At 31.9% G+C, this 57,671-nt stretch carries 46 protein-coding genes (1 of these 46 running past the window's edge); 41 read left to right on the top strand and 5 right to left on the bottom strand.

The window, feature by feature from the left end:
* From Q0998_RS13060 to Q0998_RS13035, 6 genes are all read left to right on the top strand, one after another.
* Positions 1–2,298, top strand: partial view of a TonB-dependent receptor gene (locus Q0998_RS13060; RefSeq protein ID WP_299670419.1) — the 3' portion only. Its footprint begins 801 nt before the window's first position; only the last 2,298 of its 3,099 coding nucleotides appear in the window; its start codon lies off the left edge, out of view; it ends in the stop codon at positions 2,296–2,298.
* A gap of 10 nt (positions 2,299–2,308) precedes the next feature.
* Positions 2,309–3,685, top strand: coding sequence for a RagB/SusD family nutrient uptake outer membrane protein (locus tag Q0998_RS13055; protein WP_299670418.1), 1,377 nt, complete (start codon positions 2,309–2,311; stop codon positions 3,683–3,685).
* Between the two features lie 28 nt (positions 3,686–3,713).
* Complete coding sequence (locus tag Q0998_RS13050) at positions 3,714–5,156, top strand: DNRLRE domain-containing protein (RefSeq protein ID WP_299670417.1); 1,443 nt, start codon at positions 3,714–3,716, stop codon at positions 5,154–5,156.
* Positions 5,157–5,173: 17 nt separating this feature from the next.
* On the top strand, positions 5,174–5,920 hold the full coding sequence (locus tag Q0998_RS13045) for a glycoside hydrolase family 16 protein (RefSeq protein WP_299670416.1): 747 nt from the start codon (positions 5,174–5,176) through the stop codon (positions 5,918–5,920).
* An 81-nt stretch (positions 5,921–6,001) separates the two neighbouring features.
* Complete coding sequence (locus Q0998_RS13040; protein ID WP_299670415.1) at positions 6,002–6,769, top strand: glucosamine-6-phosphate deaminase; 768 nt, start codon at positions 6,002–6,004, stop codon at positions 6,767–6,769.
* Positions 6,770–6,860: 91 nt separating this feature from the next.
* Positions 6,861–8,456, top strand: coding sequence for a family 20 glycosylhydrolase (locus Q0998_RS13035; RefSeq protein WP_299670414.1), 1,596 nt, complete (start codon positions 6,861–6,863; stop codon positions 8,454–8,456).
* A 96-nt stretch (positions 8,457–8,552) separates the two neighbouring features.
* Here Q0998_RS13035 and Q0998_RS13030 read toward each other — a convergent pair whose 3' ends face one another.
* A complete protein-coding gene (locus Q0998_RS13030) occupies positions 8,553–9,575 on the bottom strand; it encodes a LacI family DNA-binding transcriptional regulator (protein WP_299670413.1) in 1,023 nt (340 codons plus the stop codon).
* A 283-nt stretch (positions 9,576–9,858) separates the two neighbouring features.
* Here Q0998_RS13030 and Q0998_RS13025 point away from each other — a divergent pair, with 283 nt between their 5' ends.
* The 3 genes from Q0998_RS13025 to Q0998_RS13015 are packed head-to-tail and all read left to right on the top strand — an operon-like array spanning position 9,859 to position 14,116.
* Positions 9,859–11,337, top strand: coding sequence for a sodium:solute symporter family protein (locus Q0998_RS13025; protein ID WP_299670412.1), 1,479 nt, complete (start codon positions 9,859–9,861; stop codon positions 11,335–11,337).
* Complete coding sequence (locus Q0998_RS13020; RefSeq protein WP_299670411.1) at positions 11,330–12,493, top strand: amidohydrolase family protein; 1,164 nt, start codon at positions 11,330–11,332, stop codon at positions 12,491–12,493. The genes Q0998_RS13025 and Q0998_RS13020 overlap by 8 nt, the downstream gene beginning before the upstream one ends.
* Positions 12,494–12,505: 12 nt before the next feature.
* Positions 12,506–14,116 (top strand): beta-N-acetylhexosaminidase, encoded by a 1,611-nt coding sequence (locus tag Q0998_RS13015; RefSeq protein ID WP_299670410.1) that lies wholly within the window; start codon positions 12,506–12,508, stop codon positions 14,114–14,116.
* Positions 14,117–14,219: 103 nt separating this feature from the next.
* Here the strand turns inward: Q0998_RS13015 and Q0998_RS13010 are convergent, their stop codons facing one another.
* The gene (locus Q0998_RS13010; protein ID WP_299670409.1) at positions 14,220–15,299 is read right to left on the bottom strand and encodes a substrate-binding domain-containing protein; all 1,080 of its coding nucleotides are present in this window, start codon (positions 15,297–15,299) and stop codon (positions 14,220–14,222) included.
* A 187-nt stretch (positions 15,300–15,486) separates the two neighbouring features.
* Between Q0998_RS13010 and Q0998_RS13005 the strand changes: the two genes are divergently transcribed.
* The 9 genes from Q0998_RS13005 (at position 15,487) to Q0998_RS12965 (ending at position 24,807) form a co-directional block, all read left to right on the top strand.
* Positions 15,487–16,314: an SDR family oxidoreductase gene (locus Q0998_RS13005; protein WP_299670408.1), complete on the top strand. Its 828-nt coding sequence runs from the start codon at positions 15,487–15,489 to the stop codon at positions 16,312–16,314.
* A 165-nt stretch (positions 16,315–16,479) separates the two neighbouring features.
* Positions 16,480–17,661, top strand: a complete 1,182-nt coding sequence (gene uxuA, locus Q0998_RS13000) for a mannonate dehydratase (RefSeq protein WP_299670495.1) — start codon at positions 16,480–16,482, stop codon at positions 17,659–17,661.
* A 228-nt stretch (positions 17,662–17,889) separates the two neighbouring features.
* Complete coding sequence (gene kduI / locus Q0998_RS12995) at positions 17,890–18,729, top strand: 5-dehydro-4-deoxy-D-glucuronate isomerase (protein WP_299670407.1); 840 nt, start codon at positions 17,890–17,892, stop codon at positions 18,727–18,729.
* A 4-nt stretch (positions 18,730–18,733) separates the two neighbouring features.
* Positions 18,734–19,528 (top strand): gluconate 5-dehydrogenase, encoded by a 795-nt coding sequence (locus tag Q0998_RS12990; protein ID WP_299670406.1) that lies wholly within the window; start codon positions 18,734–18,736, stop codon positions 19,526–19,528.
* A 153-nt stretch (positions 19,529–19,681) separates the two neighbouring features.
* Positions 19,682–20,833 carry a DUF4861 family protein gene (locus Q0998_RS12985; RefSeq protein WP_299670405.1) on the top strand — a complete coding sequence of 384 codons (1,152 nt, stop codon included), beginning with the start codon at positions 19,682–19,684 and terminating at the stop codon, positions 20,831–20,833.
* A 12-nt stretch (positions 20,834–20,845) separates the two neighbouring features.
* Positions 20,846–21,832: a TRAP transporter substrate-binding protein gene (locus Q0998_RS12980; protein WP_299670404.1), complete on the top strand. Its 987-nt coding sequence runs from the start codon at positions 20,846–20,848 to the stop codon at positions 21,830–21,832.
* Complete coding sequence (locus Q0998_RS12975) at positions 21,832–22,302, top strand: TRAP transporter small permease (protein ID WP_299670403.1); 471 nt, start codon at positions 21,832–21,834, stop codon at positions 22,300–22,302. Before Q0998_RS12980 ends, Q0998_RS12975 begins: the two co-directional genes overlap by 1 nt.
* 4 nt (positions 22,303–22,306) lie before the next feature.
* On the top strand, positions 22,307–23,605 hold the full coding sequence (locus Q0998_RS12970) for a TRAP transporter large permease (RefSeq protein ID WP_299670402.1): 1,299 nt from the start codon (positions 22,307–22,309) through the stop codon (positions 23,603–23,605).
* 131 nt (positions 23,606–23,736) lie between these two features.
* Complete coding sequence (locus tag Q0998_RS12965) at positions 23,737–24,807, top strand: T9SS type A sorting domain-containing protein (RefSeq protein ID WP_299670401.1); 1,071 nt, start codon at positions 23,737–23,739, stop codon at positions 24,805–24,807.
* 12 nt (positions 24,808–24,819) lie between these two features.
* On the opposite strand, the gene Q0998_RS12960 is transcribed toward Q0998_RS12965, so the two are convergent.
* Positions 24,820–25,788 carry a Gfo/Idh/MocA family oxidoreductase gene (locus Q0998_RS12960; protein WP_299670400.1) on the bottom strand — a complete coding sequence of 323 codons (969 nt, stop codon included), beginning with the start codon at positions 25,786–25,788 and terminating at the stop codon, positions 24,820–24,822.
* An 18-nt stretch (positions 25,789–25,806) separates the two neighbouring features.
* Positions 25,807–27,210, bottom strand: coding sequence for a glucuronate isomerase (uxaC, locus tag Q0998_RS12955; protein ID WP_299670399.1), 1,404 nt, complete (start codon positions 27,208–27,210; stop codon positions 25,807–25,809).
* A gap of 217 nt (positions 27,211–27,427) precedes the next feature.
* Here uxaC and Q0998_RS12950 point away from each other — a divergent pair, with 217 nt between their 5' ends.
* The 14 genes from Q0998_RS12950 to Q0998_RS12885 all read left to right on the top strand — a co-directional run bounded on the left by Q0998_RS12950 (position 27,428) and on the right by Q0998_RS12885 (position 48,524).
* Positions 27,428–28,351 (top strand): polysaccharide lyase family 7 protein, encoded by a 924-nt coding sequence (locus Q0998_RS12950; RefSeq protein ID WP_299670398.1) that lies wholly within the window; start codon positions 27,428–27,430, stop codon positions 28,349–28,351.
* 59 nt (positions 28,352–28,410) lie between these two features.
* Positions 28,411–30,714 (top strand): chondroitinase-B domain-containing protein, encoded by a 2,304-nt coding sequence (locus tag Q0998_RS12945; RefSeq protein ID WP_299670397.1) that lies wholly within the window; start codon positions 28,411–28,413, stop codon positions 30,712–30,714.
* A 115-nt stretch (positions 30,715–30,829) separates the two neighbouring features.
* Complete coding sequence (locus Q0998_RS12940; RefSeq protein ID WP_299670396.1) at positions 30,830–33,055, top strand: heparinase II/III family protein; 2,226 nt, start codon at positions 30,830–30,832, stop codon at positions 33,053–33,055.
* 137 nt (positions 33,056–33,192) lie between these two features.
* Positions 33,193–34,407 (top strand): T9SS type A sorting domain-containing protein, encoded by a 1,215-nt coding sequence (locus Q0998_RS12935; protein ID WP_299670395.1) that lies wholly within the window; start codon positions 33,193–33,195, stop codon positions 34,405–34,407.
* A gap of 65 nt (positions 34,408–34,472) precedes the next feature.
* Entirely contained in the window at positions 34,473–36,734 is a 2,262-nt protein-coding gene (locus Q0998_RS12930; RefSeq protein ID WP_299670394.1) for an alginate lyase family protein, read from the top strand.
* Between the two features lie 18 nt (positions 36,735–36,752).
* Positions 36,753–37,100: a cupin domain-containing protein gene (locus Q0998_RS12925; protein ID WP_299670393.1), complete on the top strand. Its 348-nt coding sequence runs from the start codon at positions 36,753–36,755 to the stop codon at positions 37,098–37,100.
* Positions 37,101–37,414: 314 nt separating this feature from the next.
* Entirely contained in the window at positions 37,415–40,501 is a 3,087-nt protein-coding gene (locus Q0998_RS12920; RefSeq protein ID WP_299670392.1) for a TonB-dependent receptor, read from the top strand.
* Between the two features lie 19 nt (positions 40,502–40,520).
* Positions 40,521–42,053, top strand: a complete 1,533-nt coding sequence (locus tag Q0998_RS12915) for a RagB/SusD family nutrient uptake outer membrane protein (protein WP_299670391.1) — start codon at positions 40,521–40,523, stop codon at positions 42,051–42,053.
* Positions 42,054–42,072: 19 nt separating this feature from the next.
* Positions 42,073–43,068, top strand: a complete 996-nt coding sequence (locus tag Q0998_RS12910; RefSeq protein WP_299670390.1) for a hypothetical protein — start codon at positions 42,073–42,075, stop codon at positions 43,066–43,068.
* 27 nt (positions 43,069–43,095) lie between these two features.
* On the top strand, positions 43,096–44,577 hold the full coding sequence (locus Q0998_RS12905; RefSeq protein ID WP_299670389.1) for a hypothetical protein: 1,482 nt from the start codon (positions 43,096–43,098) through the stop codon (positions 44,575–44,577).
* 6 nt (positions 44,578–44,583) lie between these two features.
* Positions 44,584–45,504, top strand: a complete 921-nt coding sequence (locus tag Q0998_RS12900) for a polysaccharide lyase family 7 protein (RefSeq protein ID WP_299670388.1) — start codon at positions 44,584–44,586, stop codon at positions 45,502–45,504.
* A 73-nt stretch (positions 45,505–45,577) separates the two neighbouring features.
* Positions 45,578–46,282 (top strand): FadR/GntR family transcriptional regulator, encoded by a 705-nt coding sequence (locus tag Q0998_RS12895; RefSeq protein ID WP_299670387.1) that lies wholly within the window; start codon positions 45,578–45,580, stop codon positions 46,280–46,282.
* 143 nt (positions 46,283–46,425) lie between these two features.
* A complete protein-coding gene (locus Q0998_RS12890; RefSeq protein WP_299670386.1) occupies positions 46,426–47,727 on the top strand; it encodes an MFS transporter in 1,302 nt (433 codons plus the stop codon).
* A gap of 32 nt (positions 47,728–47,759) precedes the next feature.
* Complete coding sequence (locus Q0998_RS12885; RefSeq protein WP_299670385.1) at positions 47,760–48,524, top strand: SDR family NAD(P)-dependent oxidoreductase; 765 nt, start codon at positions 47,760–47,762, stop codon at positions 48,522–48,524.
* A 35-nt stretch (positions 48,525–48,559) separates the two neighbouring features.
* Here the strand turns inward: Q0998_RS12885 and Q0998_RS12880 are convergent, their stop codons facing one another.
* Positions 48,560–49,600 (bottom strand): LacI family DNA-binding transcriptional regulator, encoded by a 1,041-nt coding sequence (locus Q0998_RS12880; RefSeq protein WP_299670384.1) that lies wholly within the window; start codon positions 49,598–49,600, stop codon positions 48,560–48,562.
* A 207-nt stretch (positions 49,601–49,807) separates the two neighbouring features.
* Here Q0998_RS12880 and Q0998_RS12875 point away from each other — a divergent pair, with 207 nt between their 5' ends.
* The 9 genes from Q0998_RS12875 (at position 49,808) to Q0998_RS12835 (ending at position 57,488) form a co-directional block, all read left to right on the top strand.
* Positions 49,808–50,854 (top strand): sugar kinase, encoded by a 1,047-nt coding sequence (locus Q0998_RS12875; protein WP_299670383.1) that lies wholly within the window; start codon positions 49,808–49,810, stop codon positions 50,852–50,854.
* A gap of 119 nt (positions 50,855–50,973) precedes the next feature.
* A complete protein-coding gene (locus tag Q0998_RS12870) occupies positions 50,974–51,642 on the top strand; it encodes a bifunctional 4-hydroxy-2-oxoglutarate aldolase/2-dehydro-3-deoxy-phosphogluconate aldolase (RefSeq protein WP_299670382.1) in 669 nt (222 codons plus the stop codon).
* A gap of 63 nt (positions 51,643–51,705) precedes the next feature.
* On the top strand, positions 51,706–52,548 hold the full coding sequence (locus tag Q0998_RS12865; RefSeq protein ID WP_299670381.1) for a DMT family transporter: 843 nt from the start codon (positions 51,706–51,708) through the stop codon (positions 52,546–52,548).
* A gap of 266 nt (positions 52,549–52,814) precedes the next feature.
* On the top strand, positions 52,815–54,053 hold the full coding sequence (locus tag Q0998_RS12860) for a site-specific integrase (protein WP_299670380.1): 1,239 nt from the start codon (positions 52,815–52,817) through the stop codon (positions 54,051–54,053).
* 6 nt (positions 54,054–54,059) lie between these two features.
* Positions 54,060–55,196, top strand: coding sequence for a hypothetical protein (locus Q0998_RS12855; RefSeq protein WP_299670379.1), 1,137 nt, complete (start codon positions 54,060–54,062; stop codon positions 55,194–55,196).
* A gap of 180 nt (positions 55,197–55,376) precedes the next feature.
* A complete protein-coding gene (locus Q0998_RS12850) occupies positions 55,377–55,664 on the top strand; it encodes a helix-turn-helix domain-containing protein (protein WP_299670378.1) in 288 nt (95 codons plus the stop codon).
* 17 nt (positions 55,665–55,681) lie between these two features.
* Positions 55,682–56,155 carry a helix-turn-helix domain-containing protein gene (locus Q0998_RS12845; RefSeq protein ID WP_299670377.1) on the top strand — a complete coding sequence of 158 codons (474 nt, stop codon included), beginning with the start codon at positions 55,682–55,684 and terminating at the stop codon, positions 56,153–56,155.
* A complete protein-coding gene (locus tag Q0998_RS12840) occupies positions 56,152–56,898 on the top strand; it encodes a hypothetical protein (protein WP_299670376.1) in 747 nt (248 codons plus the stop codon). The genes Q0998_RS12845 and Q0998_RS12840 overlap by 4 nt, the downstream gene beginning before the upstream one ends.
* Positions 56,899–57,113: 215 nt before the next feature.
* Positions 57,114–57,488: a hypothetical protein gene (locus tag Q0998_RS12835; RefSeq protein ID WP_299670375.1), complete on the top strand. Its 375-nt coding sequence runs from the start codon at positions 57,114–57,116 to the stop codon at positions 57,486–57,488.
* The last annotated feature ends 183 nt before the right edge of the window (positions 57,489–57,671 follow it).

The raw sequence follows: 57,671 nt of genomic DNA, 5'->3' as shown, positions 1-57,671 counted from the left end.
CAAATAGACGTTAATATTTTTACAGGTATCAGCGAGATCACAAGAAAATTGAGTGTTTTAAATGCGAGTCAGTACAGAGCAGTAATTATTGATTCCTATAATAATATGGAGAATCCAAACATTCCCAATGGGATTGTTTTAGATTCTTTAAATCCTAGAAACAATGGCGATGTAGATTGGCAAAAGGAATTGTTGGTACCCGCTCCTCAGCAGAAAATAGATGTTTCTGTAAGAGGAGGTTCAGAAAACGTTAAGTATGCTTGGAGTTCTTCATTCTTAAATCAAGATGGGATCATTTTAAACTCTAATTATAGAAGAGTTACCTCTAGATTAAATGTAGATTTTAAAGCTTCAGAAAAATTAACTTTTGGTCAAAGTATTTCTTACACAAATGCTTTCAATAAAAGAATCAATGCTGGAGGTACCAATAACTTAAGTATCATCAGAGAATTATTAATTCGTCCCCCAATTTTTGCATTATACTTACCAGATGGTTCTTACAATGGATATCAATTTGGAAGAAGAAACCCTGTTGGACTTGCAGAATTAGCCACAAATAACAACAAAACCAACAGAATTATTGGCAATCAATATGCTGAATATAACATTCTAGAAGGACTTAAGTTAAGAAGTAACATCAATTTAGACTTTTTATCTATGAAAGAAGATAAATTTCTCCCAGCTACGTTAGATTATCGTGAAGGTTATAATAGTGGTGAAGTAAGAGCAATTAATAATTTAACATGGGGTAATGAAACAATTCTGACTTATAATAAACAGTTCAAAGAAGATCACAACTTCTCTGCGTTGGCAGGTTTTAGTTTTCAAAACTGGCAATATGAAAGAACGGGTTTAGATGGTGATTTCTTTTCAAGCGATAATATTATAACGCTAAATGGTGCAGGAACTATTTCAAACCAAGAAGTAAATATTACCACAGAACATTCTTTATTATCTTATTTTGGTAGAGTTTCTTACGATTTTAAAGGGAGGTATCTATTTGAAGCCAATCTTAGAGCAGACGGTTCGTCTAGATTTGGGAAAGATCAAAGATTTGGTTATTTTCCATCTGTAGCTTTAGGGTGGAGATTTTCTGATGAATCTTTTTTCGAAAATATAAACTTTTTAAATGATGGAAAAGTACGTTTAACAGCAGGACAAACGGGTAATGAGGCTATTGGAAATTATACGGCTCAAGGAGAATTTGCTGTTGGATCAAATTATTTAGATTTTTCTGGAGCATCTCCATCCGTAATGTCAAACGCTGGTTTAACATGGGAAACTACTACGCAGTATAATATAGGGTTAGATTTGTCTTTCTTAAACAACAGAGTAACACTTGTTGCAGATGCATACCTTAAAGTAACAGATGATTTACTATTTAATGTACCCATACCTAGAACAACAGGGTTTTCTTTTGTAACGCAAAACATTGGGAGCATAGAAAACAGAGGTATTGAATTCACGTTAAATTCTAGAAATTTAGTGGGAGATTTTAAGTGGGATACCAACTTTAATATTAGTACAAACCGCAATAAAATAACAGATCTTCCAGACAATGTATTAACCAATGGGTTTATTCAAAATGGAAACTATCATATTTTAAAAGAAGGAAGCCCAATAGGTACTTTTTATGGTTGGAAATTTAATGGAGTCTATGCAAGTGATGCTGATAATGTAGACCAAGTAACAAATGGCGCATTAGGTGCCATCTACAAAGGTGGAGACCCTATTTGGGATGATGTAGATGGTAACAATATTATTGATAATGATGATAGACAAATAATTGGAGATGCTACACCAGATTTCTTTGGAGGCATCACCAATAATTTTTCTTATAAAGGCATTAGTTTAGGTTTCTTCTTGCAATATTCTTATGGGAACGATATTTATAGTGAAATAAATCATCAGCGAAACTCTGTTGTAAGGTATAACAACCTTTCTACAGATGCGCTAGACAGATGGAGAAACCAAGGAGATGTCACCAATTTTCCAAAACCAGTAAGAGATGACCCTTTGCAGTCAGACAGCAGAATTCAAAGTCGTTGGGTAGAAGATGGTTCTTATATAAAATTGAAAAATGTAAACCTAAGATATAGTTTACCAAATACTGTGATTGATAATTTAGGCTTAAGAAAGGTAGAAGTATACGCTTCTGCTTTAAATGTAATTACTTGGACGCGTTATACGGGTTTTGATCCTGATGTAAATTCATACAGTGGATTAAGAGAAGGAGTAGATGAGGGTTCTTATCCTCAAAGCCGCACATTTATTTTAGGATTAAATATTGGTTTTTAAATAACGAATTATGAAAAATATAAAAAAGATTAAAAGAACCTTATACTACGGATTAATTATAGGAGTTATATTTTCCTGTTCAGATATATTAGACAAAGATCCAGTGAGTAGTTTTTCTGGAGAAGGATTTTACAAGACCTCCAGTGATGCCCAAGCAGGAGTTTATGGCATTTATGACGCTACACAGTCTATATTTCGAATTAATTTTTCTTATTGGGGAGAAGGTAGAGCAGATGCTGTGAACACCAATCATTCAGGAGATCCTTTAGCCTTGCAACAAAACACATTAAGTCAAGATATCACTTCTGCAAGTTGGAATACTATTTATGAAACTATAAGTCGTGCCAATTATGCCATTAAATACATTCCTTCAGTATTTGAAACTGAAAGTGAATTTAGCCTACAACTTATTGCGCAAGCAAGAGCCCTAAGAGCACTCTCTTATTTTTATGCAGTAAGAGTTTGGGGCGATGTACCCCTGGTAACAGTACCCTATGAAAGTGTTGAACAAGAATTCTTTATTTCTAAAACAGATAAAGAACTCGTATTAAATCAAGTAGTGGAAGATTTAGTTTTTGCCTCTGAAAATTGTAGAGATAATTTTTCTGGAGACAATACGAGAATACTTTTTACTCAAGGCGCAGCACATGCTTTTTTAACACAAGTCTATATGTGGAGAAAAGAGTATGAAAATGCTATTGAATCTGCAGAAAAAGTAATTGCAAATCCGCTTTATTCTTTAGTTACTATAAACGATTGGTCTAAAATTTTTACTTCTGGGTATTCGAATGAAAGTATTTTTGAAGTTGGTTATAATGAAGTTCAGACGAATGCACTGCGCATTTTATATGCTATTGGTTCAGATAGTGATTATTTTCCAAGTGTTTCTTTTAGAAATTCTTTTGAAGACGGAGATTTAAGAAAAGATCTTATTTATGACACTACTGCCGCAGATCCAAGAAAAATTTGGAAATTCTTCGGACAAGGTTTTAATGATGAAAGCGCAGATCCATCAGCAAATAATATTGTATTGGTACGTTTGGCAGATATTATGCTTCTAAAAGCAGAAGCACACAATAAATTAGGCGATACAAATGAAGCTTTAAGACTGCTAAATTTAATTCGTGAAAGAGCAGACTTACCAGAATTAAACCTAATAGAAGCCAATAATTTATACGGAGACTTAGAAACGGCAATACTTCATGAAAGATCAATAGAATTATCTTTTGAAGGACACAGATGGTTCGATTTGGTAAGAACAGGTAGAGCTATTAGTACCATGAATCCTATAAACGGATTAAGTGACGAGGCGAATCTAGTATGGCCTATTCACGAAGATGCAATCAATAGAAATCCTAATTTAGAGCAAAATTCATTCTATAAATAATAAAACATAATAATTTAAACTCAAGAAAATGAAAAATAATAAGATATTGCTATATGCTGCAATGGGAGTCTTCTTTTCGGTTGTTTTAAGTGCGTTTTTTAGTTGTGAAATTCAAGAAGATTTTTCATACAAAAATTCAGGTTCAACAGCTGAATTAGATATCAATGCTTGGGCATATATTCAAAAAAATGATTCTTTGGCTTTGTTAGAAGAAGCTATAAAACTTACTGAAACTCAAAATTTATATGAGTCTAGTTCAAAAAGAACCTTTATAGCACCAACAAATGAGGCTTTTAAAAAATACCTTACAGATAATTCGTATCAAGACTTATCTGAAGTTCCAGTTCCAATTTTACGGAATGCCATTAAGTATCACATTGTAAATGCTGTGGTATCTTTTGATGATCCAAATATAAGTGAACGTAACAATCCCTTGCCGTATCCTAGTGAAAATGGACAAACAATTTATTTATCTCGTACAAGCGCTTACACAGGTCTTATTAATGAAGGAACTAACAAGCAATGGGAAATAATTACCTCAAACTTAAAGCCAACAAATGGTGTAATTCATGTACTATCATCAATTGTTTACTTTTCTGCACGTTCAACTTCAAACACACCAGACCCAGAAGTGGTAAGAGATACCATATTTGCTATCGCAGATACGTATGTAAATGGAGGAAGTAATTCAGGTACAAACTATGGTTCCGCAGATAGAATTAGAGTAAAAAGTGCTGCAAATACAGACTTTTTAAGAAAAGGATTTTTAATGTTCAATTTAAAAGATTTTGACAAACCTGGTGTTGTGGTAGAGATGAATTTAGAATTAGACGTAAAGTTTACAGCAGCTAAAGGAATCGATTTTGATATTTATGAAGTAAAAGATACACTTTGGACAGAAGTAGGAATCAACTTTAACAATGCACCGTTTCCAACAACAGATAGAATCGCAACTATAACAACATCAAAAATAGCTACGTTTGAATTTGATCTGATTGATTATTATAAAGGTTTAACACACAACGGAAAAATAGCATTTATGTTGGACCAAGAAGAGGGTAAAGATGAAACTGATGAATTTTGGACTAAAGAAAATACTGGAGGTAATAATGCACCCATGTTAATTGCACGTTTTGCTTCTGGAAATACGACTTTAATCATTGAAAAAAATACTGGATTTTCGGTGGCAAGTGGTGAAGCGTATGCTTTAAATAAAAATGTTTTAGAGGTTTCTGGATCTATACCAGCAGACATTAGTTTTAGCATTCAACAAGCACCACAAAATGGTTGGTTGGTGAGAGGTGCAAGTATTCTGCAAGTGGGTGATTCATTTACTCAAGAAGACATAGATGTTATGAATGTGGTTTACATCAACAACGGTACTGGTACTCAAGATGCAATTACTGTAGCTGGTAAAGATAAGGCAGGCGCAACTTTAGCTGCATTCGATATAAACATTACAATACAGTAAAGAATCTAAATTTGTCAATGAAATATTCTATAAATATTGTAATTTATGTAGCTTTTATTTTTACTACTGTAAGTTCTTGCGATAAGAGTAAAGAAGAACCAGTAGCACAAGAACCAACAACAAGAGTCATTAACTTTTCTGGTTTTGAATGGATTGTACGCACTTCTGATGCTAAAAAACAAGGCCCAGGACCAAATTTATTTTCTAATTCAGAAGATAACGTTTGGGTGGATAACGAAGGTAGATTGCACCTTAAAATTATAGAAAAAGGGGGTAATTGGTATTGTTCTGGCATTACATTAAGAAAAACTTACGGTTTTAAAAAATATGTAATTTATGTGGCAAGTAGAGTAGACCAATTAGATGAAAATGTTGTTGGTGGTTTATTTACGTATAAAAATGATGATGAAGAAATTGATATAGAGTTTTCTAGATGGTCAGAAACAAATAATCAGAATTCTCAATTTGCAGTGCAGCCTTCTTACATTTCTGGAAATAAAACGAGATATAATTTAAATTTGACTAGCAATTTATCCACTCATTTTTTCGATTGGCAAGCCGATAAGATTGAATTCGGCAGTTATCAAGGGCATACTTTAAATCCTGATAGTAAAGACATCATTAGTACTTGGACGTATACAGGAACTAATATTCCGCCAGAAAATGAAGAACGATTTAAAATAAATTTATGGTTGTTTAGAGGAAATGCACCAACAAATAAAGAATCAGCAGAAATGATTATCGAGCGGATAGAAATTTTATAATACTATTGAATGATTTTCGAACTTTTTTCTCAATTAAGTACTATTTCTAATAGTTAAATCTCCCCTAAATACAAACAAATAATGTCAAATTTAGATCAAAAAATTAATATTTTTCCAAACAAAAGAGAAACTGGTAATGCTGCCGGAAAAGCATTAGAAGATTGTATTGTAAAATTACAAGGTGTTAAAGATAAAGTTCGCATTATTTTTGCTGCAGCACCTTCTCAAGATGCAGTATTAAATTATTTAACAAAATCAACTTTAATTGATTGGAGTAAAATAGTTGCCTTTCATATGGACGAATACATTGGTCTACAGCCCAATGCTCCTGAATTATTTTCATCTTATTTAAATAAGAAACTTTTTTCTAAAGTTAAGATTCAAGAAGTACATACCATTAATGTACACAATGGGATCTCAGAAGAAATTGAGAGATATGAAAAATTACTAACTAAAACACCAATAGATATTGTTTGTTTAGGAATTGGTGAAAATGGTCATATTGCATTTAATGATCCGCCAGTAGCAAATTTTAACGATCCAGAAGTTATTAAAATGGTACAATTAGATGATGCCTGTCGCATGCAACAAGTAAATGATGGTTGTTTTGATACGATTATAGATGTTCCAAAAACGGCAATAACATTAACCATTCCAACACTTATGAATGGTGCTAATTTGTTTTGTGTGGTTGTGGGAAGTAAAAAAAGTGAAGCGGTAAAAAATACTCTTTCTGGCGTAATTTCAACAGCTTGCCCAGCTTCAATTTTAACAACACATCCAAATTGTACCTTTTATTTTGATCAAAAAGCATTTAAAAAAAATAAAGATTTTATAAATGCCCTTTGAAAAATTAACAAGTAATAAAATGACTTTAGTTATCAATTATCATTAGATTACTTAAATTTTTGTGCTCTAAATATGCCTAACATTAAAGCTTATGTTTAAAACAAATAAAAAAATAGATACTAGATTTTTCTTAACCTTTTTATTCCTCATAAATCTGGTGTTATTTAAAACAACAACTGTATCAGCGCAACAAGCTGTAAAAATAGATTTTCTTAAAAACACTAAAAACTTTAAAGTCAAAGGGTTTCATTTAGATTTACGAATCCAAGTGATGACGCCTAAAGCACTAAAAGAGTTTGCTAGTGAGCTTTCTAAAATGGGCATGAATACATTAGTTTTAGAATGGGAAGGAACCTATCCTTTTGAAAATCATGTGGCTATTTCAAACAGATATTCTTACACTAGAGCAGAGATAAAAGACTTTATTGCGCATTGTGAAAAATTAGATATGGATGTGATTCCGCTACAACAAACATTAGGTCATGTAGAATATATACTTCGAAACACTAGATATAGTAACCTTAAAGAAGACAGGAAAGACATTTCGCAACTTTGTCCTATGGAAGTTGAGGACAATAAAGAGTTATTTGCTGAATTGTTTCGTGATCTTTCAGAAACACATAATTCAAAGTATATTCATATTGGCGGAGATGAAACTTATTTACTAGGGCATTGTGATAAATGCAAACAAAAAGTGGCAAAAGAAGGAAAATCAAAATTGTTTGTAGATCATATGAAAATGATTGCAGACTTGGTAATTTCTTTAGGGAAAAAGCCAGTAATGTGGGCAGATATTATATTAAAATATCCAGAAGCAGCGTCAGAATTACCAAAAGAGACCATTTTTGTAGACTGGAATTATGGTTGGAAAATAAATCATTTTGGTGATATTCCGAATCTTCAAAAACAGGGTTTTACTTTTTGGGGAGCTCCAGCCATACGTTGTCATCCAGACAATTGGTATGTTACAGATTGGACAACACATTTTAAAAATCAGAAAGAATTTATTCCGTATGCTCGTGAAGCAAATTATCAAGGTATTGTAATGACTTCTTGGTCTACAACTGGTGTTTATGGTTTTACTTGGGATGTTAATTATGATGTTATAGATATGGTGCAAGTAAGAAACACTTATCCACTTGCTGGTTTTCGTATTTTAATTGCCAGTTACGCCGCCGCTTTGGAAAGTAAAACACCTATCAAACCAAAGGAATTTGTTTTAGAATATGCTAAAAATAGATTTGGATTAAATTCTAATGATGCTCAAATCTTCTCAAAATTTTTATTTGCTTCTCCAGAATTGATTAAAAATGGAAAACCAACCAAAAGTGATAACATCAAATCAATGATTCTTGATTATTGTAAAATAAGAGACGAGTTAGTGAAGCTAAAACCTAAAAGAAATGAGAAAGAATTGAATCATTTTAAATTGATGGCAGATTTAAGAATTCATTATTTAGATTTTAGAGCCGTAGAATCTCAATATAATTCAGTTGGTTTTAAAATTTCCCAAACTCCTATTTTGGTTGAAAGATTAGATGCTATTTTAAAAGAAGCGGAAGTATTAAATATGCGATTTATCAATTTAAACAAAGGATTTCTATATGATTCTGAATTAGAAGAACAAAACGAATTAAGAGTGCAAGCTGTACATGTTTTGAGAGATCGTTTGGTGAAGTTGAAGTAAATTGTATTTATATAAATTATTTTTCATCACATAGTAACATAGTTTCACATAGCCTATGTTTTCTATGTTGCTATGTGTTAAATATTGCCTGTTTACTCAATTCAATTTAGATGATTCTCGAATAATCAACTCGGTTTTTAGAGTTATTATTTCAGAATCTATAATATCGTTATCATCTTCTATTTTACGAATTAATAATTTTGTTGAAGCTTCACCCATTTGGAACGCGCGGTCATTAATTGTTGTTAAATTGGGCTCAATAATTCTAGAAATAGGATAGTTACTAAATCCTACAATAGCCACTTGTTGCGGAATGTTAATTCCTCCTTTTCTAAAAACTTGAATAACACTTACTGCTGTATAATCATTCGCACAAAAGATACCGTCTGGTAGTTCAGGTAGTGCTAAATATTTTTTAGCACAGTTTACACCTTCGTCATAACTTAAATTATTAGTGTGCATAATTAGAGCTTCGTCTATTGGTAATTTATATTTTTTTAAAGCAGCTTTATACCCCTCTAAACGAGCGTTAAATATAGTAGTTGTTTGGTTACCTGCAATATGACCTATTCTCTTGCAGCCACTTTTTATCAAATGTTTTGTAGCTGTATAAGCAGATTCAAAATCGTTAATTACAATTTTATTTGCATCAAAATCAGTAGGAACTCTATCATAAAAAACAAGCGGAACACCAAGTTTATCAAATTTTTTAAAATGATCACAACTTTTGGTTTCTATACTTAAACAACCAATGACACCATCGACCATTCTAGTTTGAAGAATTTTAGTAATTTCTTTTTCTCTTTTAAGAGAGTTTTTAGATTGAAAAATAGTAACGTTATAATTGTTTTTATAAGCATAATCTTCAATACCACTAATAACAAGTGAGTGAAAGTGTATGTCTATTCTAGGAACAATAATACCTAAAGACCGCGTTTTTTTCATTCTAAAACTAGAGGCTATAGAATTCGGGGTAAAACCCAAAGTATCTGCTTTTTTTTGAACTCTTTTTTTAGTCGCATCACTAATGGCAGGATGATTTCCCAAAGCTCTAGAAATAGTTGAAGGAGATAGATTAAGATCTTTAGCTAAATCTTTTAAGGTAATTCTGTTTTTCATACGGTGTACTCAAAATATTGCTCTAAAATACAGTTATTTTATTGGCAAACTTGCTGTTAGTCTTTAAGTGACAAGTTGCTATCACTAATTATATTACAAGATAAGCAAAGTTAGAGCTTTTTTATAATACAAATATATCTAATAAAATTCAATTTAACGCAAACGTTTGCATAGTGTGAAAATTTTATTTAGATTTGTCCAGTTGTGTCAAAAAAGATTCAGTAATTTAGAACAAACTTACCTTGAATCAAAAATGAGAACACCACCAACATAAAATAACTGTATGCAATTACTTGATTGGATCGTCTTAGCTTTTTACTTTATTCTTTTAATATCCATCGGATTGTGGGCGTATTCCCGAGTTAAGAGTTCTGCAGATTTTTATACCGCTGGCGGAAAATTACCTTGGTGGTTGTCTGGTGTTTCACATCATGTGTCAGGGTATAGTGGAGCCGTTTTTGTTGCCTATGCAGGTATTGCATACACACATGGTTTTACCTTATATATCTGGTGGGCTTTTACGGTTGCAATCGCAACATTATTAGCTGCTTTTTATATTGCACCTAGATGGGCAAGGTTAAGAAAGTTTTCAAGCATACAATCGCCAACAGAATATCTTCTCATAAGATACGATCTTAAAACGCAGCAATTGATTGCTTGGGCGGGTTCTATTATAAAGGTTTTTGATACGGGAGGAAAATTAGCAGCAATTGCAATTCTATTAAATGTTTTTAGTGGCACTTCTATAACTTTCGGTATTTTGCTAGTAGGTATAGTTTCTTTAATTTACATTACTATTGGTGGCTTATGGGCAGATGTATGGAATGATTTTGCACAATTTATTGTTCAATTATTGGCAGGTATTACCATGTTTGTGATCATTATTATAAATTCAGATGATGGCATTATGAGCATTTCAACCGTTTGGGAAAAACTTCCAGAAGGAAATTCAGATTTTTTTAATGATCCGTATACCATTGCTTTTGCATGTACCATGTTATTAATTAATTTCTTTAGCTACAGTGGAGGTACTTGGAATCTTGCCACTCGTTTTATATCGTCATCTTCAGCAAAAGTTGCTAAAAAAGCAGGTATTTTATCTTCTATTCTCTATCTTATTTGGCCTTTGATTTTGTTGTATCCTATGTTTGTAGCGCCGTTATTTTTAGAAAATCTTTCAGATCCTACACTTTCTTATGGTTTAATGGCTAAAAAGTTTTTACCAGCAGGTTTGCTCGGTTTAGTGTTGGCTTCTATGTTTGCAAATACACTCTCCATGACATCATCAGATTCTAACACCATTTCTGCAGTTATTTGTAGAGATATTTTACCAAATATTTTTCCAAGATTCCGAAACCTATCGCAAAAAAAAGAGTTGAGATTAGCCAGAATATGTACGTTTTGTTTTACCGCAGTAACCATTATTGTAGGATTAAATGCGAGCAGTTTTGGTGGCATCTTCGGATTGATAGTTACTTGGTTTGCCGCTTTATTAGGTCCCATTTCTGTACCTATGATTTTAGGTTTATTGCCAGCATTTAAAAGAAGTGGTAGTACAGCTGCTATAGCATCTATTATTGGTGGCTTATTGGTATTTGTAATTTTAAAATTGATGGAACAAAAATCACTTGCATTAGAAATGGGAGGCCCAATTTTGGCTTCTTTACTAATTTTTATACTTGTTGGATTTTTCAACAGAAAACCAATTCCACAAAAAATAACAGTATTACATTTGAATTTAAACAAAAGTTCAAATGGATAAAAATACCATTTTTGAAGCATTAGATTACAGAACTAATAATCCAATTAATGTTGAGGTTGAAAAGGGCTACATTAAAAGAATCTCTGAATGTAAAGAGGAATTAGATTCTGCATATTATATAGCTCCAGGTTTAGTTGATCTTCAAGTAAATGGTTTCAAAGGAATAGATTTAAACAATTTAGAGTTACAGGTTTCTGATGTTGATGATTTATGCGAAGTGCTTTTAAAAAAAGGAATCACCAATTTTTATCCAACAATAATTACCAATAGCGATGAAAGAATCACCTCATTATTAACTACAATTTCATTGGCTTGTGAAAATTCAGCAAAAACAAATTGTTGCATTGCAGGAATTCATTTAGAAGGACCATTTATTTCACTGGAAGATGGACCACGTGGCGCACATGCTAAAGCATTTGTAAAAGCTCCAGATTGGGAATTATTTACAAAATGGCAACATGCTGCAAAAGGTAAAATACGCATGATTACGTTATCTCCAGAATGGGCAGCATCTACAAACTTTATTCAAAAATGTGTAGCATCTGGTGTTGTATTGTCTATTGGTCATACAGCCGCAAGCCCAGAACAGATTCAAGAGGCAATCAAAGTCGGAGCAACCATGTCTACACATTTAGGAAATGCTTCTCACGCCAAGTTGCCACGTCATCAAAATTATATTTTTGAGCAATTGGCTTCAGATAATCTTTGGTCTACCATTATTGCAGATGGTTTTCACTTACCAGATTCGCTCTTAAAAATTTTTATAAAAACGAAACCAAATAAAACTATTTTGGTGAGTGATGCAACATCTTTTGCAGATTTTCCAGCTGGTGACTATACAAGTCATATTGGTGGTGAAGTAACCCTAGATTCCTCTGGAAGATTGTTTATAAAAGATAATCCTAATATGCTTGCAGGTTCAGCGCAATCTTTGCTTTGGTGCGTACATCAATTAATTGAAAAAAAAATACTGTCTTTAAAAGACGCTTGGAATATGGCATCCATTAAACCAACAGAAGCACTTTTTGGCAGTTCTAATAATCTTTTACAAGTTGGGCATAAAGCAAACTTGGTAATTTTTGAAAAAAATAATAAGGGTTTAGAAATTATCAAAACGATTCAATCAGGAGCAATAGTTTTTTCTAAAATAAATTAAAATTTTTGAAATATGAATACCTCAAAATTAAAATTTACCATCGTATTAGTAGTCTTATTTGGGTTGAATATACAGAGCCAAATTAATATTATTCCACGTCCTTTGGAAATAGTTTTAAAGGATGCTTTTTTGGTTTTAAATGATAAAACAACAATAATCTCTAACAATCAAACGAAAGAAGAAGCAAAACTGTTGTGTTCATTTTTAAAAAACGGATTCAACAAAAAACCAAAAATCAGAAAAAAAGGAAACGGAATTCAACTAGTCATCAATTTAAATTTAGAAAAAGAATTAGGAAAAGAAGGTTATCGTTTGATGGCAAAAAACAATTCAATTTTAATTGAAGGAGCCACTAAAGCGGGTTTATTTTACGGAATTCAATCTTTTAAACAAATTTTACCAGTAGATTTCAGCAATAACAACTATCAAAATAAATCAATAGATTTTCCAGTTGTGTCGATTTCAGATACACCACGTTTTCAATGGCGTTCTTTTATGTTGGATGAATCTCGTCATTTTAAAGGAATGGAAGCTGTTAAAAATCTATTGGATGAAATGTCGAGGTTAAAAATGAATGTTTTTCATTGGCATTTAACAGATGATCAAGGTTGGAGAATTGAAATCAAAAAATATCCAAAACTAACGGAAATTGGGAGTTATCGAAAAGACACACAAGCTAGTAGAAAAAGTCCAGATAGAGTAGGTTTTTCACATTCAGGTTTTTACACGCAAAAACAGATTAAAGAAATTATTAAATATGCACAAGAAAGACATATAAAAATTATTCCAGAAATTGAAATGCCAGGTCATGCAACGGCTGCCATCGCTTCTTATCCGTGGCTTGGAATTTTAGGAACTACTACAGAAGTTACGCAAGAATTTGGAAAGTTACCCGATTCTTTTAATATCGCAGACCCAAAAGTAACTCAATTTCTTACCGACGTATTAACAGAAGTGTTTGAACTTTTTCCAACGGATATTGTGCATATTGGAGGAGATGAGGTAAACTTTAAAACCTGGGAAAACTCTAAAATGATTCAAGATCAAATTAAAAAAGAAGGTTTGACATCTCCTGCTGATTTACAAATATTTTTTACCAATCAGATGTCTATTTTTATGGATAAAAATAAGCACCGTATGATGGGTTGGAATGAGATTCTTGGAGACAATCTTCATAAAGAACATCAAAATTCAAATATGGAAGTGAAGCAAAAATTAGCTGAAAATGCAATTATCCATTTTTGGAAAGGAAGTTTAGAGCTTGTCAAAAAGGCAGTTACAAACGGTCACGATGTTGTAAATTCGTTACATTCTATGACGTATTTAGATTATAATTACAAGTCCATTCCGCTTTCAAAAGCATATTCATTTGATCCAATACCAGAAGGTTTAGATGAAAAATACCATGATAAAATTTTGGGTTCAGGATGTCAAATGTGGAGTGAATGGATTCCAACTGTTGAAAAAATGAATGCTCAAGTTTTCCCTAGATTGGCAGCTTATGCCGAAGTAGGTTGGACGAAAAAATCAAACAAAAACTATGAAAAATTCATCATTGCTTTAGAAGAAATGCAAAAAAGATGGGATATCATAGGTATTAATTATCACAAAGGATTTGACTAGATAGTATACTAGTAGTTATTATATGAACATATTTACACACTATTTTGAAATTTTTTATTAAATAGGTAGGCTTTATAACTTTAAAATCAAATTTAGGAAAAGATTACTTTTCTACCTTTTCAAAAACCAATTCATTTCTTTCATTATAATCTACATTTTCTTTTGTTAAAATATCAATTGGTAAATATATTTTCTTAGTAGATAGCTCTTTTTTTATTTTTAAATAGTCTGTCATTAAACGAACAGCTTCATAACCTTGGTCAAACGGTTTTTGTGAGATTAAAAAAGAAACAGCATCGTTTTTTAAGCATTTGATATTTTGAGGTGTATTGTCAAATCCAATGAGCTCCAGTTTATTTAAATAAGCAGTGTTTAGACAATCAACAACAATATAAATTCTACTCGATGGTACAAATAAACCTTCAATTTCAGGGTGTTGTTTTAAGTAGTTTTTAATTCTTTCTTTCGTTTCTATAGAGTTATTTAAGTTTTCAATTTTTAATGTTTGCGTTTTAGAGTTTATGTTATTCTTTATAAAATAATCGTTAAAACCTTTAATTCTATTAGATACGGCGTTATTTTTAGTAATATTATATCTGGCTTGAATAATTAGAAATGTAGACGGTTTGGAGATGCTTAAATTCATAAGTTTTCCCGCAATATATCCAGCCATGTATGAATCTTGACCTACAAATGCCTTGTTGTTAAAACCTTCAATATCAATATTTAAAAATAAATAAGGAATGTTAAGAGCTTCTAATTTGCCAACAATTTGCTTTGTTTCTTTGGAGAAATTAGGCACCATGATGACTGCACTTGGCTTGGTTTCTAACAAAGCCTGAAACGAATTCAGATAAGAATCTGTGTCATATTGGTTAAATGTGAAATTATGTAGGGTAACACCAAAATTATGCACATCACTAGCACCTTTTAAAATACCTAAATGTGGCGATTTCCAAAATAAATCAGCATCATTATATTCTGGAATCAAGGTGGCAATTAAATATTTATTTTTCAAAGCCAGTGCACTGGCAACAGGATTTACGCTAAAATTATGATGTTCAAGAATTGCTTTAATTTTAGATGCTGTTTTTTTTGATACACCACCCCGATTGTGTATTACTCGATCAACCGTACCTTCAGAAACATTGGCTTTTTTAGCAATATCCTTTATTGTAATCATAGAATTTTTTTTTCATTTCTCAATATCTATAAGGTTTTAATACCACAAATATAATTGAGATAATATCGAGCAATTTAACGAAAAATAATGATTTTGTGTGCGTGCACTATTTTTTTTCTATATTTGTGTGTGCGTACACGAAAATAGATTGAATTTAGAAATTAATAGTAAAGTAAGAAATTATAATATGAATAAAACGATTGTATTAACTGGAGCTGGTGGTGTTCTATGCAGCACGTTGGCAAAAGCGCTCGCAAAAGAAGGCAATAATATTGCTGTATTAGATTTAAGAAAAGAAGCAGCAGATAAGGTTGCAGATGAAATTAATGCTGAAGGTGGAAAAGCAATAGGTGTTGCCGCAAATGTTTTAGAGAAAGACGCATTAGTTAAGGCAAAAAAGGAAGTAAATGATGCTTTTGGTAAAGTTGATATTTTAGTAAATGGTGCTGGAGGCAACCATCCTTTAGGAACCACTTCGAATCCGTACTTAGAGGCAGCAGACTTAATGAATACAACAGAAGGGTTTAAAACTTTCTTTGATTTAGATGTTAGCGGAATTCAATTTACTTTTAATTTAAATTTTATTGGAACCCTACTACCAACGCAAGTTTTTGCAACAGATATGGTGGGCAGAAAAGGATGTTCTGTGTTGAATATTTCTTCAATGAATGCCTTTACACCGTTAACAAAAATACCAGCGTATAGTGGTGCAAAAGCGGCTGTTTCTAACTTTACACAATGGTTGGCAGTTCATTTTTCTAAAGTAGGCATTCGTGTCAATGCTTTAGCTCCTGGCTTTTTCTTAACCGATCAAAATAGAAGTTTGCTAACAGAAAAAGATGGAAGTTTAACAAAAAGAGGACAACAAATTATAGATCAGACACCCATGGGGCGTTATGGCGAAGCTGAAGATTTAATCGGAACAACCTTGTGGTTGTGTGGTGATGCTTCAAAATTTGTAACAGGAGTTGTGGTGCCAATTGATGGTGGTTTTGCAGCGTATAGTGGGGTTTAATCCCATCCTAACCTTCCCAAAGGGAAGGAACTGTTGTGGAAAAAATAATATATAAATTCTTCATAAAGAAATATTGGAAAATAGATAAAAAACTCAAAAATTTTGAATTTAGAACAAAACATTAATAAACTTACGAACAAACCTCTTTCCATTGGAAAGGCTGGGATGGGTCTAGAACAAACTTGGCGTTGGTACGGACCCAATGATCCCGTTTCTTTATCAGACATCAAACAAGCTGGTGCAACAGGAATTGTTTCTGCGTTGCATCACATTCCAAATGGAGAAATTTGGACGGTAGAAGAAATTCAGAAAAGAAAAACAGCTATTGAAAATGTTGGATTGACTTGGTCTGTGGTAGAATCGGTGCCAATTCATGAAAACATCAAAACAAAATCTGGAGATTATAAAAAATATTACGAAAACTACAAGCAAACGTTAACCAATTTAGGTGCATGTGGAATTGATATTGTTTGTTACAATTTTATGCCCGTTTTAGATTGGACACGTACCAATTTAGAGTATGAAGTTTCAGACAATTCTACCGCATTGCGTTTTGAAGCAGCAGCATTTGCCGCTTTCGAGTTGTATTTGTTAAAAAGACCAGGAGCAGAAAACGAATATACTGATGTTCAAAAATTACAGGCAACGGAGTATTTAAAAAACGCATCAGATAAAGAGCAAAAAACCTTAATCAGAAATATCATTGCAGGTTTACCTGGCGCAGAAGAAGGTTATACTTTAGAAGAATTCAATGCCATTTTAGCAACCTATAAAAATGTGGGTACAAAAGAATTAAAAGCAAACTTGTTTTCGTTTTTAGCAGCAATTATTCCCCCAGCAGAAAAGGCGGGCGTTTTGATGTGTATACATCCAGACGACCCACCTTTTCCAATCTTAGGATTGCCAAGAGTGGTTTCTACAGAACAAGATATTGTAGATATTTATGATGCGGTAAAATCTCCAAATAACGGATTGACTTTTTGTACAGGTTCTTTCGGAGTAAGAGCAGATAATGATTTAGCAGGAATGGCAGCGCGTTTAGGAGATAGAATTCATTTTATTCACTTACGCGCAACCCAAAGAGACGCAGAAGGAAATTTTCATGAAGCAAATCATTTAGAAGGCGATGTAGATATGTATGGCGTAATGAAAGCCTTAGTTTTAGAACAACAAAAACGAATTGCCGCAGGAAGACAAGATGTAAGAATGCCTTTTAGACCAGATCATGGTCATAAAATGTTAGATGATTTAAAGAAAAAAACAAATCCTGGATATTCTGGCATTGGTCGTTTACGCGGTTTAGCAGAATTAAGAGGATTAGAAGTAGGAATTAGACGTTCATTATAAAAATTAAAATGTCCTTTAGAGCATTACTGAAATGAAAATACATTTTCATTGAAAGTAGCTAGCAAAGCTATCAAGAACTTAAAAAAACTTTTGGCTAAGCTCAATAGGATATAAAAAAAAATAAAAGATTTCATTTCACCACATAGAAAAATAGAAATCATAGAGCTAAGTAAACGATGTTCCTATGTGTTGAAAACCTTAAAGTAACGTGGTAAAGAACTAAAAAATATGGCAACAACTTTTGAAACGAGATATGCTTCAAGTCCGAAAGCAGTAAAACAATATGATACGCAAGCATTAAGAGATGAGTTTTTAATTCCCGACTTAATGGAAGCAGGAAAAATAAAGCTAACCTATACACACTATGATAGATATATTGCTGGTGGTGCGGTACCAACATCCCCTTTAACTTTAGAAACGATTGATCCTTTAAAAGCCAATTATTTCTTAGAAAGAAGAGAATTGGGCATCATCAATACAGGTGCAGATGGCAGTATTTCTGTGGATGGAGAAGTATATAAAATCAATCATAAAGACGCATTATATATTGGTAGAGGCGTAAAAGAAGTTGTTTTTAAAAGTGATGATCCTAACAATCCTGCAAAATTTTATATCAATTCTGCTCCAGCACATACACCGCATCCTACAAAAAAGGTGAGTTTAGCAGAAGCTAATAAAATTGAATTGGGAAGTTTAGAAACTGCCAATCACAGAACTGTAAATCAAATGATTATTGGCGGAATTGTAACCACCTGCCAATTACAAATGGGAATGACAGAGTTAAAAACTGGTTCTGTTTGGAATACCATGCCAGCGCATGTTCATGATAGAAGAATGGAAGTGTATTTGTATTTAGACATTCCAGAAAATCAAGCAGTTTGCCATTTTATGGGACAACCACAGGAGACACGTCATATTTGGATGCAAAATCATCAGGCAGTCATTTCTCCACCTTGGTCAATTCACTCGGGTTCAGGAACTTCAAATTATACATTTATTTGGGGAATGGCAGGAGAAAATTTAGATTACAATGACATGGATGTTGCAAAAATTACCGATTTAAGATAAAAATATGTCACAAACTTTATTTGATGTTTCAGGAAAAATTGCTTTAGTTACAGGTGCTACACATGGTTTAGGAATGTCTATGGCAATGGGTTTAGGAAAAGCAGGTGCAACCATTGTTGTAAATGGAAATTCATCACAAGAAAAAATTGACGAAGCTGTTAAAACCTATAAAACAGCAGGAATTAACACTGTTGGATACAAATTTAATGTGGCTGATGAAGCACAAGTAATTACAGCGATACAAAAGATAGAAAGCGAAGTTGGCGTGATTGATATTCTCATCAACAACGCAGGAATTATCAAAAGAACGCCATTGGCAGAAATGGAAGTTGCCGACTTTAAACAAGTAATTGATATTGACTTGGTCAGTCCTTTTATAGTCTCGAAACACGTTGTAAAGGGAATGATGGATCGCAAATCAGGAAAAATCATCAATATTTGTTCTATGATGAGCCAATTAGGTAGAAATACAGTTGGCGCGTATGCAGCAGCAAAAGGTGGTTTGGTGATGTTAACGAAAAATATGGCGACAGAATGGGCACGTTTTAACATTCAAGTAAACGGAATTGGTCCTGGTTATTTTGCAACTTCACAAACAGCTCCGATAAGGGTGGAAGGACACCCTTTTAACGAGTTTATAGTGAACAGAACCCCCGCTAAAAAATGGGGAGATCCGAATGATTTAGCAGGTGCAGCAATTTTCTTATCCTCTAAAGCGAGTGATTTTGTAAACGGACATATTTTATATGTTGATGGAGGAATTTTAGCAACTATTGGTAAGCCATCTAACGAAGAATAAATAAATAATTCGCAAGGTTTATATGCTGAACTTGTTTCAGTTTCAAAAACATCCTGCAAGGTTTCAAAAACCTTGTAGGTATAAATAAATAAGTAACAATACCTACAAGGTCAAAAACAGGCCTTGCAGGAAAAGAAAGTCAAATCAATTAAAATGAAAAAAATAATCTTACTTTTCCTTGCGATACCCTTTGTTATCAATTGTGATAAAAAAGCAAAAATCCTTTCCACTATTGAAATAAAAAATACTTTAAATATCGATAGAGAATTTGAAACGGTAGCAATTGATATTTCAAATTTTGATATTGAAAATTATCGTATTTCTGAAGAAAATTCAGAGGATAAGATGGTTTATCAGTTGGTTGATAACGATTCAGATGGAAAAAAAGATGTGTTATTATTTCAACCAAAAATAGCAGCAAATGCTACAAAAAAATATAGTTTATCAATTTCTGATGAAAAGCAAGATTCAGCAACAATACATTGTTACTCTCGCTTTGTACCTGAAAGAACAGACGATTATGCTTGGGAAAATAACAGAGTTGCTTTTAGAACCTACGGACCAACTGCCCAAAAAATGGTAGAAGATGGTGTAAAAGGCGGTACTTTATCAAGCGGAATGGATGCTTGGTTAAAAAGAGTAGACTATCCAATTATTAACAAATGGTACAAAGAAGAGATTTCTGGTGAAAGCTCTTACCATAAAGATACAGGTGAAGGATTGGATAATTTTCACGTAGGAATAAGTCGTGGAGTTGGCGGAATTGCAGTAAAAGTAGACACTTCTTACTATTATTCTAAAAATTTTACAGCCTATAAGACCATCACAAATGGCCCTATTAGAACCAGTTTTATATTAGACTATCAATCTTGGGATGCCAATGGAAAGCAAATCGAAGAAAGCAAACAGATTTCTTTAGATTATGGTCAGAATTTGTCTCGATTTGAAATTAATATCAAAGGAACAGCCGCTATTGCAGCAGGTTTAACTTTGCATAAAAAGGATGGAAATACCACTCAAAATAATGGCTGGATTAGCTATTGGGAACCTTTTGATGATTCAGAATTAGGACAAGGATTGGTTGCTACAGATGATTATTTTATCAATTCAGAAAAATATTCGACCTCTAAAAAAGACGAAAGTAATTTGTATGCCAATTTAAAAGTAGTCAACGGAAAAGTAATTTATTACGCAGGTTTTGGGTGGAAAAAGAGCAAGCAGTTTAAAACACAACAAGAGTGGGAATCTTACTTGGCAAATTTTGCTAAAAGAATTGAGAATCCACTAATAGTGACCAAATTATAAATTAGACACCTAATGATCAAAAGAATTTCGTTTCTCACTGTTTTTGCAATTACTTTTTTAGTGCTTTTATCAGGATGTAAATCAGATCAAACCACCAAAACTTTACGATTAGGACATAGTTTAGATACCCAACACCCAGTGCACAAAGCGATGGTTATTTTGGGTGAAAAGCTTGTAGAAAAATCAAAAGGAAAGTTAAAAGTTACCATATATCCTAGTGGACAATTAGGAGGCGAAAGAGAATGTTTAGAGTTATTACAAATAGGTAGTTTAGACATTACCAAAGTTTCCGCAGCAGTTTTAGAAAATTTTATTCCAGAATATAAGGTATTTAGTGTGCCCTATATGTTTCGAGATAAAGCACATACGTTTAGTGTTTTTGATAGCGAAATCGGTGAAAACTTATTGCTAAAAGGAGAAAAATTTAGATTGCGAGGTTTGACTTTTTATGACGCTGGAAGCAGAAGTTTTTATATGAAAGAAAATCCTATTAAATCGCCTTCAGATTTAAAAGGAAAAAAAATAAGAGTCCAAAAAAGTAATATGGCAGTTGCTATGGTAAATGATTTAGGAGGTTCACCAACGCCAATTTCTTGGGGAGAATTATACACTGCATTGCAACAAGGTGTTGTGGATGGTGCAGAAAATAATCCGCCAAGTTTTTATACGTCCAAACATTACGAAGTTTGTAAATTTTACAGCTTAGATGAGCACACCGCAGTGCCAGATGTTTTGCTAATAGGAACAGATACTTGGGGCAGATTAAATGACCAAGAAAAAAAATGGTTACAAGAAGCTGTTGAAGAAAGTAAAATTGCACAAAGAAAATTGTGGGCAGCATCTGAGACTGAATCTTTAGAAGCTGTTAAAAAAGCAGGAGTCACGGTAATCTACCCGGATAAAAAACCATTCGAAGAACAAACCAAAGGCATTTTAGAGTTGTTTAAAGACGATGTAGCGATGAAATCTTTAATTCTTTCCATAAAAAATCAACAATAATGAGAGCAAAAATCGATAACATATTAGAAAGGTCAGTGCTTTTTGTTTTAACGTTAATGTTGTTAAGTGTTATTTGGCAGGTATTTTCAAGGTTTATTTTAAGAAATCCAAGCACAATTACAGATGAGATTTCAAGCTTTTCTTTAATTTGGCTAGGCTTATTAGGTGCGGCATACGCTACAGGTAAACATTTGCATTTAGCAATTGATTTAATTCCCGAAAAAGTAATCGCAAAAAAGCAAAACTTATATGACGGCATTGTATACATCTCCACCTTTGTTTTTGCATTTACAGTAATGGTTATTGGTGGCATTAGATTGTGCCAATTGAGTTTTCAATTCGGACAAACATCTGCAACTTTAGAAATCCCTCTAGGGTTTATTTATTTAGTAGTACCACTTGCTGGGTTGCTAATTTGTTATTACAGTTTAGACACACTTTTAGACAAAAGAAAATTAAATAAATCCTAATATTATGAATTTAGTTGAAGTCCTTATTTTAGTGATTAGCTTTTTAGTTTTCTTATCTTTAAGAGTTCCTATTGCCTATGCCATTGGTTTAGCCGCATTATTTACCTTATTAAGTGCGATGCCTTTTTTACCTTCGGTGACTACTTTAGCGCAAAGAATGGCCACTTCGTTAGATAGCTTTACGTTGTCTGCAATTCCGTTTTTTATCTTGGCAGGCCAAATTATGAATCGTGGCGGAATCGCCGTAAGATTGATCAATTTTGCGAAAGCAATTGTTGGGCCACTGCCAGGAGGACTCGCCTTTGTAAATATTATTTCTTGTATGCTTTTTGGTGCAATTTCTGGCTCTGCAGTTGCAGCAGCATCAGCCATTGGTGGGTTTATGAATCCGATGATGGAAAAAGATGGTTATGATAAATCATTTAGTGCAGCTGTAAATATTACCAGTGCAACTACAGGACTAATCATTCCACCAAGTAACGTATTAATTGTTTACTCACTAGCAAGTGGCGGTGTTTCTATCGCAGCACTATTTATTGCAGGTTATGTGCCAGGTTTGTTGATTGGTTTGGCATTAATGATTGTGGCGTTGATTTATTCCATCATCAAAAAATACCCAACCGATAAAATAGTAGGCTTTAAAGAATTCTTTAAAAGATTTATAGCAGCTTTTCCAAGTTTGATGCTGTTAGTAGTAGTTATTGGCGGAATTGTAGCCGGAATTTTTACAGCAACAGAAGCTTCTGCCATTGCAGTAATTTATACATTGGTTTTGGGTTTTGCTTATAAAGAAATTTCTATGAAAGACATTTCTCCAATACTTTTAGAAACGGTAAAAACATCTGCCATTGTATTGTTATTAATTGCAACATCTATTGCGATGTCTTGGGTAATGAGTTACGAAAATATTCCACAAGAAATTAGCAATACTTTGTTATCAATTAGCGATAATCCTATTGTAATTCTAATCATCATCAACTTAATATTACTATTTGTAGGTGTTTTTATGGACATGACGCCAGCAGTTTTAATTTTTACCCCAATATTTTTACCAATTGTAACCAGTTTAGGAATGAATCCAATTCATTTCGGAATTATTATGATTATGAACTTATGTATAGGATTGTGTACACCACCCGTTGGCTCCGTACTTTTTGTGGGTTGTAGTGTTGCAGGTTTAAAAATTCAGCAAGTTGTAAAACCCTTACTTCCCTTTTTTCTAGTGATGATTGCTGTGCTATTAATCATTACGTATTTCCCAGAATTAACACTTTGGTTGCCAAGACAGTTTGATTTGTTGTAGTATCGCTTAAATTCTTTTAAGGATGGATCGAGCTTTTCGAATGTGTTTAGGATAAATTAAAGTCGAAACCTTAAATATGTTTTCATGTAAATAAACTATATTTGAAAACCATAATTGGTTAACCAATTTAGATGATGAAAAAACTACTGCTATTTATTGTAATGATCAATACGTATGTTACAACTTCTCAAGTTGTGTTGGAAGCAGATGGCGCAGGAAATACCTATGAATTGATAAACTCGGTTTTGGCACTTCCTAATAGAGATGTTGTGGAAGTTCCAGATTGCAACCATGCCGCTTTTGGAAGACACATAGATGAGGTTTTTGATACCGATTTAAATAAAAACGTATTCCGATTTTTTGCGCATGTAACACCAGACAATGATCGTTGTAAAACTTTTGATAGACAGAGAACCGAGATAAAAAGCTATGATAATTCTCCAGAGAATTTAAAAGCTGTAGTGGGTGAAACGGTTGTTTATAAATGGAAATTTAAAATCAGTTCAGACTTTAAACCTTCTGCTAGTTTTACACACATTCATCAAATAAAATCTGTTGGGGGTTCTTACGCCTCCATTCCTATGATTACGCTCACGTTGAGAAAATCGAATCCAGACAGATTAGAGTTAAGGTATACACCAACAAATGATCAAAAAACGTTAAAAACAGCAGATTTAGATTTGTTTAGAGGAAATTGGGTAGCGGTAACAGAAACCATCAAATTTGGTAATGCAGGCAGTTATGCTATTGAAATAAAAAAGATAGCGAACAATCAAGTGGTATTTAGTTACACCGATAGTGCTATTGATGCTTGGCAAGATGGCGCTGAATTTGCAAGACCAAAATGGGGAATTTATAGAAGTTTAAATCAACCAGAAGATTTAAAAGATGAAGCAGTGCTATTTGCCGATTTTAGTATCGAAGAACTTACAGGTGCTCTTTCTGTGGAAGATTTAAAGCAAAAAGCAGCTAGTATTATATTGTATCCAAACCCTTCCTCAAAAGCAGTAGTGTTTAAAAACGCCAATTCAGAAAATTATGATGCTGTAGAAATGTATGATTTTTCTGGTAGAAAAATCTCTATAGAAAATAGAGTTAAGAAAAACACATTAGATGTCTCTGGATTTTCAAAAGGACTGTATTTTATCGTCTTTAAAAAAGATACATTTACAACCAAAATAGTAAAGTGTTTTGTCAAGTAACGTTGTAAAACCTTAGTTGGTAAACGCTTCGATAATTTTCATAACAGATACGCCACTTTCTATCGTACAAGGGTTTTTATCTTTTCCTAAAAAATAATTCACAGTTTGTTCAATCATTGGTTGTTGAACATGCGTAGGATTTGTAAAATTGAAAACTTCTTCTCTTTCATCGGTAGATAAAACGATCTTTTCACCATAAAAAGAAAATGTAATGGTTCCTTTTTCACCATAAATTTTACATGCATCTTTTACCTCTTTTTCTAAAGCATTAAAATTCCAAATTCCTCTAAATTGAACAGCATTTTCAAACTCAATAATTCCGTTTACAAGGTCATGAACACCATTCTGTAAAATTGAAGTTGAAAAACCTTCTGCATTTTTAATGTCGCCAAAATAATAACTCATTAAATCTATTTGATGTGGCGCAATATCATGAAAATAACCACCACCAGAAATTGCTGGATTTAAGCGCCAATTTGCTGCTGTTTTTGTGATGATTTTATTTTTTGTAGGTTGTAAAATTTGAAGATCTACAAAAGCTATTTTTCCAATGCTATTCGCGTCGATTAATTCTTTTACTTTTAAGAAAGCAGGTAGTTTTCTTCTATAGTGCGCAACAACCAATTTATCATTTCTAGCAACAATTCTATTCAATTCTTTTGCTTCTTCAAAATTTAAAGTAATTGGTTTTTCTAAGTACACAAACTTGGCTGCTTGCAAACATTTTTTTGCGATTTCTAAATGCGTAGAAGGTGGCGTTGCAATATAAACTGCATTTATTGCTGGATTCGCCAATAGTTCCTCAACAGTATCGTACCAAAGAGGAACGTTGTGTCTTTCTGCAAAATCTTTTGCTTTTGCAGCCTCTCTTCGCATTACTGCAATAAGTTTCGAGTTTTGAACTTTCTGAAAAGCAGGACCACTTTTTACTTCAGCAACATCACCACAACCAATAATTCCCCAATTTATCGTATGAATCATAGAAATTTAACAGATTTTTTATTTAAAATTGAAGTAATTTTTAGCGTTGTAGTAACAAATATCACTAACAATTTTGCCCAAGAATTTTTCATCATTTGGTAACTCTCCATTGGCAACATCTGTTCCGATAACATTGCATAGAATTCTTCTAAAATACTCGTGCCTTGTAAACGATAAAAAACTTCTAGAATCTGTTAACATTCCTACAAAACAACTTAACAAACCTTGATTAGAAAGTGTATTTATTTGTTTTTCCATTCCGTCTTTTTGATCTAAAAACCACCAAGCCGCACCAAATTGAACCTTCCCTTTTATAGTACCGTCATTAAAATTGCCAACCATGGTTGCAAAAACCTCATTATCTGACGGATTTAGATTGTAAACAATTGTTTTTGCCAGTTGATTTGTACTGTCTAGTTCGTTTAAAAATCCGCTTAAAGCTTCAGCTTGCGAGAAATCTCCAATAGAATCAAAACCAGTATCTGGGCCTAATTTTTCTAACAAGCGTTTGTTGTTATTTCTAATAGCACCCAAATGTAATTGCTGCGTCCATCCTTTTTTATGGTACATTTTACCCAAAGCAATCATTGTTTTTGCTTTGAAAAAGGCAATTTCTTCTTTGTCTAATTTTTGATGCTTTTTTACCTTTTCAAAAATTGCAACAATGTCTTGTTTCTCAGTTTCAAAATGGTACAATTGCCCCAAACCATGATCTGATAATTTACAGCCATTTTTATGAAAGAAATCAACTCTGTTTTCTAGCGCATATAACAAATCTGTAAAAGTATTGATAGCAATGTTGCTTGCTTTTTCTAATTTTGAAAGATATTTGGTATAGGTATTTAGATCTTCAACCGCAAAAGATTTATCAGGCCTAAAGGTGGGAAAGGTTTTTACTTTTGAAGCGTCTTTTTGAATGGCAATATGATGTTCTAAAGAATATATAGGATCGTCTGTTGTACACAAAGATTCTACATTTAGCATTTTCAACAATCCATTGGCAGAATGTGATTTTTGCTGTAATATTTTTGATGTCTTTTCATAAATTTCTACGGCATTTTCAGGTGATAGAAGTTCCTCAATTCCAAAATAAGCTTTCAACTCTAAATGTGTCCAATGAAACAAAGGGTTTCGAATGGTAAAAGGTACTACTTCTGCCCATTTTAAAAACTTTTCTTTATCAGAAGCATTTCCTGTAATGTACTTTTCGTTGATACCAAAAGCACGCATTGCGCGCCACTTGTAATGATCTCCGTACAACCAAACCTGTGTAATATTCTCAAATTGTTTGTCTGCTGCAATTTCTTCTGGAGGCAAATGATTGTGGTAATCTATAATGGGTAATTTCTTGGCGAAATTATGATACAAGGTTTTTGCAAACTCTGTTTGGAGTAAAAAATCTTCCGTTAAAAAAGTAGACATGCTATTTGTAATTATATTTTTATAAAGATAAAGTTTTGAAGGTATTATTTATTCATTTAGGGTGAATTTTTGTAGTTACATCGCTAAAAAAAAATTAAAATTGTAAATTATCTATCATATCTATAATAGAATTTTAGAGACTAAATTTTTTCATATCAATATTAGTTGGTATATTTGGTAAACCAAATTGGTTTACCAGTTTAATATTTGATTAATTATGACTAAAAAGTTTTTTTTATTTATTTTTTTCATCAATATACTATTTGTGCTTGCTTGTGCTAGTAAAGAAGAAGTGGAAGAAGAGGTTGTGATTGAAAATCCAGATGATATTTCTAACGAAGATGAAAATCCTTCCGTAGTATATGCAGACATTGATTTTTCTAATTGGAAAGTGACACTTCCTGTAGATGAAAATAATAATGGAAGTCCCGATGAATACAAACCAAACGAATTAGTAAATGGAGGTTACAGAACTTTAAAGTCTGTGCAACCTTTTATGTATGACGATACTTCCGATGCTAGTATTGTTTTTTATACATTTCCTCAAAATTCCACGGCAAATAGTAAATACTCTAGAACAGAACTGAGAGAATTGATTGCGCCATCTAACTCAAGAATCAATTGGACTTTAGAAACTGGTGGAACGCTAAAAGGAAAACTAAAAATCATGGAAATTTCTAAAGATAATTCATCTTCTAGTAGAACATATCACAATACAATTGTAATGCAAATTCATGGCATTATTTCTATTGCAGATATGACAAAGCATGGTTTTTCTTCAAACAATGGTCCACCATTAATTAAAATGAGATGGGTTGATGGAGATTTGTGGGTGTATAGAAAATCTTTGGTGAACGAAAGCACTTCTGGAGATGATTTGTTAGACGTATCCAACGCAACATGGTCTGATGAAAAATACAATATGGGAACTGTTGGTTTTGATGCATTTGAGTTTAGAATTACAGCATCTAAAGGAAAAATTGAATTGCAGTTAAACAATAAAACGCCTTACATTTATGAAGATATAAGTTTGGCGAAATGGCCTTTCGAAAACTATTTTAAAGCAGGAAATTATTTAGGAACTACAGATGCTGGCGCTTTTTCTAAATTAAAATATTACAATTTATCAGTTACACATTAAAAATTTTCAGGCTTCAAAAGCAACTATTTATAATTAAATTTTACAGAATCAATTAAAAGATGAATAAATCATTATTAATAATCAGTTTATTTTTACTACTAATTTCATGTAATGAAAAATCTACAAACAGTGTTTTGGTCAGTAACGAATCAGAATTAAAAGATGCTATAAAAAATGCAAAAGCGGGTGATGATATTGTACTAAAAAACGGAATTTACAAAAATCTAGAAATTGAGTTTTATGGCGAAGGAACTAAAGAAAACCCCATAACTTTAAGAGCAGAAACTGCTGGTAAAGTCTTTATTGAAGGAATTTCGAACTTAGCAATTGGCGGAAATTATTTAATTGTAAAAGACCTTCATTTTAGAAACGGTTTCACACCAAATAGGTATGTAATTCGTTTTAAGATTGATGATAATAAAATTGCATTCAACTCGAAATTTACCAATTGTGTTATTGAAGAATTTACACAATTAGACAGAGATAAAACCGATCATTGGGTAGAAATCTGGGGACAAAACAATGAGTTGAGTAATAATTATATTGCAGGAAAATCTAATTTCGGACCTACAGTTATGGTGATGTTAAAAGGGAATCAGCATATTAATAATCACCATCAAATTATTAACAATCATTTTGGACCAAGACCCAGAAAAGGAGGTCCTCATGGAGAAACCATGCAAATTGGCGATAGCGGAACTTCAATGACACCTTCTTACACCAACGTAGAAAATAATTATTTTGAACGTTGTAACGGTGAAGTTGAAATTATCTCTAGCAAGTCTAATTTTAATATTTTTAAAAACAATGTGTTCTTTGAAAGTGAAGGTTCTCTGGTGTTAAGACACGGAAATTATGCCACCATAGATGGAAATGTTTTTATTGGAAACGACAATTCTAAATTTATTGGCGGAATTCGTGTTATAAATACAGGTCATTGGATTACAAACAACTATTTCTACAAATTAAAAGGAAGTGAATTTAGAGCGCCCGTTGCGGTCATGAACGGAATTCCAAAATCGCCTTTAAACAGATACAACCAAGTTACAGATGCTGTAATTGCCTATAATTCTTGGGTAGATTGTCCAACTCCTTGGTTTTTTAGTGTCGGTTCTAATGTAGATCAAAGTGCTGTTTTACCAAAATCTGAAATTCGTTCTGCGAGACCTGTAAGAACCATTTTTGCGAATAATTTAATTTACAATTCGACAAAAGCAGAATTCCCAATTTATAATTATGATAAAGTGGATGGTATTACTTTTAAGAACAACATCTCTAATAATAACAATAAAAGTGCAGTAACTTCAGACGGAATAACAAAACAAGATTTTTCTTTAGCTAAAGTATCAGAAAATTTATTTGTACCAACTTTGAACATTTCTGAAGTGTATAATGGATTCGATTTTGATAAAATAAACACAGACGTATTTGGAAACAAAAGAACAACAGAAAATAATACAATTGGTGCGATTGTAAATTCTGGTGGAAAAGATCAATTATTAATTGACAAATCTACATACGGAACTTCGTGGTTTTCTTCGGAAGTTGAAAAAATAGAAAGTACAATACATAAAGTTGCAAACTCAGAAGAATTGGAAACGGCAATAATGGCGTCAAAATCTGGTGATAAAATCGAATTGACAGCATTGGCATATTCAATTTCTAAAACCATTGCAATTCAAAAAGAAATCACCCTCTTTTCTACGGATGCAACTAAAAAAGCAATCCTTCAATTTACTGCAGAGAATACGGCTTTTTTGATGCAGCCAAAAGGAAACTTACATCTAGAAAGTGTCATTATTAAAGGAACTCAGAATCAGAATGCATTTACAACCTTAGATAAAAACATGTCTAAAGCCTATAATTTGTTTATTAAAAATTCTGAAATACATAATTTTAAATCGGTTTTAGAAGTTTCTAAAGGATCTTTTGCAGACACAATTATGGTGTCAAAATCAATAGTTAAAAATTGTCTAAAAGGATTCCATTTAAACAAAGAAATTAATGACAAAGGAGATTACAATGCTGCATTTGTATTAATTACGAATGTTACTTTCGATACCATTTCTGAAACCATTTTAGAGTACTACAGAGGTGGTTATGATGAATCTACCATTGGTGGAAACTTGGTTTTTAATAACAATACGGTACTAAATTCAGGGAAATCATCCACAAACAATATCTTAATAAAGAACAGAGGAATTGTACATGTGGAATTTAAAAATAACACATTTAAAAACAATCCTGTAAAATTAATTGCCATTCTTTGGGGAGAAAAAGGTCAAAAACCAGTGGACAATACCATTGTAAATTCAGGAAAAGTAGCAATTGTTCAGAATTTAAAATTAAAGTTGATGTACTAGTAAGATTAACCGCAAAGTACGCAGAGCTTTTTCGAAAAGAGCGCAAAGAATTAGAAAGAAAAACGTTGCGAATCTTGCGTTTTTTTAGCGCTCTTTGCGGTTAAATATCAAATTTATGAAACAACTAAAAATTCTTTTCTTATTCATTTTTTCAATAGCTGTTTACGGACAAAAAATACCAAGTAAAAGAGTTATAAAAGTTTCTCAACTTTCAAATTTTCTTACAAAAGAAGTTCAAAATCAACTTTCTGAAAACGGAGAAATTTCATCCAAAAAATTAGCACAATATTTTAGAAAAAAGTTTTCTGACCGTTATTTCTACGATTATAAAACTGCGGATAAACGTTTTGAAGAATATTCAAAATTATATCCTTCATCAAAAGAGAAACACACTGTTAGAGGACTAGATCATTTTAATAAATATCCTTCAAAAACAGTTTGGAAATTACCATTTAATTATAAAAACGGAGAACCTGTAAATGCGTATGAGTTAAGACATTTGGCGCGTCAGCATAAAATGGTAGATCTTGCTTTCTGTTATTTTTATCAGCAAAAAGATGTTCAGTATTTAAATTATTTTACAGCGCAAATCAACTCATTAAATACTGCATTACACGCTAATAAATTCGAAATTATAGAAGATGGAAATGGCGTTTACGAAGCTTTTAGATCTGGTTATAGAGTTTTAAATTGGTTGCAAATTCATAATTTATTTCTTGGAGAAAAGACATATTCAGACGAAGAACAATTAACCACAATTGCAACTTTATTGCAACATGGTGCTTATTTATTTGAGAGGAATCAAAAATTTAAATCAGGAAATCATCAAACAAGAGGATTGTCTGCTTTGGCGATGGTCTCCATATTATTGCGAGATTTCGTAAATACAGATGTATGGTACAAACATTCCATGAATTTATTAGCAGAACATTTGCGCAAAGAAATTAATGAAGATGGTTTTCAGTTCGAAAGAACAGTTCATTACCATATTAGTGATATTGGAAACTATTTTTATGTCTATCAATTGGCAAAAAATAGCAATTTAAAAGTTGATGATTTTTGGAAAAATAAATTAGAATCACTTTTTACAACACTAATTAAAATTGGATTTCCTGATAAATCTGCACCCGTTTTATCTGATGATACGGATACACCTTGGGCAGAAAAAAATAATATTTCAGAGGCACTTACCTTAGGATATTTATTATTTAAAAATCCTTCTATTGGCTATTTCGCAAATACTAGAGTAAGCAGTAAAATGTATTGGTATACTAGTAAAAAGCAGTTAGAAAATTTAAAAAATATCAATAAAGAAAAACCTGTAATTAAATCTTATCATTTCCCAGAAACAGGTTATTATATTTTACGTGAAGGTTGGAGTGCCAATGATAAAATGATGCTTATTTCTGCAGGTTTAGATGAAAAAAAGCCAGATCATCAACATGGAGATATGTTGGGAATTCAAGCTTTTGCAAACGGAAATGTTGTGTTACCAAATTATCAAGTTCGGTATTCTTTAAAAGATTTAGAACTCTTTAAAAACTCTATGACTAAAAATGTTGCTTTAGTTGATGATGAGTTGCAAGGAAAAAAATATACTTCAAATAAGGGTGGAAGTGGTTTTGGGAAGTTTCATCAATTGCCAAATCCAAAAGTTATTGGTTTTCAGAAAAATAAAGATTTAGAAGTTCTTATTGGTTCTCACGACGGATTTGAAAATATTGGAGTTTATTATTCAAGACAAGTAATGAATGTTGAAAATGATTTTTGGATTGTAAAAGATAATTTTTCATCAAAAGAAAATCATATTTACAAACAAATTTGGCAAGGTCATTATAGTTTAGAAAATTCACCAAAATTATTACGTGCAAGTTTCTCTAACGGATCTGGACTCGATATTTATCAATTAAATACAATTAATAATATTAAAACTGCAGGTGCAAGAGGAAAAGAATGGAGTATTGTTTCAACAAAGAAAAGAGCAAAATATCAATTTATAACTGTTATATTTCCGTTTTCTAAATACGATGAACGCATTGATGAAGATGCCGAAAAGTCTACTTTAAAAGGTTGGAAACTGAACAGTCTGTCTCTAAAATCTGATGCTTGTCAAACTTTATCAAAAAAAAACAAACACTTGCTTTTTGAAGTTCAAGAAATTGAAATTGGAGGAAAAAAAATTCAATTTTCTGAAAAAGTAGACATATTTATTAGTACAAAAGATAAGAATATTGAAATTCAATCACTATACTTTAATAATTTCAAAATTATTAGCTTAAAAACAAAGAAAGAAATAACTATTAAACCTTTGGATAATTTCATTCTTAACACGTATGACTAAGACCTTAATAATAAGTGTTTTAAATTTAATTTACCTAAAATTTTAATATATCAAATTTATTTGTATATTTGGTAAACCAAATTGGTAAACCAATTTTTAAATTCAATTTTAATTATAAATACTTTAAAACTATTCACATGAAAAAAATAGTACTTTTTATTGCATTAATTGCAACAGTTTTGGGATATGCTCAAACTTTTGATAATATTCCGACTGGAACAGGAATATATATAAACAAAGCAATTCCTAGTCCAAATACAGATGATTTAACGAATGAGTATTTTGAATTTAGAGGTACACCAAATACATTAATTCCAACAACTTTATATTTTATTATGGTGGAGGGAGATGGAGAAAGTGGTAAAACAGACATGGGTAAAGTTAAAGAAGTTATACAGCTTGGAGATGGGACAAGAACATTTGGTTCTAGTGGTATTTTAGCAGTCGTTGCAAATTATACGGATACCGATGATAGTACTGTTACCACTAATCCTTATACTTCTGTAATTTCTGCAAATGCAACTATTATTACAATAGAGTTAGCAGGTACAGATGTTAGTAGTTCTAGTTCTTCTGCTGTAGATACGCAAACACCAGATATTGGTTATGATGGAAATTTTACGGATGCTAGCGCAACATATATGTTAATTTCAGCAACTGTAAATCCCAAAGATATAGATATTGATGCTGATAATGATGGACAAATTGATGCAACTGGAGATCACACAACACAATGGGCTTTATTTGACTCTTTTTCTTATTTAGATTTAGATGATCCAGTTTCAGGATCTGAAACAGGTGAATATGGTTATGGACAAATTGTTTTTGCAAGAGAATACGATGATAATATGAGCGATTTTAAAATTACTGCTGGAGCAACCATTATAAATCAAGGTTCTTCAAATGTATCTTACATTTTAAGACAAGGAACAAAAACTGGATTTACTGCCGACGATTGGATTATAGCTTCTAACGGAGGAGGGTCTTTACCCCCAAATTGGACTTTTTCTTCTACAGATTCTAAAGTTTCACCTGACGCATTTTTAGAGTATCAAATGCCAAATAGTATTTATGGGGAGTTAAACCCAACAGCAGAAGAAGTATTGTTAGTAGATGAAGTTTTTTCTTCTAAATTTAGCGTATATCCAAATCCAGCAAATGAATTTGTAACCATTTCTTCAGCATTAGAAATCAATAACATTGAGGTGTACAATTTATTAGGAAAGAAAGTAATAAGTGCTGAAAAATTAAGTGATCATAACTTAGATGTTTCTTCATTATCAAAAGGAGTTTATATGTTGAAATTGACAAGTGGAGACTCCGTTGCTTCGAAAAAATTAATAAAGAGATAATAAAAATATTTTAATTGAAATTAAGAACTCATACCTATGAGTTCTTATGCTTCCAACCATTTTAAATGAAGAATTTTCAAATACTTTTATGGGTATTTATTATTTTTTCTTCTTGTAATGAGAAGAAAGAAACTGTTGTTGTTGCGGATGGCAGTCAGCACCCAAACTTAATTTTAACTACAGAAAGTGTTTCAGAAATTAAATCTCAATTAGGGACTATTCCTGTTTTTGATAAAACATTAACCAAAGCAAAAAAAGAAGTGGATGCAGCCATAAAAAAAGGAATTGATGTTCCAGTGCCTAAAGACATGGCGGGTGGTTATACACATACACAACACAAACTGAATTATGCAACCATGCAGAAAGCTGGAGTTTTATTTCAGTTGGTAGATGATGAGAAGTATGCCATTTATATTAGAGATATGTTATTGGAATATGCAAAAATGTTTCCAACATTACCAAGACACCCTCAAACCAGAAGTTACGCAAGAGGGAAATTTTTTTGGCAATGTTTAAACGATGCTAACTGGTTGGTATATACAAGTCAAGCCTATGACTGTATCTATTCTTGGTTGCCAGAAGAACAAACCAAATATTTAAACAAAACACTATTTAGGCCGTATGCAGATTTTTTATCTATAGAAACGCCACAATATTTTAATAGAGTTCATAACCACTCAACTTGGGGGAGTGTAGCGGTGGGTATGATTGGCTTGGTAATGGATGATGATGAATTAGTTAATAGAGCTCTATACGGTTTAAAAAGTGATAATATAGACCCGAATGCAAAAGACAATGATGGTGGTTTTATAAAAGACAAAGAAGGGAAAGCCGGTTTTTTAGCCAATTTAGATTCGCCCTTTTCTCCTGATGGGTTTTATACAGAAGGGCCCTATTACCAGCGCTATGCCATGTATCCTTTTTTGATTTTTGCAGAAGCTCTTCAGAATAAAAAACCAGCACTAAAGATTTTTGAATACAAAAATGGCGTTTTAATCAAAGCCGTAGATGCGTTGTTAAACCTTACAGATGCAGATGGTGAGTTTTTTCCTTTGAATGATGGACAAAAAGGAATGTCTTATTATACATCTTCTTTGGTTTCAGCAGTTAATATTGCCTATTATTATGGGACTCAAAATCCTGAATTATTATCGGTTGCTAAAAAACAAAATCAAGTACAATTAGATGCATCAGGTTTAAGTGTTGCTATTGGCTTAAAAGAAAATAAAGAAAAACCATTTATCAAAAAATCAATGGAACTAAGAGATGGTGCTAAAGGTGATGAAGGCGGAATCGGTATTTTAAGATATCAAAAAGCAACTGAAACATTGGCACTTGTTATGAAATATTCTGGGCAAGGTTTAAGCCACGGGCATTATGATAAATTGTCTTTTTCTATGTATGAAAATGGTGATGAAGTTTTACAAGATTACGGACTTTCGCGTTTTGTAAATGTAGAGCAAAAAAATGGTGGCGGATATTTAAAAGAGAATAAAAGTTTTGCAAAACAAACCATTGCACACAACACAGTCGTTCAGAATGAAACTTCTCATTTCAACTTCGACTTTGCAACAGGAAGCAAAAATCATTCAGAAAAATATGTGTTTGATGTTTCGAATTCAGCTTTTCAACTTGTAAGTGCAAAAGAAGCAAATGCATATCCTGGAACAGTAATGCATAGAACCCTAATTATGATAAAAGATAAAGCGTTAGAGAAACCATTTGTTATCGATATCAATAAAATTCAAGCGAATAAAAAGCATCAATACGATTTGCCTTTTTATTATTTCGGACAAATAGTAGCAACAAATTTCAAATACAATTCGCCTAAAACATTAGCAACTTTAGGAACCAAAAACGGATATCAGCACTTATGGAAAGAGGCTGTTGGAAACGCAGGTTCAGAGAGCATTCAGTTTACTTGGTTAGACAATAGAAGGTTTTATTCTATTACATCTGCAACCCATAAAGATGATGAAATAATCCTTGCAAGAATTGGTGCGAATGATCCTAAATTCAATTTAAGAAAAGACCCAGCAATTATCATTAGAAAAAAAGATACTCAAAATACTACATACGCATCTATTATAGAATCTCATGGAACGTATGACCCTATGAAAGAAGTAGCAAATAATGCATATAGTAATTTTTCTAAAATTGAAATTTTAAGTGATACATCAACGTATACATCCATAAAAATTTACTTTGAATCAGGGAAATCGAAAATTTTAATTCTTTCAAATTTAGAAAGTTCAAAAGATAAAAAACACTCAATAAACGTAGATGATCAAAAGTATACTTGGGTGGGTTCTTATTACTATAAATAACAATATAAAATACAATATATGAAAACATTTGGAGCGAGTAAAGAATTTTTATTAGACGAAAATCAAGATTGGGAAGTTGTTGGTGAGGGTGTTAAACGTAAAATAATGGGCTATGATGATAAAATTATGCTTGTTAAAGTAGCATTTGATAAAGGTGGAATTGGTTATAAGCACGAACATCATCACTCACAAGTTACCTATGTGGAAAGCGGATCATTCGACTTTTCTATAGGTGATATGACCAAAACGGTTAATGGTGGCGATTCTGTATACATTCCACCACATGTATTGCATGGTGCGGTTTGTATAAAAGCAGGAACTCTTATAGATGTTTTTAGTCCTATTAGAGAAGATTTTATGGAATAAATTTAAAACTTTTTAACTTTTATTTAAGAATTATTTTTTTTTGAAGAAAAAAAACATATATTTGGTAAACCAATCTGGTAAACCAGTAAATTATTAGAATAAAAAAAAGGATAGGTGTGCGCCCATCCTTTAAAAATACTTCTCTTGAAGGAAGTATATATACAACCTTTCAGCCAAGCAGTAATAATATCAAAAATACAAAAAACTATTTCTATAGTTTTAATTTTTGGATTTTTATTTTGAAAGCCATGTATAAAATTAAAATTCACTAATAAACAGTGAATTAATTACATTTAAAAACATAAAATAAAATTATGAAATTAAAACTTAAAATAACATTACTGTTAATAATGTTAGTAAACATTTCCTTTTATGCGCAAGATACATTTACTTTAAAGGGTTCTGTTAAATCAAAGGATGGTTCAGCTCTTCCTGGAGTAACAATTCAGGTATTGAAAACAGCAAAAGGTGTACAAACAGACTTTGATGGCAATTACTCTTTAAAGGTAAAGAAGGGTGATGTATTGCAGTTTTCTTATTTAGGTTTTGCAGCTCAAACTGTAATTATAAATAATCAAAAAATATTAAATATTTCTTTAATTGAAGATGCGAGCTTGTTAGATGAAATTGTAGTTGTTGGTTATGGTACACAAAGAAAATCTCACCTTACAGGTGCTATATCTAAAGTTGTAAATGAAAATTTAGATCAAATAGCGGTAGCAAGGGTAGATGACGCTTTAATTGGTCAGGTATCGGGAGTTAATATTTCGGCAACAAATGCTGAGGCAGGAGGAGCACCTACTATTAGAATTAGAGGTACAGGGTCAATATCATCTGAATCTGGACCTGCAATAGTTGTCGATGGGATCATTGTCGATTCTGATTTTCTTGGAAATTTAGATATGAATAATGTAGCGTCTTTTGAAATTTTAAAAGATGCAGCATCTGCAGCTATTTATGGTAGTGAAGGATCTAACGGTGTAATTTTAATTACTACCAAAACAGGAAAAGCAGGTGATACAAAATTTAGTTATAATACTTACACAGGTTATAAACAAGCTTTTAAAAGTGAGGATTATAGTAGAAGTCTCTCTGACTGGGCTGCTGTAGAATTGGCTGCAGAAGGAGAGCTTAGTAATGGAACCTTATACGCACAAAAACTAATTGAAGTAACAGGTATTGATAGAGATTGGCAAGATGTTTTCTTTAATGGAGGTTTTATTACAAGTCATTCTTTATCTGCAAGAGGAGGTACTGAAAACACAAAATTTAGTACATCTTTAAGATACCTTCACGATGAAGGGGTTGTGATAACCGATGATTACAAGTTATATTCAGCGAATTTGAAAGTTGATTCTAAAATAGGTAAAAAACTTAAATTTGGAATTAGCGCTACCCCTTCTTATTCAAAGAAAAGATCATTACCCACTTCTATTCATAATCCTATAAGACAATCTCCTTGGTTGCCTATTTATCATACAGCGGGAACACTTCAGTTTATTGATAGAGATGCATATCCTAATGTTGTGGTAGGAGATTATTTTCGAGAAGATCATTTAGATGAAATAGACATAAATGGTGATGGTAGCAGTACAACACCTCGTACTTCGGGAGATCAAAACCCTTATGCGCAATATGTAGAGAGAGAGCATTTTGAATTTAAAACTAAATTATTAACTTCTACTTATTTAAGTTATAAAGTTTTAGATGGTTTAACAGCAAAAACAAGTTTAGGAGTTACTTTAGAACATGGCAAAAGAACAAGATGGGATGGTACAGAACATCATCATTCAAATGGTGCGGCATATGAGTTGAGAAATAGGTTTAGGAGCAGATTGATTTCGGATAATACCTTATCTTATAATAAAGTAATTGGCAATCACGAATTTAATCTACTAGCGGGAGCTACAATTCAACAAAGAACTCAAGAGTCATCTACTGTAAATGGAAGTGGTTATTCTAATGATTTGTTAAAAAACTTGCAAGGAGCAACAATTATTACCAAGCCTGTAGCAGATGGTGAACAGAATTGGATAATTAGAAAGATAGGTTATTTTGCAAGAGTTAATTATGTGTATGATAATAAATACCTATTCAATGCTTCAATTAGAAGAGATGGGAGTTCTGTTTTTGGTGTAGATACAAAGTGGGGTAACTTCCCTGCTATATCTGTAGGTTGGAATGTTCATAACGAAAATTTTTTAGAGGATAGTTTTATTAATCTTTTAAAATTTAGAGGAAGTTATGGTCTTACAGGAAACGAAAACTTTAGTACAGGGGATGATTTAACAAATACAGTGCCTTATTTGGCATTATTACAATCTGCTAGTGCTATTGTTGACGACGGTGCTGTTGCTGCAGGTTTTGCTCCTTTAAATATTGCGAATGCAGGCCTGGGATGGGAGTCTTCTAAAGAGTTTAATCCTGGAGTAGATTTTGGTTTTTTAAATAACAGGATATCAGGTTCAATAGATTATTATAATAGAACAAGTGATGCATTATTATTAAATCAAGATGTTTCTTATGTTACTGGATTTAGTGGAGGAATTGTAAACATAGGAGAAGTACGAAATAGTGGTTTTGAATATGAATTGAGAACCAAAAATGTTTCTAATGAAAATTTTTCATGGAATACTACTGTAATCGCATCAACTAATAAAAACGAATTACTTGATTTTGGTAATGACAACGGAAACTTAACGGTTGACGGGTTTGATAGGAATACACAATGGATAAATTTAGTAGGAAACCCTATTTCGTCTTTTTATGGGTATGTAGCAGATAAGGAAATTACAACGGAATATTGGGATACTCCTTACAATAGAATTAATGGACAGGCTCAAGATATTATTGTTAAGGATTTGAATGGAGATGGTTTGATTACTGATGATGATAAAACAATTCTTGGAGACCCTTATCCAGATATCATTTGGAGTTTAACTAATGATTTTAAAATACACAATTTTGATTTTTCTTTTATGATTCAAGGAAGCCAAGGAGGTCAAATAAGAAACGTAGGGGATCAATATTTTTATCACTTTAGCGGAGCTACTCTAGATGGTGCTCCAGAACAGCTAGTGGCTAATGGAACTATTCCTGATGTTTCTTTTCTACAACAGAAAATTTTCACAAGCGATATTGTTCAGAATGCTGGGTATTTTTCATTACGTAATGTAAACATTGGTTATAAATTGCCAGCAGATGTTACATCAAAATTAGGATTATCCTCATTAAGAATCTATGCTACTGGTCAAAATTTAATATATATAACTTCTGACGATTATCACGGCTTTAATCCAGAATATATAGATAATAATAATACAGCAATATCTTATGGTTCTCAAAGAGCAGGTACGCCTTTGTTTAGTACTTATTCAGTTGGTTTAAACCTTAATTTTTAATCTAAAAAAAAAAGTAACAATGAAATACTTTCATAATTTAAAATATATATTTTTTGCATTATCAGTAGCGGTTTTTACTTCTTGTGATATTGATGAATTTTTAAATCCGGTGCCAGATACAGCTATTTCTGCTGATTCATACTTTCAAACAGATGCAGATGTGTTATCTGGAATTATTGGGATTTATGATGCCTTACAAGGTGTTAATGAAAACACAGAATCAAATAACTCTGATTTTAATAGAGGAGTACAATTTGAATATCTTTTAACTGAACATCGTTCAGACAATACAAGAAGTGCTACCCTAGAAGGGTCAAGAGCCGATTTTCATAGATATGTAACAGATGCAAACAGCATACAATCAGAAGATTATTATCAATCTATGTATGAAATTATTTTTAGAGCAAATAGTGTTATTAATTATGTAGCTGCTGCAGATGCTTCAAATATTGCTAAATATACAGCTGAAGCTAAATTTTTAAGGGCGTATGCATACTTTAATTTAGTTAGGCTCTATGGTAGTGATGATGATACAATCGGTTCTGTGCCATTAGTAACCTCTGTTGTAGCATCTAATGAGGTCGAACTACTTTTTACCAGAGCACCTAAGTCAAAAGTTTATGAACAAATTGTTGAAGACCTGCAAGAAGCGGTTAGTACTTTAGATAATAGTTATAAAGCTAGAGCCTCTAGAGGAGCAGCCCAAGGACTTTTGGCAAAAGTGTATTTATCTCAACCATCGCCGAACGCCAGTGGAGCAAAATCTTTGTGTGAAGCCATTATAGCAGAAGCAACTTTTAGTTTAGAAGGTAATTTTAGCGACGTATTTTACAATGAATTAAATAACGAAGTTATGTTTGTTATTCGATATGATTTTGGAAACGAAAATGAAAGTCAAGGCTTCTCGTCTGAATTCACATCATTTAATCGCCAAGGAAGACAGGATGGTTTAAATATTGTGAATCCTAATTTAATAGCAGCTTTTGTTGCAAATGGAGGGAATAGAACAGCAGTTTCATATACTGCTTTTGGTGATGATGCAGATTTGCCGGTACCACAAGCCGCTGAAGTAGCAAAGTTTTTACCTGATGGGTCTGATGTTACTACAGATTCGTCTCTTCCAACCTATGGAACTCTTCCTAGAGATGCTGGTAATGATTGGATCGTATTACGTTATGCAGATGTTTTATTAATGCATGTAGAAGCAACTTTGGGAGTTTCTGGTGCAACTAGCACTAGTGATTCTAATGCGTTAAGTTCATTTAACGCTGTTAGAAATCGTGCAGGTTTAGCCAATGATGCAGATGGGTCAATAACCCAAGAGGAATTGTTATTAGAAAGAAGAGTAGAATTGGCTTTTGAAAATCAGCGTTTCTTCGATTTGTTAAGATTTGGAGTTGCTGATACTGTATTGCAAAATCATTCAGCAGAAGATAACGATGAGGATATATCGGTTTATCCTAGTTATAACGCTAGAAAATTATTGTTACCAATTCCATCAAGAGAAATTAACTTAAGTAAGGGTCTTTTAAATCAAAACCCTGGTTATTAATAAGATAAAATTAGAAAAGATGAAACAAAAATTAAATACTTTTAAAAACATTACAACGATAGTGTTAAGTGTATTCGCCTTAATTTTCGTAGTAAGTTGTGAAGAAGCTTTCGAGTTTGATTTACCAGAAACGGGGTCTATAGCCGATGCTACTTTGCCAAGTGCCAACTTTAGTACAGCACCAAATCCAGAAAATTTTAAAATAATTAAATTTACAAATGCATCAAGTGAAGCTACCAATTATGTTTGGGATTTTGGCGAAAATGGAGTGGTATGCGATACAACCACTGTAAATGGAGTTCACGGAGTGATTGTTTGTGGTGATGAATCTACTTCAACAGAAATAGATGTTTCTTTTGTAAAATTTAATGCTGGTGAAGGTGATTACCAAGTAACTTTAACAGCGCTTGATGCGAACAATGCATCAGGAGTTCAAACACAAACAGTAGAAGTGAGAGATGTGTTTGTACCTATAAATCCAATTGTTATCAACGGAAATATGGAAGTGGGTTTTACGCCTAGTTGGAATATAGAAGCATTTACAGACGGAACAAAAACGCCTCCTAATACTTCTAGTGATGGTTCTCCTATAGATTATGATGAAGTAGATACTGGTTCAAAAACAAAAGGTATGAAGTTTGCGGCAAGTACTTCTAACCCTGCAAATGCGGGTAGTAGAAGATATGCATACCAGGCATTAACAGTATCTCCTACAACAGTTGATCGTACTGTTAAATATATTGTAGAATATCAATATGCTATAAAAGTTGCGGCGTCTGCTGGAAGCAACATAACAGTACAAATTTTAGATGGTCATTTTAATGATGGGAAAGATGCTTTAGCAGCTAGTGTTTTAACAACCTCTGTAGCCAGTGAACTCTTAGGTAAAGGAGTTTTTACAACTGTAAAAAAAGAGTTTACTTCTAATGCTAGTGGTTTAATTTCTATCTGGATTTTTGGCGATACAGACCAAGATGCCTATATCGACAATGTTAAAGTATATCCAAAACCATAGAACAATAGTAATAAATAAAGAAAAATTATGAATTTATTAAAAAAAGTAATATTTACCTTACTTATAACAGGTTTTATAGTCTCATGTGAAGATGATAATACAAATGTTCTTAATGAGAACTTTACAGGTACAGGTCTTACGGAAATTACATTTCCGAACCTTGCTATAGACGAAGAAGGAGATGGAACGGTAGTTACGGTAACACCACAAGGTCTAGGAGTTGATTATTATGTAGTTGATTTTGGAGATCTAGATACTACATCAGACGTAATAAAAATTACAGAATTAGCAGGTAGTGCTTCTTACGATTATCCTAATGAATTTGAAGAAGTTACATACACAATAACTGTAACTGCGAAATCAAATAAGGGGTTTGCTGATGTTGTTAAAACAGAAAATGTTACAGTAACTCATACATTTGAATCTATTGACACTGCGCCTTCTTCACCAAATAGAAGTTTCTATAATGTATTTTCCATTTTTACTGATGGTGCTAAAGTAGATGGCAGTTTTGTGCCTTATGCAATTGCAGACGCTGCTACTGGAGGTAAAGCAGTAGTATTAGAATCAGGGAATTCTATACTTGAGTTTTCTAGATTAGGTGCAGCTGCTGGAGTTTTAGCCTTGAAAGATGAAGTTGTAATAGCAAATGCGATGTATGATGGTGTTGCTGTTAAAAATATTCATTTTGATGTTCATTCTAATTTTGAAACAGGTATAGATAAATTAAAAATAACATTAGTTGATAATTCTAATTCTGTAAACTATGTTATGGATGCAATAGATTTAACCGATGGTGATTGGGCAAGTTTTAATTATGATTTAACCACTGATTTTTCAGCACCGGTTGTACAATTTGATGAAATAAAATTTGAAGTAGGCACTGGAGGTACAGCAAATGATCATGCAACTATAAATGTAGATAATGTTTATATGTCTAAAGAGACTGGATCGACTATTATAAATGGTGATTTTAATAGCAAACAGGATTTCTGGAAATGGGGCGTTTTTACAGATGGAGAAAAAAATCCTTTTGGATCAAGTAGTGATGGTTCCTGGACCAATTATGATGGTACAGATAACGGATCTAAAACGGCAGGTGCAAAATGGTCCTCAAGTCAATCTGGTGGGCCGCTTAAAAGCTCTAGCTCTAGATATGCATACCAACCACTTGTACTAACTCCAAATACAGATTATATTTTAGAATATGAATATACTCTAAAAAGTGATTCTTCAAATAATGAACCTATAGGAGGTAGAAGAATTGTAGGACTAATATTAGATAAACATTATACTGATGGAGCAGATGCTGTAAGTAATATAAGTTCTAATTTAGGAAGTCATGTTGGAACTATAGCTGAAGGGAAATTCTCTAATAAGATAGGTAGTGAAGTAGGAACGTTAGTGAAAATGCCATTTACAACAAATGATAGTGGTGAAATAGCTGTAATGTTTTATGCAGTTACTCCAGTAGATGGATGGATTGATAACGTAAAAGTTTACAAATAATCTTTAATGAATACAATTATTAAACCCTTTTACTTAAAATTAATGCTATCAATATTTTTATTTGGTAACGTTGCTTGCTATGCTCAAGATAGCAGCAGCGATACTAAATCGAAAGTAGCAGTTATTTCAAAGAAGAAAAAAAGAAAGAAAAAGAAAAAATTACCCAAAATAGATTTAAGTCATTGGAAAGTTACATTACCGGTGCTTAATGAAAATGGGAAGCCGTATGAAATTTCTCCACCTGAGATTTTGGATTACGCAACAAGCGAAGTAGCAAAGCCTTATATGTATTTAGATACAAAGAAAGGAGCTATTATATTTCATGCAATGCCTACAAAATCTAAAACGAAAAACACAAAGTATACCAGATCAGAATTAAGAGAGCAAATGGTTCCTGGTAAAAATAATGTAAACTGGACATTTAAACAAGGTGGTACAATGAAAGGTAAAATTGCTATGTATAAAAGTTCAAAAGATAGTGATGGTAAATACCATAGAACTATCATTATGCAAATTCATGGTAGATTAACTGATAAACAAAGAGATTTCATTGGTGAAGATGATAATAATGCACCACCAATATTAAAAATTTACTGGGATAATGGAAAAATTAGAGTAAAAACAAAAGTTTTAAAAAACTTGAGTGCATCTTATGAAGAAATGCTGCATGAAAATGCTTGGGACAATGATGAGGGTTTTAATTTTGAACAAGAAGTAGGATTTAGAAAATTTACCTTAGAAGTAAAAGTTACACAAGGAAAAATGGTCATTGTTTTGAATAATAGTGAATACAAAGTTTACGAGAGCATTCATATGAGAAAATGGGGAATTTTTGAAAACTATTTTAAAGCAGGTAATTACTTTCAATCTAGAGATAAAGGGGCATTTTCTAAAGTTAGATTTTATGAATTAGAAGTTTCACATTAAGTTGAGGTTTACATTGATAAGTTTTATATATTTATACTTAAAATTTGGTTTACCAATCCTAAAATTAGAATAGATGAAATTACAAGTGCTCACCATACATGAAAATCAAAAAGTTCAAAAATTAATAATTAGGGGTATTAGAGATTTAATTAATTATAAAAATTTAGAACCTGGAGACAAGTTACCTTCAGAAAGAATGCTTTCAGAAAAATTTAATGTAAGTAGAAGTAATGTAAGAGAAGCAATTCAGAAATTAGAGTTTTATGGATTGTTAAAATCGAAACCACAAAGTGGAACCTTTGTTGCAAATATTGGTGTTACTGCCATGAATGGCATGATTGAAGATATTTTACGTTTAGATGAACCCGATTTTAAATCGCTTGTAGAGACAAGAATTTTGTTAGAATTAAAAACGGCAAGATTAGCAGCACTAAGAAGAACAGAGGAAGATTTAAAAAGTATGGAAGAAGCCTTGCAGGCTTACAATAAAAAGGTAATGAATGGAGAAGATGCAGTGCAAGAAGATTTACTATTTCATTTAGCAATTGCAAAAGCAAGTGGTAATAGTACCATGAATACATTCATGTTAATTATCATACCAGGAATTATTACCAATTTTCAAAAACATCATGTGTGTGATGCTGGTTTAGCTCAAAGAGGTATTAGAGACCACCAAGCAATTTTTGACGCTATACAAGATAAAAACCCGCAATTAGCAAAACAAAAAATGAAAGAGCATTTTAAAGAACTCTATAATTATTGCTATAATTTAGAATAATTTAAAAATGATTTTACCGTATTAAATACATATCTACAATTTTTGTGAGAATAAAATGGTTAATTAAAATTAATCACCTATATTTGGTTTACCAATTTGGTAAACCAATTTTTTTTGGTTTCAATTAATTTTAATCATTCAAAATGAAATTAAAAGGTTTAAGATGGTGGGTTGTTGGTTTGGTTGCTTTAGCAGCAGTAGTTAATTACATAGACAGACAAGCTTTTGGCGCTTTATGGCCAGATATTGCTAAAGATTTATTTCCTGAAATGGATGAAGATGGTCATAAAGCCATATATGGAACGATATCAACAGTGTTTATCTTATCATACGCAGGAGGGCAAGCCCTGTTTGGGAAGATTTTTGATTGGATAGGAACTAGAATGGGATTTGCGCTCTCGATTGGTGTCTGGTCTATTGCAACGATGTTGCATGCATTTGCGCAAGGATTGTTAAGTTTTTCAATCTTTAGATCTCTTTTAGGAATTGCGGAAGCAGGAAATTGGCCAGGTGCTGCAAAAGCCAATGCAGAATGGTTTCCTACGAAAGAAAGAGCCTTAGCGCAAGGAATTTTTAATTCAGGCGCAGCAATAGGTGGCATAGTTGCCTATCCCATAATTGGATTGTTATCTGTTTATTTAGATTGGAAAGCAATTTTTATTGTGGTAGGGATCCTTGGATTATTGTGGTTAATACCTTGGTTGTTTATAGTAAAAGCGAACCCAAAATCTCATCCTTGGTTAACAGAGACTGAAAAAAAATATATTTTATCTGGACAAAAAAATCAAGACGCAGATAAAGATGGAAATTACGATGAGGGATATACACCAAATACTGGCGAATTATTAAAACATAAAGAAAGTTGGGGCGTAATAATTGCTTCTGCTGCTATAGATCCTATCTGGTGGCTCTTTATTGTTTGGATTCCCATCTACCTTTCAGAAGTCTTTGGTTTAAATGTGAAAGAAATTGCATTTTCTGCTTGGTTACCATATGTAGGAGCTATGATAGGCGCTTGGGCTGGAGGCCTTATTGCTCAAAATAGACTTACATCTGGTTGGTCAGTAGATAAGACAAGAAAGATGACAATTACTTTAGGGTGTTTCATTATGATTCCTTGCTTTTTTCTATTAAAAGCACCTGGAACTGCAATAAATGCTGTAATTATTATGGCGGTTTTACTTTTTGGATTTCAAGTAGCAATTGGAAATATTCAGACAATTCCGAGCGATTTGTTTAGTGGAAAAATTGTGGGTACGCTTTCAGGATTTGCTGGAATGGCCGCTAAACTTGGCGCAGCTGGACTTACAATTTTGGTAACATTTATAACTACAGGAGGCAATTATACACCTGCATTTTTAATTGGAGGATTATTAGCATTGATAGCGTTATTAGCTATTTGGTTTTTATGTCCAAAAATTGAACCTCTAAAATCAATAAATTAAATAATTTAGAATAAAAATAAAAGAACGATACAATGAGTAAATCAAACGGGAAAATAGCAGTAATTACAGGAGCTACAGGTGGAATTGGTTTTGAAGTAGCAAAAAGATTAGGAAAAGACGGGTATACCGTTATCTTAAATGGTATTGATAACAAAGTAGGAGCAGAAAGATTAGAAGAACTAAAGGCAATTGGAATTACAGCAGAATACCATGGTTTTGATGTTACTGATGAAAATGCTGTAACTTCAAACATCAATCAAATTGGAGAAAAATTCGGAAAAATTGATTTACTAGTAAACAATGCTGGTGGTTTGGGTGGCAGATCTCGTTTTGAAGAAATGACAACTGAATTTTACAGATCTGTGATGGCTCTAAACTTAGACTCAACATTTTTTGCCTCAAGAGCAGCAATTCCTTTTCTTAAAAAAGGAACCAACGCTTCGATTATAAATTATACATCAAATGCAGGTTGGAATGCAGGTGGTCCTGGAGCAGGAATTTACGGCACTTCTAAGGCAGGTGTACATGCAATAACCAGAGCATTGGCAAAAGATTTAGCAGAATATGGCATTCGTGTAAATGCAGTTTCTCCAGGTACAATTGATACGCCATTTCACGCTCAAATTAAATCTACAAAACCAGAAGTGTTTGCTTCTTGGAAAAATAATATCATGTTAGGAAGATTGGGTCAGCCGCAAGAAGTTGCTTCTGTGGTATCTTTCTTAGCAAGTGATGATGCTGCTTTTATTACGGCAGAAACCATCCAAATTGGTGGTGGACAAGCTTTAGGTATCTAAAGATTTTTTTTTGAATTGATTGAGCCTCTCTAAATCTATTTTAGGGAGGTTTTGTTTTTATTAGAAGAATCTCGTATGATTAATTCGGCATCTAAAATTTGCTTATTCAATTCTTGAGAAACTGTTTCCTTTTTTGTATAATTCAGAAAAGTTTCAGCAGCCAACTTCCCTATTTTTGCACTGTGTTGCGCTATACTTGTAATATTGGGTGTTACCATATCTGTAAAAGGTTCATTTCCAAAACCAACCAAAGCAATTTCATCGGGTATTTTTATGTTATTTTCATTCAACACCTGTAAGGCTCCAAGTGCCGCATAATCTCCAGCAACATACACAGCGTCTGGTCTGTTTTTTAAATTCAATAATTGTTGCATCTTTTTTCGGCCCTCTTCTGTTGTTAAATTACTTTCCATAAGAAGTTCGTCATCTAACGGCAAATCGTATTTTTTTAGAGCATCCACATAGCCTCTAATTCTATTGTTATAAATTCTTGTTCGTTTAAAACCACCAATATGAGCAATTCTCTTACAACCTTGTTCTAATAGATGCTCTACAATGATATGACTGCTGTTGTAATCATCAATACCAATATAATCTACGTTCAAATCGTTTTCTCCTCGATCAAATAAAATCAACGGAATTCCTTTCGATTTTATTTTCTCATAATATTCTAAATCAACGGTTTCATTTGCCATAGAAGCAATAATTCCATCAACTTGCGTATAGAGCAAAGTATCTATACTATCGCATTCTTTTTGGTAAGATTCATTAGACTGCGTAATGATAATATTGTAGCCTTTTTTATTCAGGACTTCTTCAATATTTTGAATTACGGATGAAAAGAAATTACTATTTGTTCTCGGTACAATAACACCTACCAAATTACTTTTACCTTTTCGAAGTGCACTTGCAAGATGATTTGGTTGGTAATTTAATTTTTGTGCAATTCCTTTAACTGCCTCTTTCGTTTTGTCACTAATTCTAGGATGGTTATTTAACGCCTTAGAAACCGCTGAAGGAGTAATACCTAACTCATTGGCAATATCTTTTATGGTAATTTTTTTTTTGATAGTCAATATTTGTATATATTTGTTCCAACGATTGAACAAAGATATGTTTTTTTATTTAAGTTGTCTTTAAAAACAACTTATGGCATTTTGTATGATTCGATATTTTAATGAGAATCAGAGTTTGTAATTCACACCTATTTGCTTTTGATTTTTTTTTTAAAACACCTGTTCAATCGATTGAACTATTATAAATCATCACTAATTAGATAAAAAATGGGTAAAGTAGTAACATTCGGAGAAATCATGTTAAGGTTGGCTCCACAAGGATTTTTAAGATTTTCACAAGCAAATAATTTTGATGTTGTTTATGGTGGTGGAGAATCGAACGTAGCAGTTTCATTAGCAAATTATGGTGTAGATGTAGATTTTGTAACACGTTTACCAAAAAATGATATTGGTGAGTGTGCCATGATGGAAATGAGAAAACGTGGCGTTGGAGTTGATAAAATAGTTTGGGGTGGAGACCGATTAGGAATTTATTTCTTAGAAACAGGTGCGGTTTCTCGGGGTTCGAAAGTGGTATATGATAGAGCACATTCTGCAATTGCAGAAATAGCATCTGGAATGATCGATTGGGATGCTGTTTTTGATGGTGTTGAATGGTTTCATTGGACAGGCATTACACCAGCCATCTCACAAGGTGCTGCAGATGTTTGTTTAGAAGCTGTAAAAGCGGCAAGTTCAAAAGGAATTACCATTTCTACAGATTTAAATTATAGAGCAAAATTATGGACATTTTGTAACAATGCACACAGAGAAAAAATAATGACAGAGTTAACTTCTTATTGTGATATTGTTTTAGGAAATGAAGAAGATGCAGAAATGCATTTTGGCATTAAACCAGAAGGAATTTCTGTACAAACAGAAGGTCATAACGTAAAAGCTGAAGCATTTTTATCAGTATGTGAGCAAATGATGACGAAATTTCCAAGAGCTAAAAAAGTAATTACAACGTTAAGAGGCTCAATTTCTGCTTCTCACAATACGTGGGCTGGTGTTTTATATGATGGTAAAACATTGTTACAAACACGGCAATACCAAATTACAGACATTGTAGATAGAGTTGGTGGTGGAGATTCTTTTATGGGAGGTTTGATTTACGGATTGTTAAAATACCCAGAAGATGATCAGAATGCATTAGATTTTGCAGTAGCAGCGTCTTGTTTAAAACACACAATTAAAGGCGATGCAAATTTAGCAACCGTTGCAGAAGTAGAAAAATTAATGGGTGGTGATGCTTCTGGTAGAGTAGCAAGATAAAATCCCCTCTTTAATTCTCCCCAAAGGGGAGAAAAATAGGAACTCTTATAAAGGACTAAATATATAATATTAACTAAAAACAAAAGTCCTTTCCTCTGGAAAGGATTTAGGATAGGAAAATGGCTCAATATACAAGATTAGAAGTAGCACAAGTAATGAAAGACACTGGAATGGTTCCTTTGTTTTATCATAGCGATTTAGAAATAAGTAAAAAAGTAATTACTGCTTGTTACAAGGGCGGTGCAAGATTATTAGAATTCACAGCGCGTGGAGATTTTGCGCATGAAGTTTTTGGAGAATTGGTAAAGTATGTAATCAAAGAATTACCTGGAATGGTAATGGGTGTTGGTTCTGTAACAGATGCCGCAGCAGCTTCAAGGTTTATGGCTTTAGGTGCAAATTTTATTGTAACTCCGGTTTTACGTGAAGACATTGCCATTGTTTGTAACAGAAGAAAGGTTTTATGGTCTCCAGGATGTGGCACATTAACAGAAATTGCAAGAGCAGAAGAATTGGGTTGCGAAATCGTAAAACTATTTCCTGGTGATATTTATGGTCCTCAGTTTGTAAAAGGAATCAAAGGACCTCAACCTTGGACAAGTATTATGCCAACAGGTGGTGTTTCACCAACAAAAGAAAATTTAGAAGGCTGGTTTAGCGCAGGGGTAACCTGTGTTGGTATGGGTTCTAAATTAATGGCAAAAAATGCCGATGGTAACTTTGATTATGCAAAAATTGAAAGCAATACAAAAGGAGCCTTAGATATTATCAAAGCGCTTAGAAAATAATAGTATTTTTAGCAATTAAGTATTTAAAACCCTTCAATATTTAAAATTGAAGGGTTCTTTTTTATGAAGCATAATTCAGCAATTTTCTATATGATATTCAGTGTTATTGCATTTGCAATAATGAATGCTGTTGTAAAATACTTAACGGCTTTTAACGTATATCAAATCGTATTTTTTAGATCTATAGGCACCTTAGTATTTACAATTCCTTTAATTTTAAAATATAGAATTTCCATTCTTGGTAACAATAAGAAATTGCTATTCCTAAGAGGAATTATAGGCGTAATTTCACTGACTTGCTTTTTTCAATCCTTAAATTATTTGGCAGTTGGTACAGCTGTTTCTTTACGGTATACCTCACCCATTTTTGCCGCAATTTTTGCTTTAATTTTTTTGAAAGAAAAAATAAAAACAATGCAGTGGCTTTTATTTTTGATTGCCTTTGTTGGGGTTCTAATTATTAAAGGATTTGATGTCGATGTAAATACTATTGGTCTTGTATTAGTTATTGTATCGGCGTTATTTTTAGGATTAATTTTTGTGGTAATAAGAAAATTAGGAGATAAAGAACACCCTTTAGTCATCATCAATTATTTTATGGTCATGGCTTTTGTTTTTGGAGGTTTTATGTCTATCAGCCATTGGAGACATCCAGACTTAAGAGAATGGATGTTACTATTAAGTTTAGGTATTTTTGGTTATGTAGGGCAATTGTATATGACCAAAGCCTTTCAATCTGATGAAACATCTGTAATTGCTCCACTTAAATATTTAGAAGTTATTTTTACCATTATGATTGGTGCTTCTTGGTTTGGAGAAATCTACAATTGGTGGACTTTGCTAGGAATCTTTTTAATTTTTATAGGCTTGATCTATAATATTTATTTAAAAAGAAAGAAAAAATAAATCAGTATTGTATTGGTGGAAATTAGATTAGGAATTATTTTCTTGCAAAACATAAAAAACCTCAACTTTTAAAGTTAAGGTTTTCTCTTTGTACTCAAGGTGGGAGTACCTTGATTTTTAAATTAATTAATATTCACTTAAACCCTTTAAACCTTATTTAGTATAAATCAATTAATTTATCTGAAATCAATTTTAATCAAAATTTATTTAAATAGGTAGCCCTTTTGATTGCCCTATTTTATATATTTGTATCAAATTTTATATTTATGAAAGTTTCATTTCATTTAAGAAAAGATAAGGTTAATAAAGAAGGGTTAATGCCTGTTAGAATGTTAATTACAGCGAAAGACTGTAAAATATTCAAGGTAATAAAAGGTGTTAACTGTAAAGAATTTCTTTGGGATAAAAGAAGTGAGCGTTTAAATCCTTCAAGGAAAAATAATCCTTATAATTATTACATTGAATATAATAAGATAATTGACGAAAGAGAGGATGAGATTAAGAAATTATTTAGATACATGTTGCTAAACGATATAAATCCTACTAAAGATTATATTTTAGAGAAGCTTGAGAACGGATTAGATAAAGTAAACCTTACCCACGAGTTTTTTCCAACATTTGAAGAATTTAAAGATTCGAGTAAATCCACAAAGACACCGAGAACTATTAAGTCTTACGTTACAACTATAAATTTTCTCAAAGATTTTGAATCTTACTCTGGAATAAAATTATTGTTTGATTCAATTGATAGTACTTTTTTTGAGAAGCTACAAGATTATACTTTTACAGAAAGAAAAAACAAAAACAGTTACTTCGCATTTATTATAAAGGTTTTAAAGACCTTTATGAATTGGTCTTTAGATAAAGAATATCACAGTAATTTGAAGTATAAAAAATTCAAAGCTAGAGAAGATGAAACCGAAATTATCTACTTGACGATGGAAGAGTTAATGAAGCTTTATAATCACGATTTTGAATCTGACAGATTAAATCAAGTAAGAGATATGTATGTTTTCAATTCAGTAACAGGATTGAGAATATCTGATTACAAAGCTCTAAAGCCATCAAGTGTAAAAAACGACTATTTGTTAATTACTGTGCAAAAAACAAAAGCAATCAACACTAAAATACCTTTAAATAAGTTTTCTAGAGAAATTTTAGAAAGATATAAAGATACAATTCACGAACCTTTACCTGTTATTTCTGACCAAAAATTCAATAAGTACATTAAAGAGTGTTGTAAAATAGTTGAGATTGACATTATGATTACGAAAACCAGATATGTGGGTCAAAAAAGAATTGATAAAACAGTCCCTAAATACAAATTAATTACCTCTCATACAGCACGTAAAACTTTTGTAACAAATTCTTTAATTCTTGGAATGAAAGAAATGGTTGTAAGAAATATTACAGGTCATAAGAAAGAGGAAAGCTTTAGACGTTACGTGAAAATTGCCGATGATTTTAAAAGAAAGGAAATGGATAATACTTGGAATAAAATATAAATTACTATGTTAGACCAAGAGCTAAAGGATAAGTTTTATTCCAAGTATCAATCGTTTTTAGAAGAAATTCCGAGTAAAAATGTTTTAGATAATTTTTATATTCCAAGTGAAAAATTTTATAAAAACTCCTGTTATTACTATCCAAATAGAGAGAAATTTAATGAAATCTTGTCAACTTTAATTAATTACAACTTCAAAAAAAAGACTTTTAAAAAAGAGGCTTTTTTTACTTTTCTTGAAAACGAGTATTTTGGATTAACTAGCATAAATACCTTAGAGAAAAATTTGATTTATCAAATACAAATTGAGGTTGATATGTTTATGGGTTCAAATTACAATTGCTCTTTTAATAAGGTAAATTTTTACCAGAAAAATAACCCTTTCAAATCAGAAAAAGAGTTTCATTTTTTCATTATCTCGAAAATACTTGAAAACATAGATTTTAATCCTTACGATGGAAGTTTTTCTACTGAAAATGAATTTTATCTTTTGGAGGAATACTTTGATAAAGTGATGCTTCAATTAAAACAAAAATTTGACATTCTTAAAGTTGAAGACCTACATCGTGAAGTTATTAGGCTTGAAATATTAAAAGAAAAACATCTTTTTTATTTTTTAGATTCTTCAATTAAAAAATTAGAGAGTTTAATAGTAAGATTGAATTCACGTTCTGATAGTTTGTTAGAAGAAATAAAGGAAATCAATCAAGACAGTAATAATACTAGTTTAGTTGATAAGGATATAGAGAGGATACAAACTACGTTGGTCATTAAAACTCTTGAAGATATATTTAATGATTTTTTTAAATTAAATGAATTAGTTTATAATGAATTTGAAAAGAAAAAAATAAAGGAGTTGATTCAAATTTCTTTTGGAATTGTTAATGATTTAGAAGTTAATAAGCAGATTGATGTTAGTTTTATACCTAAAAATTTTAGAAAAGATTTTGTAAGAATATTTTTATATCTTTTAGAAAAAGGAAAAATTATAACAAAGAAAACACTTTTAATAGAAACACTTTGCGGAGTAATAAAAACTGATGGTTTTAGTAGAAGGACATTATTTAAAATAAATAGTAAAGAAGCTCTTGTTAAGTTTGAAAACTATAACTTAAGACGAATTATAGGAACAAAAATTGATTAACTATTGTGTATTTGATTTAACCTCATTCGTTTTATTGCACTATAAAAATATTATTTACTTTTCTCTTGTAGCTATGCAGCACTTTTAAAGATGGTTAATTGCACTAAATGAATTTAGTGCAACATTCAACCTGTTTAGTTTAAATATTTGCAACTGTAATTAACTTAAAAACAGTTGTATATGGCAAATGTATTATTCTACACACACAGTAAAGACGATTTAGTAAGAGCAGTTCGTCTGGTAATAAATGAAATAAGACAAACAGAATTAGTTGATTCTTCAATTCCAACTGACGATGAAAAGCTTTCTCAAAAAGCTGCTTCGTTACTTTTAGGTATTAGTGTTACCACAATTATTGATTGGCGTAAATCTGGTAAAATTCCAAGAGATGCTTATATGCGTATTGGAAGACCTATTTTTTATTCAAAAAAGAAGCTTCTTGAGTATGCTAGACAAAAGTCATTTTAATCTAAGGTCTTTGAAGTATGAATCAGATAAAAAATAAAATTCAAAAGAGCTTTACAATTATACCAAATGAACTAATTGAAGATAATTGTATTAGTGATAGAGGAAGGTTTCTATTTGTGTATTTAGCTTCAAGACCTAATGATTGGACTTTTTATAATAAACAATTGTGTCGTGCATTGGTTTGTAGTGAAGATACTTTGAGAAAATATATGAGTGAATTGGTAGATAAAGGATGGTTAACAAGATTAACAAAAAGAAGAGAGTTAGGAAAATTTGTATCTAATATTTATATCATTCACGAAAAACCAAATGCTAATTATTTACCGTATAGGAAAAAAACCGACACGGTAAAAACCGTCACCGAAAAAAACCGACACGGTTTTTTTCCTAAACATACTAATACTAACATTAAACAAAAAGGAAAAATAAATAATAATAAATTTTATAAAAGTGAAAATCATAAAATTTCAGTAAATCCAAGAAAATTATGAGCAGTTTAGGACAGCGATTAAAAATAAAAATGGGAATGGAATCTGAAAAAGAAAGAAAAAAAAGAATTGCGCTCGAAAAAAAAGATAGAGACAAGCATAGAGTTTATAATGAAAAAGTAAGAAATCCTAAAACAAAACTAGATAAGCAGATTACTACAACAGAATTCAAATCAATTTTCTTTAAAGAAGCTACTGCATATTTTTTAGAAGTGAATAGGCAGTTTATTGTGGATGAAAGTAATAAAACATTTTTAAAATGGATTTCTTTATATTTTACAAATAATCTGGATTTTGAAACAGAAACTAATGGGGAATTAAGAAAAGGCTTGTTGGTTTATGGAGATTGTGGTTCGGGAAAGTCTTCAATTTTCGATATTATTCAAAACATCAGCTTAAAATACAATTTAAAACACTTGTGGTTTAAAAATGTGTCTGTTCACGATGTAATTACAGATTACAATATAGATGGAGAAGAGATAGTTAAACGACTTACTAGGGGAAATATTCATTTTGATGATTTAGGTACAGAAAAATTAGCAAATTCTTGGGGAGTTCGTGAAAAACTAATGGGAAGAATTTTAGAAATTAGGTATAATAATTTCAAAAAACATGGCATTAAAACTTTTGTAACAACAAACTTATCGATTAAGGAAATAAAAAAATATTACGGAGTAAGAGTTGCCGATAGATTATATGAATTATTTAATTTTATTGAATTAACTGGAAATTCTAGACGGTTTTAAAATACATCATAAATTCATTTTTTTGAGATGTTTATGCTCTTGTTAGAAAACGCTAAAAAACCTATTTACCCCGTTTTGTCTTTTTTGCAAGTTGTGTTATTGTACCCCAATAACTACTTGTCCGAATTCTGAAAAGGAATTTAGGAAGTGAAAAATCTTCGGAACTCGATTTTAAAAAAAAGAAAATAACAACATATATTTAAAATATTCAACAAATGAAAAAGGAAAACAAAACAAAATACGTGAGAGTTCGAATAACTAAATCAGAAGATGAAAAAATAAAAAAAGAAGCTCAGGTTTTAGGTTATCAAAATAATATAAGCCAATATTTAAGAGGTAAAATTTTACGTAAACATATGCCAACTGTTAACCCTAACAAATTAATAGATGAATTATACCTTTTAAGAGCTGAATTAAACAAAATAGGCTCAAATTTAAACCAAGTAGCCAACTACACTAATTTTTTATTTAAAAACAATTATGCTGAACATTCACATATAAAAAAATTAAAAGAAATTGAGTTTGGTTTTGAAAACAAGGTGTATGAATTAAAGAAAACAATTGATAAAACGATTGATAAGACGTTATAATATATAAACAAACAAGTACATAAACAGATAAATATATATGTACATATTCAAATGTATAAGTGTTTATATCTGTATTTGTTTATGTATGCGAATATTTATGCAAATACGTCAGACTGTCTAATAACTTCTTGATATTTTTCGTAATAATCCCAATGTCATTTTTCAAGTTTTTTGTATCTTAAT

This window comes from uncultured Polaribacter sp. (assembly GCF_947501385.1).
Lineage (GTDB): Bacteria > Bacteroidota > Bacteroidia > Flavobacteriales > Flavobacteriaceae > Polaribacter.
Note: the sequence above shows the minus strand (reverse complement) of the source record. Positions and strands in the feature narration are given on the sequence as shown.

What these genes read in the sequence shown, in the direction of transcription:
- Q0998_RS13055 (WP_299670418.1), top strand. Translation starts at nt 2,309, where the DNA reads ATGAAAAATATAAAAAAGATTAAAAGAACCTTATACTACGGATTAATT.
- Q0998_RS13050 (WP_299670417.1), top strand. Translation starts at nt 3,714, where the DNA reads ATGAAAAATAATAAGATATTGCTATATGCTGCAATGGGAGTCTTCTTT.
- Q0998_RS13045 (WP_299670416.1), top strand. Translation starts at nt 5,174, where the DNA reads ATGAAATATTCTATAAATATTGTAATTTATGTAGCTTTTATTTTTACT.
- Q0998_RS13040 (WP_299670415.1), top strand. Translation starts at nt 6,002, where the DNA reads ATGTCAAATTTAGATCAAAAAATTAATATTTTTCCAAACAAAAGAGAA.
- Q0998_RS13035 (WP_299670414.1), top strand. Translation starts at nt 6,861, where the DNA reads ATGTTTAAAACAAATAAAAAAATAGATACTAGATTTTTCTTAACCTTT.
- Q0998_RS13030 (WP_299670413.1), bottom strand. Translation starts at nt 9,575, where the DNA reads ATGAAAAACAGAATTACCTTAAAAGATTTAGCTAAAGATCTTAATCTA.
- Q0998_RS13025 (WP_299670412.1), top strand. Translation starts at nt 9,859, where the DNA reads ATGCAATTACTTGATTGGATCGTCTTAGCTTTTTACTTTATTCTTTTA.
- Q0998_RS13020 (WP_299670411.1), top strand. Translation starts at nt 11,330, where the DNA reads ATGGATAAAAATACCATTTTTGAAGCATTAGATTACAGAACTAATAAT.
- Q0998_RS13015 (WP_299670410.1), top strand. Translation starts at nt 12,506, where the DNA reads ATGAATACCTCAAAATTAAAATTTACCATCGTATTAGTAGTCTTATTT.
- Q0998_RS13010 (WP_299670409.1), bottom strand. Translation starts at nt 15,299, where the DNA reads ATGATTACAATAAAGGATATTGCTAAAAAAGCCAATGTTTCTGAAGGT.
- Q0998_RS13005 (WP_299670408.1), top strand. Translation starts at nt 15,487, where the DNA reads ATGAATAAAACGATTGTATTAACTGGAGCTGGTGGTGTTCTATGCAGC.
- uxuA (WP_299670495.1), top strand. Translation starts at nt 16,480, where the DNA reads ATGGGTCTAGAACAAACTTGGCGTTGGTACGGACCCAATGATCCCGTT.
- kduI (WP_299670407.1), top strand. Translation starts at nt 17,890, where the DNA reads ATGGCAACAACTTTTGAAACGAGATATGCTTCAAGTCCGAAAGCAGTA.
- Q0998_RS12990 (WP_299670406.1), top strand. Translation starts at nt 18,734, where the DNA reads ATGTCACAAACTTTATTTGATGTTTCAGGAAAAATTGCTTTAGTTACA.
- Q0998_RS12985 (WP_299670405.1), top strand. Translation starts at nt 19,682, where the DNA reads ATGAAAAAAATAATCTTACTTTTCCTTGCGATACCCTTTGTTATCAAT.
- Q0998_RS12980 (WP_299670404.1), top strand. Translation starts at nt 20,846, where the DNA reads ATGATCAAAAGAATTTCGTTTCTCACTGTTTTTGCAATTACTTTTTTA.
- Q0998_RS12975 (WP_299670403.1), top strand. Translation starts at nt 21,832, where the DNA reads ATGAGAGCAAAAATCGATAACATATTAGAAAGGTCAGTGCTTTTTGTT.
- Q0998_RS12970 (WP_299670402.1), top strand. Translation starts at nt 22,307, where the DNA reads ATGAATTTAGTTGAAGTCCTTATTTTAGTGATTAGCTTTTTAGTTTTC.
- Q0998_RS12965 (WP_299670401.1), top strand. Translation starts at nt 23,737, where the DNA reads ATGATGAAAAAACTACTGCTATTTATTGTAATGATCAATACGTATGTT.
- Q0998_RS12960 (WP_299670400.1), bottom strand. Translation starts at nt 25,788, where the DNA reads ATGATTCATACGATAAATTGGGGAATTATTGGTTGTGGTGATGTTGCT.
- uxaC (WP_299670399.1), bottom strand. Translation starts at nt 27,210, where the DNA reads ATGTCTACTTTTTTAACGGAAGATTTTTTACTCCAAACAGAGTTTGCA.
- Q0998_RS12950 (WP_299670398.1), top strand. Translation starts at nt 27,428, where the DNA reads ATGACTAAAAAGTTTTTTTTATTTATTTTTTTCATCAATATACTATTT.
- Q0998_RS12945 (WP_299670397.1), top strand. Translation starts at nt 28,411, where the DNA reads ATGAATAAATCATTATTAATAATCAGTTTATTTTTACTACTAATTTCA.
- Q0998_RS12940 (WP_299670396.1), top strand. Translation starts at nt 30,830, where the DNA reads ATGAAACAACTAAAAATTCTTTTCTTATTCATTTTTTCAATAGCTGTT.
- Q0998_RS12935 (WP_299670395.1), top strand. Translation starts at nt 33,193, where the DNA reads ATGAAAAAAATAGTACTTTTTATTGCATTAATTGCAACAGTTTTGGGA.
- Q0998_RS12930 (WP_299670394.1), top strand. Translation starts at nt 34,473, where the DNA reads ATGAAGAATTTTCAAATACTTTTATGGGTATTTATTATTTTTTCTTCT.
- Q0998_RS12925 (WP_299670393.1), top strand. Translation starts at nt 36,753, where the DNA reads ATGAAAACATTTGGAGCGAGTAAAGAATTTTTATTAGACGAAAATCAA.
- Q0998_RS12920 (WP_299670392.1), top strand. Translation starts at nt 37,415, where the DNA reads ATGAAATTAAAACTTAAAATAACATTACTGTTAATAATGTTAGTAAAC.
- Q0998_RS12915 (WP_299670391.1), top strand. Translation starts at nt 40,521, where the DNA reads ATGAAATACTTTCATAATTTAAAATATATATTTTTTGCATTATCAGTA.
- Q0998_RS12910 (WP_299670390.1), top strand. Translation starts at nt 42,073, where the DNA reads ATGAAACAAAAATTAAATACTTTTAAAAACATTACAACGATAGTGTTA.
- Q0998_RS12905 (WP_299670389.1), top strand. Translation starts at nt 43,096, where the DNA reads ATGAATTTATTAAAAAAAGTAATATTTACCTTACTTATAACAGGTTTT.
- Q0998_RS12900 (WP_299670388.1), top strand. Translation starts at nt 44,584, where the DNA reads ATGAATACAATTATTAAACCCTTTTACTTAAAATTAATGCTATCAATA.
- Q0998_RS12895 (WP_299670387.1), top strand. Translation starts at nt 45,578, where the DNA reads ATGAAATTACAAGTGCTCACCATACATGAAAATCAAAAAGTTCAAAAA.
- Q0998_RS12890 (WP_299670386.1), top strand. Translation starts at nt 46,426, where the DNA reads ATGAAATTAAAAGGTTTAAGATGGTGGGTTGTTGGTTTGGTTGCTTTA.
- Q0998_RS12885 (WP_299670385.1), top strand. Translation starts at nt 47,760, where the DNA reads ATGAGTAAATCAAACGGGAAAATAGCAGTAATTACAGGAGCTACAGGT.
- Q0998_RS12875 (WP_299670383.1), top strand. Translation starts at nt 49,808, where the DNA reads ATGGGTAAAGTAGTAACATTCGGAGAAATCATGTTAAGGTTGGCTCCA.
- Q0998_RS12870 (WP_299670382.1), top strand. Translation starts at nt 50,974, where the DNA reads ATGGCTCAATATACAAGATTAGAAGTAGCACAAGTAATGAAAGACACT.
- Q0998_RS12865 (WP_299670381.1), top strand. Translation starts at nt 51,706, where the DNA reads ATGAAGCATAATTCAGCAATTTTCTATATGATATTCAGTGTTATTGCA.
- Q0998_RS12860 (WP_299670380.1), top strand. Translation starts at nt 52,815, where the DNA reads ATGAAAGTTTCATTTCATTTAAGAAAAGATAAGGTTAATAAAGAAGGG.
- Q0998_RS12855 (WP_299670379.1), top strand. Translation starts at nt 54,060, where the DNA reads ATGTTAGACCAAGAGCTAAAGGATAAGTTTTATTCCAAGTATCAATCG.
- Q0998_RS12850 (WP_299670378.1), top strand. Translation starts at nt 55,377, where the DNA reads ATGGCAAATGTATTATTCTACACACACAGTAAAGACGATTTAGTAAGA.
- Q0998_RS12845 (WP_299670377.1), top strand. Translation starts at nt 55,682, where the DNA reads ATGAATCAGATAAAAAATAAAATTCAAAAGAGCTTTACAATTATACCA.
- Q0998_RS12840 (WP_299670376.1), top strand. Translation starts at nt 56,152, where the DNA reads ATGAGCAGTTTAGGACAGCGATTAAAAATAAAAATGGGAATGGAATCT.
- Q0998_RS12835 (WP_299670375.1), top strand. Translation starts at nt 57,114, where the DNA reads ATGAAAAAGGAAAACAAAACAAAATACGTGAGAGTTCGAATAACTAAA.